Genomic DNA, 57671 nt, shown 5'->3' with positions numbered 1-57671 from the left:
TCCGTCGACGGTAAATTCTTGAGGCAGCAGCGCAACGATTTGTCTTTCAGGAGGAACTGAACGAACCATTGCTGCTGAAGCGACATTACGAACATCTTCATCCATAATCTCTTTTGACTCATTATTAACAGCAATCATACCTTGACAAGGTTCGACTTCTAACAAGTTAGCAGGTAGTCCAACGCTGACACTTTTAATCTGAATCCCAGCTTTTTCCTCGGCCTGTTTTACTGCTCGCTGAATCGCCTGTACTGTCTTATCGATATCTACGATAATCCCACGGTTGATTCCTTCTGATTTTGCGTTTCCAACACCAATGATATTCATTTGGCTATCGATGTACTCGGCAACAACAACTTTGATCGATGTTGTCCCGATATCAAGGCCTACATACATTCCTGCTTTTGCCATGAATGGGATTCCCTCCTATTTTCAAATAAATGCTTTATTCAGATGTAATATTTTAACTTACTGTTAAGCATGAAATATAATTTTTCGCAAGTAATTCACTGCCTTCAATTTTAACACATTTTGCCTAGAATGAAAAAGAAGATTCAACATTTTCTTGTAATAAATTTAATCATTTACAACAGCGGTTCCAGATTGATCTGTTGAGTTTTGTGTTGCATCCTCAGTAGTTGAATTTTCAGTATACGGATAGCTGTAAATTCCTGCTTCCATATCTACGATCCCCTTAATTCCTTTGTCACTCATTTCTTTCGCAATTTGAGGATAATACTTCATTTTACTGGCTAAATCGTTAATGCTGACTAAGACCTTGTTCCCATCATTCATGAAAATTTCCAATAATTCCTTGTTTTCATTTGTTGGGGAATATTTAATCTGGGATATGCCTTGTTTAACCTCTTCAGATAATTTTTTATAGCCTTCAAGTACTTTTAGAATTCTTTTTGATCCGGTGAAGCTTTCTAGAATTGGCAGGTCACCATCGCTTTTTTCTACTTCAATCGGAATAATTTTACCATTTGAAATGACAGGAGAATACTTTCCATCATTTTCTAAGTATGCGACTTCAGGATATTCTTTCACATCTACCACAAAATGATTGATCCCATCTAGGTGAACTTCTGCATTTTCAATTTGCAATTCTTGCTTTTTCAGATTTTTCACGTTATCTTTACGATCAAAATATTGACTCCAAAGATTGTCACCCACGCTAAAATTCAGTTCTTTTTCGATTATCTCTGTTGAAATCTTCTCATTACCTTTTATACTTACACCGCCTAACTTAGCTAGTGGTGATATGTAATACAATAATAATAAGGCTGGAATTGAAAATAACCCGATTAAAATCAAGGATCTCTTTACGAGCCGTCGATTGCGCTCATGTTTGATATTAGGTAATCGTTCTAAAAATGATCCATTTTTAGGCCCGCTTGGTGCATCCTCCATCTCAGGCTCTTCAATTTCAGATTCTAAAGGTATTGTATCTTTTTGTTCAGGCTCTTCTAATTTTTCTTCGGCAAGTCCATCAGTGTTAGAAAGTTCGTTTGTCTCTTCAGCAGTTGCTGCCTGATCAACAGTTTCACCCTTTTCCAGCGCTTTTTGTTTCAAATATTCCATATTCGCTAACTGCCATGGGGTCAAATTCTCTTGCTTTGTTTTTTCTACTTGCTGATTTTCTTTGCCTTCCTCCGGAAACTCTTCACGACTAATGGTCCTCACCTCCAAAAAACTATTTTACAATCTCGTTAACTAATGACCACAATCGCTCTGCTGCATCTGGGATACCTTCTTGACGTGAAGCTTTCGCCATCATTGCCTTTTTTTCTGGATCACCCATGATTTCATCCACTGCTTCTACTAATTTTTCCCCAGTTAAATCAGCATCCGTAATCATTTTGACAGCCCCAGCATTGACCAAACTCTGTGCATTTTTCGTTTGATGGTCATTTGTGACGTATGGGCTTGGAATGAGAATAGCTGGCAAACCTAAAGCTGTAAGCTCTGCGATTGAAGTTGCGCCTGCACGTCCAATTAATAAATCAACATTTGCCATAACATCTGTCATATTTTTGATGTACGGCTGAAGCGATAGGTTATGATTGATTTTTTCGATATCAAATTTTTCTGCTATCTCATTATAATAACGATCACCAGAAGCGTACAGCACTTGATATTCTTTCTGTGAAAATTTAGGTAGTGCTTGAATGACCGCCTGATTTATTTTGAGTGCCCCTTGGCTTCCGCCAAAAATTAGGACAGTTGGAATGTCTGGCAACAGACCATATTGTTCTAATACTTCTGACTTTCCACTGGTCACCACTTCTTGGGCTCGCGGATTTCCAACTAAGACAGTTTTATTCTCTGGAAAATATTGTGCAGCATCTGGAAAACTAATCCCAACTCGATCAGCGAAGCGGCTAAGAAATTTATTTGTAATCCCTGGAACGCTATTTTGTTCGTGAACGATTGTAGGAATTTTCATACGTGCTGCTGCATAAACGACTGAACCAGAAACATAGCCACCTGTACCAATCACTACATCTGGTTTAAACTCTCGTAAGATCTCCTTCGAGCGTTTGATACTTTCAACAAATAATTGGACTGTTTTGATATTATCAAGCGAAAGTTTCCGCTTAAAGCCTTGAATTTTGATTGTTTTAAAAGAAATGCCTGTCTCAGGCACGATCTTATTTTCCAACCCTCGATGCGTTCCTACATATAGAAATTCTGAATCAGGTTGAATTTTTTGTACGTAACGGATAAATGCTAAGGCTGGATAGATATGTCCGCCCGTGCCGCCGCCTGTAACAAGTATTCTCATTTCATTTCCCTACTTTTCTAATTGCTTAACAGCTTGCATAAATTTGTCTCCGCGAATTTCAAAACTAGGATATTGATCCCAGCTTGCATTTGCAGGAGATAACAAGATACTATCTCCAACTTCACTTTGTTCATAGGCTAAAGGAACAGCCGTTTCAACATTTGAAGTCATAATAATCGTCCTAATTCCTGCTCGTTCAGCCGTCTCAGCCAATTTATCTTTCGTTTCACCAAATAGAATAATCGCTTTGACTCCCTCCAGAGATGGAATCAGTTCATCAAATCCATTTCCACGATCTAATCCACCAGCCAGCAGAATCAACTGTTCATTATTAAATCCGCTTAACGCCATTTCTGTCGCTAAGCTGTTAGTCGCTTTAGAGTCATTGTAAAATTTACGACCATTGATTGTGGCAACGTATTGTGTACGATGAGGTACTCCATGGAAATTACTCAATGCAGTACGAATCCCATTATTGGAGACTCCTTTTAACTTCGCCACCGCAATCGCCGCCAAGGCATTCTCAATATTATGCGCACCAGGTACTCCTAGTTCAGAAGCATCCATGATTTTCTCTTCCTTGTAATATAGACCGCCATGAAGAAAATAAGCACCATTTTCAATTTTTTCTTTCGTTGAAAAAGGAACAACTTGAGCCTTCGTTTGCTTGCTCATTTTTTGTAACTCTTCTGAATTCCAGTTTAAAACTAAATAATCATCTGCTGTCATGTTTTCTTGAATTGACCACTTCGCGGCTACATAATTTTCACGTGTTTTGTGATAATCTAGATGGGCTTCATAAATATTGGTAATGACCGCAATCTGTGGCTTAAATGCTTCAATTCCCATCAATTGAAAACTAGACAATTCCATAACTATATCATCTTCAGCTGTTGCTTTAGCAGCCACTTCACTGCCGGGGAAACCAATATTACCAGCAAGATGGGCCTTTCCAGCAGTACGTTCTTGATTCAACAATAGACCGATCATGGTGGTGGTGGTCGTCTTGCCATTCGTACCAGTGATACCAACGATTGGACATTCAGCGACTTGATAAGCCAACTCCACTTCGGTCAAGATTGGAATATGCAGTTTCTCCGCTTTGGCCACTAACGGATTATCATATGGGATACCAGGATTTTTCACCATTAAAGAAAAATCTTCATCTAGCAATTCTATCGGATGATGCCCAGTAATCACCCGTACACCTTGTTCCAGTAAGCCCTGAGCCTCTGGATTTTCTTCAAAGGGTTTTCCGTCGTTGACCGTAACAAGTGCGCCCAAGTCATTCAACAACTTGGCCGCACTAAATCCACTCTTCGCTAATCCTAAGACTAATACTTTTTCGTTTTGATATTGTTTGATTTGTTTCATTTCTAGTCATCTCCTACAGTACGATCAATAACACAATGATGGATGCAATGAGCCCGATAGCCCAGAACACCGTGTCTACTTTCCACTCTGACCAGCCAGACATCTCAAAATGGTGATGTAATGGCGACATTTTAAAAACACGCTTACCTGTCATTTTAAAGGAAGTAACCTGAATAATCACGCTTGCTGTTTCAAAAATATATACCAAACCAATTAGTAACAATGTCCACTCTTGATGTAAGATAATCGACACGGCCGCCAACAGCCCACCTAAAGCTAGCGATCCAACATCACCCATGAAAATTTTTGCTGGTTTTTTATTGTAAGGAAAGAAGCCTACAAGTCCGCCCATCACAGTAAGACAAACAATTAAAACTTCATACTGTTGTTGTTTCCAAGCAATAATCCCATATGTAGCAAATGAAATTGTTCCTAAACCAGATACCAACCCATCAATTCCATCTGTTAGATTTACCGCATTTGAAAAACCTACCAACCAAAAAATCACAAACAAGCCATAAATAATACTTAGCGGCAACTCAATGCCGAAGAAATTCAAAGTATTGGGATAGCCTTCCATTCGATAGATTACATAAAAAACAATCGCGACAACCACTTGAGCAATGAATTTTTGCCTTGATGTCAACCCTTCATTTTGCTTTTTCGCCAGCTTAATGAAATCATCTAAAAATCCGATAATTCCATATAGTAATAAAACAAATACTAAAATTAATAGCGAAGTCGTCATTTTATCTGTCCATAGACTATACCAAATTGATGTGATTACAGCAGCAGCTAAAAAGCCAAGACCACCCATCGTTGGGGTACCAGCTTTTGAATTATGCCACTTCGGGCCTTCATCACGAATTTCCTGTCCTTGTTTCTTCATTCTAAAGTAGCCAATTATAAAAGGCATGCCTGCCACAGTAATCGCAAAACTACTGGCAAAAGCAATAAATAGTTGTGCCGGTTGCATGTTATTCTCTCCAGTCCTAACCTAACGTAATTTTCAGTTTCTTTTTCGAGACCTCTGCATAAGGAGCAATACTTTGCTTCGTACAGTACCCATCTCCTTTTTTGAAGCTGACATCAATATCTAACAGATTTGTTAGTTTTAAGATATCTGCTTTGGACCATCCACGGACATCCGGCATCTCTTTTTTACCATTAGTTAGTAAAATAAGATGCTCGTTCGCCATAACTTTCTCTCCTGGCTTCGCAGACTGTTCGATGACTTTATCTCCATCACCAATCACAACAGCTGTTAATCCACGTTTATTTGCATCTGCTGCTGCTTTGGATGTTGAAAGATTGCGGTAATCTTCTACCGTAACCTTCGTATTGCTTTCTTCCTCAGAAGAATCTGTTTCGGTATTTTGAAATTCCATTACACGACTTAATAGTGGATTCGCAATTTCACCCAAAATGCCTTCTTGTTTTTCTTGTGGTTGTTTCATGGTTAAATACAAAATATATTCAGGATCTTCTGAAGGAATCATCAACGCAATAGAATAGATATAATTTGTATCTCCCGTTAAGTATCTTCCATTCTCTGCAATTTGAGCTGTACCTGTTTTAGCAGAAATATGGTATCCAGGCACTTTATATTGATCGTATGCCGAACCGTAGTTTTCACTTTCAACAGTATCACGCATATATTCACGAACCTTTTGAGCAGTTTCTGCTGTGATTGGCTCTCCTACAACTTCAGGTTTCGTAATAATCTCTTTCCCTGTATCAGGATTGGAGACTTTTTCAATATAGTGAGGTTGCAGCATTTTTCCATCATTTGCTACAGCAGTAAAGCCGCGCATCATTTGGAAATTGGTTACGCCAATGGCTTGTCCGTATGAACTCATTGCTTGGTCAACGATATTGCTCGTTGGCAATGTTCCTTTAGTTTCGCCTGGCAACCCAGAATAAGTACTTTGACCAAAACCAAAGCGTTTCACATATTCAGGCCAACGGTCTCCTAGCCGCTCTTCCAATTTGACCATTCCGACATTACTTGACCAAGAAAGTGCCTGACGCATCGTTAATATTCCTTTTTTACCTAAGTCCCAGTCATTAATAGTTGCGTCAGCCACTTGGATCTTTCCTGAAACGTAACTTTCATTTTCATTAAAGATACCTTCATTGACTGCAGCTGAAGTAGTGAAAACCTTCATAGTTGACCCTGGTTCATAGCTATCTTCCACTAGGAAATTTCGCCATGCATCTTCTTCTCCCAAACCTTCTTTGGTCTCAGGATTAAAGGTTGGACGCTGAGACATCGCTAGGATATCTCCTGTTTTTGCCTGCATCAACATGGCAGTCATCTCAGTAGGTTTCGCTTCTGAGCTTACCTTATCCATTAATGTCTCTAAATAACTTTGCAACCCCGCATCTAATGTAGTATAAATGTCTTCTCCATTGACTGCCTTTTTTTCTTCCGCAATACTTCCTGGAATTGGTCGTTGATTTTCATCTTTTTGATAAACTACTTTTCCATCTTTTCCTTTTAAGACATCATCATAAGCCGCTTCAACACCCATCATGCCAACTAGTGATTCTTTTTTATCAGGTTGCGCATATCCAATAAAATGAGAAGCAAAATTTCCGTTTGGATACATCCGATCAGTATGTTCTGTAAAATAAAGTCCTTTGACCTTATCCTTTTTCATCGCATCCTCGATGTTTTGTTTCGTTTCTTCGGAAATATTTTTACCTTTATTACCAAATTCGACTTGATAATACTTACTAGTGCCATCACTGTTAAGTCCACTTTTCAGCGTCTTTAAGGCTGATTTTTCCTTGATTCCTAAATACTTGTTTAATATAGAAGCTAAATCATCAAAGTTCTTTTCTTGGGCATAAAGTTTCTCATTTCCGTTTACATAGCTCTCTGAAAGAATCGCGTAAATCGAGTAAGATGTCGCATCTTCGGCAATTACCTCACCATTGCGATCAAAGATTGTGCCACGTTTGGCTTTTACTACCTCACCACCATGATATAATTCTTCAGTTTTAACCTTTAAAGAGGTTCCAGCTACGTGACCACCTGCTACTACATAGATCATGCGAACGGCAAATAAAAAGAACAATCCAATACTCGTAGCAAACAAAATAACGCCTACTTTTTTGCGATTGTTCATCGGAGTCAAATTCTTTTTTCGGATTTTTCTTTTTAGCCTTTTAAAGCTCATTTACTTCACTTTCCTTAAATTGTCGTCATTGATTGAAAGTCCAGCTTTTTCAGCAATTTCTTTCAGACGATCAGAACGAGACAATTCGCTCTTTTCTTGCTGCAATTGTGTCGCTGTTTTTTCTTTTGCATCAATGTCAGTTTGAATACTTGTAATTTCATTTTGTGTTTTGCTGATTTCATTACGATAATTGACCATCACAACCGATAAGCCAATCAACATCACTAAGAAGGCTAACACGGCGAATTTTTCTACCCGCGTAATTTTTTTTAAACGATCACCAGGAGAAACGAAGACTTTAAAAGAATCTGGCGTTTGATGAATTTCTTCTTGCTGAGAATCAAATTGAAACGGTTGGTTATTTTTTAATTCTGCCATAATTCCTATCCTTTCTTCATTTTCTCAGCGATTCGCAATTTTGCACTTCTCGCGCGATTATTATCCTGCAATTCCTCTTCAGAAGGAATAATGGGTTTTCTATTTACTAATTTCAAAATCGGTTGAAAATCCTCTGGTACCATAGGTAAACCAGGAGGCATATCCTTTGGCGCACTGAATTCTTTAAATATTGTTTTTACGATCCGATCTTCTAACGAGTGAAATGTGATGACACTCACTCTTCCACCAATTGCTAGCATGTCGATCGCCTGCTCTAAGGAACTTTCAATCGCTCCTAATTCATCATTCACAGCAATGCGAATGGCTTGGAAGACACGCTTAGCAGGATGCCCGCCCTTTCGACGTGCTGGAGCTGGAATAGCCTCCTTAATCAAATCTACTAATTCACCAGTAGTTTCAATTGGCTTAACCTCGCGCCTACGCTCAATCAAACGAGCAATCTGTTTGGAGAATTTCTCCTCGCCATAGCGGAAGAAAATTTTTACTAATTCATGGTAAGAATATTCATTTACAACTTGATAAGCACTTAATGGTGCATCTTGATCCATTCGCATATCTAATGGTGCATCTTGGTGGTAACTAAATCCACGTTCCGCCTCATCCAATTGAGGTGAAGAAACTCCTAGATCGTATAAAATCCCATCAACTTCTGTCACACCAAAGCGCTTCAGTTCAGCTGTAAGTTCTCTAAAGTTAGCTTTGACAAAGGTCACTTGTTTTTTTGCGACATATTCAGCTAAACGAATTTTCGCGTTTTCAATTGCCTTTTGATCTTGATCAAAAGCATAAAGATGTCCATCATTGTTTAACTGCCTCAGTAAATACTCACTGTGCCCAGCCCCACCTAATGTACAATCAACATAAACACCGTCTGGTTTGATTGCTAAACCATCAACTGTCTCATGAAGTAAAACGGTTGTATGTTGAAAGTCTGTCATTGATAATCCTCTTCTCTAAAATCCAAAATCGACCATTGTTTCTGCAATGTCATCAAAACTATCTTCAGTTTCTTTTGTAAATTCATTCCAGCGTGCTTGATCCCATATTTCGATCCGATTGGCAACGCCAATGATCACGCATTCTTTCTCAAGTGAGGCATGATTACGTAAAGACACGGGGATATTGATCCGTCCTTGCTTGTCAATCTCACACTCAGTTGCTGCGGAGTAAAAGAAACGTACAAATGCACGCGCATCTTTCTTAGAAAGTGGCATCTCATTCAATTTAGTCTCTAATTGGTTCCATTCGGGTAATGTGTATCCAAACAAGCAGCCATCCATACCACGGGTGACTACAAATTTCTCGCCTAATTGTTCACGTAATTTTGATGGCACGATCAAACGACCTTTCGCATCAATATTATGTTGAAATTCGCCCATGAACATCTAGACTCCACCCCTTTTTACCACCGCATGAGATTAGTCTACCACAATCCCCCACAATCTACCACACTTTGTAAAAAACAAAAATAACACTTTTTTGACCTTTACTAACCATTGCGTTTTTTCAAGGGTTTTACGGATAATCAGGAGTTTTTTAAAAGTTTTTTTAGTTTATAATGCATTAATAACACTGACAATAATCAAAATAAAATAGACTAAAAATGATAATAAAAAGGTTAAGCGCCAAAACATTTTAAAGAAGCGACCATACATGATTTCGCGATAGCGATAGGCTTGGAAGACGACTACGCTAATACCCAATAATAGAATAGTTAATAAAAAATATGGTAAAATCGAAAACGTGCTAATACTTTTTGATATTTCGTGCATTCCGACAATCAAAAATGGTATCGTAATGTCTGGTGTTTTTAAATTGAAGCGTTGTTTTAATTTGAAAGTTGTCACGATATAATCAGACGCTAAAAAGACGATTATCGGGAAAATGTACCATAACAATAAAATTGGTGAAAATGATGCCAACAAATACAGTCCTTCCTCTTCAAACTACTACCCTCACTATACTGCATTATCGTTACATTCGTGTTTCAATTCATTTAAAATATAAAGGATTTAGCAAGTTTTAACAATTGAATTCGCAATATCGACGCGAAAAGATTTCTTAGTATTTTTTAAAAGTTTTTTTGGTTGATTGCGGAGTTTTGAAAAATGAAGTATGATGATTTTGAAGTTTTTTTGAGGGATGGTGACATCATGAATAACAAAAAATCCACGAGCACATTTTCTAAAGTTACTAAAGTTGTTATTTGGACTATGTTAATTTTAACAATTGGATCATTAGTTTTGAGTAGTCTGTTAAGTATTATGTAAGCAAATAGCCGGAGCATTTGCTCCGGCTATTTTTTTGCTAACTGTAATAGTTCCTTTGCATGTTTAACAGTTAAATCCGTAATTTCAGTTCCTGCTAACATACGGGCGATTTCTTCTGTACGGTCTTGCTCAGTTAGCTCCTCCACTTTAGTCAATGTTCGTCCATCTACTACTTCTTTGCGAATAAACAGCTGATGATCAGCTTTAGCAGCTACTTGAGGCAAATGGGTGATACAAAGCGCTTGAGAATTTTGTCCGATTTGATAAATCTTGTCTGCGATCGCCTGAGCCACTCTACCACTGACCCCCGTGTCTACTTCATCAAACACAATACTGGTCAACCCTTGTGTTTTTGAGAAAATCGTCTTCAACGCCAACATGACTCGTGAGATTTCTCCACCTGATGCCACTTTAACTAACGGCTTCAATGGTTCACCAGGATTCGTCGTAATAAAGAATTCTACTTCATCAATGCCTTCAGGACTAAATCCTGCTTCTTTAAAACGTACTTCAAAACGGGCATTCTCCATATAAAGATCCTTCAACTCAGTTTGAATAGCCGCTTCCAGTTTCTTCGCCATTTCCTGTCGAGCTGTTCGCAGCTTTTCCGCTAATTTTAGCAATTTACTTTCTTTAACTGCTAATTCCTTTTCTAGTTTTTCCAATTTATCTCCAGAAAAATCTGAATCTAGAAGCTCTTGGCTTATTCGCTCGTAATAGCTCAAAATGCTTTCTATCGAATCACCATATTTGCGTTTCAATTGATGAATCAATTCCAGTCGCTCATTAACCAAATCTAAACGTTCTTCATCAAGCTCTAACAGATCCAGCTGGCGACCAATTTCGCTAACAGCATCTTGCAAAAGATAGTATGCGCTATGCACATTATCAGAAATGTTTTCATAATCTTTATCTAGAGAGGCAATTGTTTGCAATTCTTGACTAGCTGACCCAATAGCGTCAAGGGAACTTGTCTCCTCATTCGTCATTGCTTGATAGCTATAGGAAAGACTGTCAACGATTTTTTGATAATTGGTGAGTTTGTCACGTTCTTCCATTAGCTTTTCTTCCTCGCCCAGAGTTAGTTCAGCGTTACCGATTTCTTCTTGCTGGAAGGTCAACATATCGATCCGTTGAACAAAGGACTGCTCGTTTTGCTTAAATTTCTTAACCTGTTTGGCTAAGGTAACATACTCTCGGTAAGCGATTTGGTAGGTCGTTTTAATTTCTTGAAATGCTGAATCACCAAAACTATCTAAAAGACGTAAATGGGATTCTGGATGCATCAGTTCTTGATGGTCATTTTGTCCTTGAATATCTACTAGAAATTGTCCGATTCTACGTAGATTTGCGAGAGTTACGATTCTGCCATTGACACGTGACACACTTTTTCCTGAACTATTCAAATCTCGCTGAACAATCAATCCAGCCTCATCAACCTCAATTCCAAGCTCTTCCATCAATTCTTGAAAGTCCGATTGTTTTGGTAAATCAAAAAGTCCTTCGACTAGACATTTATCACTGCCTTGGCGAATATATTCAATCGACGAGCGAGCTCCTGCCAGTAAGCTCACTGCATCAATTATGATCGATTTTCCGGCTCCAGTTTCACCTGTTAACGCAGTCATTCCATCAGTGAAGCTCAAATGTAACGAAGAAATGATCGCAAAATTTTTAATTGTCAATTCCTGTAACATTCTGCCTATTCCCCTTTTAATGAGTCATACTAATTATTTTGACTTTTTTCAGCGATGTCTTGCTTAATACGTCTAGCGTCCTCTTCTGTCCGTGCAATCATCAAAACGCCGTCATCATCATTCAAAGTCGTAAATAAAACTTTTGTGAATTGTTTTTCTAATAAATTTGCACACGCCGAAGCATTTCCAGGTAATGTTTTCACATTAACAAATTTCTCCATTTGATCGACGGATATCACCGCTTCTTTTAATAAATCAGCAAGTTTTTCGTTCACATCTTCTTGTTCTTTACGCGGCATGCTGTAGCGATAACCACCATTTTGTGCTGGTACTTTGATCAGTTTCATTTCCTTAATATCACGTGAGATTGTGGCCTGTGTTACCGTCACTCCTTGTTGTGCAAGGATCGCCACAAAATCTTCTTGTTTCTTTACATCATATTCACTTAGTAACTGTGTGATGATACGATGCCGTTCTTGTTTTCGCATTCCCTCTCCTCCAGACTACTTATCTAATTGCTGATGGGCCTCTGAGACAATATTTGTTAGATCAATTTTTGGATTTAAGCTACCTCTTTCGGGCACTTTTTTCAAATGGGCAAGGAATTCGATATTGCCCTCACCTCCAGTAATTGGAGAGAACGTTAATTCTTGCACATTAAAGCCGTGAGTCATTGCGAAATCGGTAATATCTTCTAATACCATCAAATGTGTTTTTGGATCTTTAATGATCCCTTTTTTTCCGACATATTCTTTTCCTGCCTCAAATTGAGGTTTAATTAGCGCCACGACATCGCCATCATCAGTCAAAATGTCATGAAGCGGAGGTAAAATTAATTTTAAGGAGATAAAGGAAACATCAATTGTCGCAAAATTGGGCTGTCCTTCTTCAAAGTCTGCTAATTTTGAATAACGGAAGTTTGTCCGTTCCATCACCACTACGCGTTCATCTTGTCGCAATTTCCAAGCCAACTGATTGTAGCCGACATCTAGTGCATAACTCAATGCGGCACCATTTTGTAATGCTACATCGGTGAAGCCGCCCGTTGAGGAACCAATGTCCAGCAGAATTTTCTGATTCATATCAACGTCAAAAGTCTTTAGTGCTTTTTCTAATTTTAGTCCGCCACGAGAAACATACGCTAAACTTTGACCTTTTATTTGTAGAATGGTTTCAATTGAAATTTTTTCGCCTGGTTTGTCCAAACGTTCATTTTTCTGGTCATAAACTAACCCAGCCATAACGCCACGTTTGGCCTTTTCTCTAGTTTCAAAAAGACCTTGATTAAAAGCCAACACATCGACACGTTCTTTTTTCATAGTTATTTCCTACTTCATTATATTTTTATTTTGTAAGTGCAAATAGCCCAAGTAACTCTTGGAAAATTCGTGGTTGAAAATCAGCGGCCTTTGCTAATTGCTGTACAACTATTTCTGCTTGCTTCAATTCATCTGTCAGTGCCTTTTTTGCACCTTCCAATCCAAGTAAAGCCGGATAAGTACTTTTATCTAATTTCTCATCTTGACCTACTTTTTTTCCTAGCTCCTTGGTAGTTCCGACAACATCTAACAGATCATCGCGAATTTGGAAGGCCAAACCGATGTGATTCCCAAGCTTTTCAAGCAGTTCAATCACATATTCGGTTTGATTGGCTAAAATGCCACCTGCAACGAAAGCATAAGTTAAAAGTGCTCCAGTCTTTCCACGATGGATCGCCTTTAACTCGTTTAGCGCTACGTGTTGTTTCTCGGCTGCCATGTCGCCTGCTTGACCAGCTACCATCCCGCCGCTTCCTGCAGCTTTTGCCAAAAGCTGGATCAACAAAACATTCTCTGTTGGACTCAAGGTAGTTTCACTAACCAGTTGAAAGGCACCGGTCAAAAGTCCATCACCAGCCAAAATCGCTAAGGCTTCACCAAAGACTTTATGATTGGTGGGTTTTCCACGTCTCAAATCATCATTATCCATCGCTGGCAAATCATCATGAATCAGTGAGTAAGTATGAATCATCTCTAATGCTCCGGCGGTTTGATAAACCGGGACTGTTAACTCTTTCTGAAATGCCTGAACAGTCGCTAACACAATCAGCGGCCGAATCCGTTTCCCGCCTGCTTTAACGGAATAAAGCATGCTCTTTTTCAACTCTTCATGTGCAGTGCTAGTAGTAATGAAGTCAACGATCTCTTTTTCAACCTTTGGTAGCTCTTCAGCAGAAAGCTGCTGCAACATTAGGCTTCCTCCTCACCTGTAAAAGGCACTTCTTCATCTTCACTCATCATTTTAGTCAGTGTTTTTTCTGCTTTTGTTAACGTATCTTGACATTGCTTACTCAAAACCATTCCTTTTTGAAACGCTTCTAGTGCTTCTTCTAAAGGTACATCGCCACGCTCTAACTGCGTAACAATGGTTTCTAATTGCGTAATTGATTCTTCAAAGGTTGTATTTTCCATTACTCTTCTCCTTTTTCAATTTTTAAAATCGCGGCTTTAACCGTACCATCAACAAAATGAACGGTCATCTCTTTTTCCTGCAAATCATTTACTGAACGAACGACTTGCTCATCTTGGGTCGTATAGGTGAATCCCCGACCCATTGTTTTCAATGGACTTAGTAAATCCAATGAAGTGATAGCCTGCTGCACTCGCCGTTGTTGTTTTTCCAAATAGCCTTGCATTTGCTGCTGCAAACGTTCCTGTAGATAGGTCATTTGCTGTTGAGCCTGTCTGACACGATTGATGGGATTAGCTTGGGCCAAACGATTACTATATTGCATTAGTTCTCGTTCTCGCTGATTCACCAAAACAGTCATGTTTTGTTGTAATTGTTGCGTTAAGCGATCCAGTTGTATACTTTGCGCTTCATATAAACGGTTAGGCTGTCTAAAAATATATGATTGCTGCAAACGTTCAAATCGTTCTTTTTTTCGTTGCAATTGATGCAAGAAGGCCTGTTCTAAACGTGCCTGCTTTTCTTTAATTCGCAGAATTTCCTCTGATAAAACGGGAACTGCTAATTCCGCCGCTGCCGTTGGCGTTGCTGCACGCACATCAGCAACTAAATCCGCAATCGTTGTGTCCGTCTCATGCCCTACAGAGGAAATAATTGGTATTGGCGAAGCTGCAATCGCCCGCGCCACACTTTCTTCATTGAAAGGCCACAAATCTTCAATAGAACCACCGCCACGACCGATGATCATCGTATCAAAATCCATTGCTTCGGCTTTTTTGATATTTTTAACAATATCAGCCGCCGCTTTGTCCCCTTGTACTAGAGTTGGGAAAAGAACCAACTGAGTAATTGGGTATCGGCGTTTGACAGTCGTAATGATATCGCGAATGACTGCACCACTTGGACTAGTGATCACCGCGATTCGTTTCGGATAACGCGGCAAAGTTTTCTTTGGCTGTGAGAACAATCCTTCTTTGTTTAATTTTTCTCGTAGTTCTGCTAAAGCTTGGTATAGTGCGCCAACACCATCAGGCTCCATGTGGTCAATATATATTTGATAATTACCGCTGGCTTCATACAATGCCACACGACCGACTACCAGCACTTTCATGCCTTCCTTTGGTGTGAATTTCAGTTTTTGAAAAGCTCCTTTGAACATGATTGCACTGATTTTGGAACGCTCATCTTTTAAACTGAAATATTGATGACTATTTGCCCGCATGCGAAAGTTGGAAATTTCTCCGGTCAAATAGACCCGCTCTAAATAGGGGTCTACGTCGAATTTTCGTTTGATGTATTTGTTTAATGCACTGACAGTTAAATACTCTTGTGCCATTTGAACACCTCTTTGCTATTCGTGATCTAATACTTGGCGTTCGCAGCATTCCACGGTTTGCTGCATCAGCATCGTAATGGTCATAGGACCGACACCGCCAGGGACAGGTGTAATGTAGCTAGCAATTGGCTCGACTTCATCAAATTTCACATCGCCAATCAGCTTTCCATCCTCATTTCGATTCATACCGACATCGATAACGACAGCTCCTGGTTTGATGAATTCTTTCGTTACAAAATGGCCTCTGCCAATTGCTACAACCAGAATATCTGCTTTACTAGCAACTTTGGCTAAGTCTTCTGTTTTAGAATGTGTCAGAGTCACTGTTGAATCTGCACCTAAAAGTAAGATTGCCATTGGTTTGCCCACGATGTTGCTGCGACCGATCACCACTGCTTGTTTACCGGCTAATGGGATATTGTATTCTTCAAACATTTTCATGATACCATACGGGGTGCAAGGAATTGTGTGAGGCATTCCAGCAAATAGACGTCCCATGTTCATTGGATGGAATCCGTCAACATCCTTTAACGGATTGATTGCCATCAAAACTTTCTCTTCATCAATGTGTTCTGGTAAGGGCAATTGAACCAAAATGCCATGGAATTCAGTTGATTGGTTAAAGTAGTTGATTTCTTTGATCAGCTCTGCTTCGGTGATGGTTTCTGGATATTTTTTGACTTCAGAATGTATACCGATTTTCTTTGCTGCACGTTCTTTGTTTCTAACATAGATTTGACTAGCGGGGTTTTCGCCGACTAATAACACGACTAACCCTGGATGGATACCCTTTGCTGCTAATGTTTCAACTTGCTGTGCTGTCTCCTGTTGAAGCTTTTCTGCCAATTCTTTACCATTAATAAGTTGTGCCACGTTCATTCCCCGCTTCTTTCTTTTCTATAGTTTAAATGAAGCTGGGAAAAATAGCTCTATTAGCTATTTGCCCCAGCTTCATCGATCTCTTTCATTACATTAGATAAGATTCCATTAACGAACTTTCTTGATTGATCATCGCTGAAAGTTTTGGCTAACTCGATGGCTTCATTTAGAACCACTCGGTTAGGTACTTGCGTGTTGTATAACATCTCATAAATACCTAGTCGCAAGATAATCAAATCCATTTTAGCAATTCGTTGAATCGACCAGTTAGAACGTAAATGCTTTTGAATAATTTTATCTAGTTCTGCTTGATGTTCAACGACTCCGCCAACTAATTCATCAAGATAGACTGGAACAAATGCGTCTTCATCTTCACTGACAATCTCTTGTTGGTCAATACTTAATGCATGGTTGATGGCGTCTTTTTTTGTTAATTCTTGATTAAAATCCAACGGAAACAGTGCCTGCAAGGCCTTTTCTCGAATCTCGTGACGTGATAATTCTTTACTCATTATTTTCCTCTTCATCATTGAATAGTTCTTCTAAAGTTGGTTGCTCTAGTTTTTCAGCTACAACGCCGACTACGTGGATATTTACTTCACTTAAGGCAACATCTGTCATAAATAAAACTTGCTGTTTCACGCGCTCTTGCATGGCCATAGCCACTTTAGGTACCGAAGTGCCATAGTCAAAATAAGAATAAATATCGACTTTCAATCCGTCTTCGTCATTTTTGAGATAAACACCTTTACCGTGAGCTGCTTTACCAAGTAATTCTGTCACATTGCTAGCTAATGAGCCGCGCATGCCGTAAACTCCGTCAACTTTAGAAGCCGCAATCCCGATAATTACTTCGATTACTTCTGGTGCAATGATAATTTCCCCAAGTTCCGGGCTCTCGCCTAAAACTAAATTCTTTTCATCTGCCATCTTACTCTCTCCTTACTCCTGCTAAATGTAATTATTTTTCTTACCAGAAAAATAAGTCTGATGTTCGTACCGTATATCATTCTGTTAAACTGTTCCATTTTGGCTTTATTTTTGAATGGCAAGTATGTTTTCCTGTTTTTTGATACTGCGAAAAACAGAACTGACACCCTTACTCCTGCTAAATGTAATTATTTTTCTTACCAGTATAACAGAATGATATTCGTGCCGTATATCATTCTGTTATACTGGTTTATTCTTTGCTCTATTTTTGAATGGCAAGTATGTTTTCCTGTTTTTTGGTTCTGCGAAAAACAGAACTGACACCCTTACTCTTTATTATGCATTATGCTCTGGAAGCGTAGCTGCCATCTTGTGTATTAATGATCAGTTTGTCTCCTTGATTTACGAAGAATGGTACATTGACGGTCAGGCCAGTTTCCATCACAGCAGGCTTTGAACCGCCTGATGAGGTATCCCCTTTGATATTTGGTTCTGTTTCTGCAACTTCCAATACTACGGTATTTGGCAGATCAACACCTAAAACTTCATTACCATACATAATGACGGTCAATTCCGTATTTTCTAATACATAAAGCATTTCTTCTGCTACTTGTTGTTTTGGCATTTCAATTTGTTCATAGCTTTGCATATCCATGAAGACATAGTTATCTCCGTCATCATAAAGATACTGCATTTTTTTATTATCAATTTGAGCTTTTGCTACTTTTTCACCAGCGCGGAAGGTTTTTTCTTGAACTGCTCCCGTACGTAGATTTTTAAGTTTCGAACGAACGAAGGCCGCACCTTTACCTGGCTTTACATGTTGAAAATCGACTACGCGCCAAATGCCGCCGTCCACCTCGATCGTTAAGCCAGTTTTAAAATCGTTTACTGAAATCATGATACTTCCTCCTAATTCAATCTCTGCAGATTTGGTTCTAGTTTATCATTTCTTGTTTACTTACGCTACCACTACTCAATAAGACTTATAAAATGATGAGCTCTTTTGGCGACCGCGTCAAAATTCGATTTCCTTCAGCTAAAATCACCAAGTCATCCTCAATTCGAACACCGCCTAACCCAGCTAAATAGATTCCTGGCTCATCAGTAATAATATTCCCCACATTCAACGGTGTATCATTTGAACGACTGATATTCGGACCCTCATGAATCTCCATACCGATCCCATGACCTGTAGAATGTCCAAAGGCTTCTCCATAACCAGCTTCAGTAATGAAATCACGAGCAACCCCATCTAACTGTGCTCCGGTCACACCAGCTTGTGCTACCTCAATGACTTTTAATTGTGCTTCCAAAACGATTTGATAAATCTCCTTCAATTGTTGACCAGGATCGCCAATCGCAAATGTCCGTGTAATATCTGAAACATAGCCTTGATAGACGCATCCAAAATCAAGCGTGATTAAATCTCCTTGTTCGATCATTTTTTCGCTGGCAATGCCATGTGGCAAAGCAGAACGAACACCGCTAGCCACAATCGTATCAAACGATGTGCCCGTTGCCCCAAGTGAACGCATGAAGAAATCCAACTGATTAGCAACTTCAATTTCAGTCATGCCCGGACGGATCATTTTCAAGACATGCTCGAAGCCTTCATCAGCAATAGCGCAGGCCTTTTCAATAATGGCAATCTCTCCATCATCTTTTTGTTCTCGCAGTTTCTCAATCATACCACTAGCTGGAGCCAGCTCCGCGTCAATCACTTCTTCAAAAATAGAATACTCTGCGTAAGTCATGGATGCATCCTCAAAGCCAAGCACATTGATGCCTTCACTTTCCATCAATTTGATAATCTCATCAACAATATTACCTTGCTGTTGGATAATCGTCATTCCTTGCACCTGTTCACTTGCTTGTTCAGTGTAACGAAAATCAGTAATAAAGAACGCTTTTTCTAATGTAATCAAAGCTAACCCAGCAGTTCCGGTAAAATTAGTCAGATAACGAAGATTCGCTGGACTTGTTACTAAGTACGCGTCAATGATCTCTTTTTTCATCAGTGCTCGTAATTTCTCAATCCGTTTTATCATTATTATCACCCATCATTCATTATAGCAAAGAGTTTCGAAAAGCTGAACGAACACGACTAGAAAAAGAAAAAGCAATGAATACACAAAAAAACAGAAGTCACACTCTCAACTTCTGTTTCTTTAATCATCGCCGTCCGGTAAAAAATGAAACAACCGCCACAACAACTACTGCACCTAAAATCGATGGTACTAATGCCATCCCAGCTAAATGTGGTCCCCAGTGTCCAAATATTGCTTGTCCAATATAAGAGCCCGCCAAACCTGCAATAATATTGAAAATGCATCCCATTTGTTTACCGCGTCCAGAAAGACTACCACCGATTGCGCCAATGATAGCACCAACAATTAATGTCCAAATCATCATTATCTCTCCTCATCTGTTCTATTCGAAATTATATAATCACTTAATAGTAGCTGATCCTTACTGTATATCTTACTAGCAAACTAACAAAAATTTTTCTCTAAGTATATCGGTCGATAGTTTTATTCATTTGATAAAGGGCTAATATAAATATCTGTTTCAGTGATTCAGATACTTATCTCAATTGTCAAGAGTTAAATAGCGCTTTTTCCAGAAAGTTTCTCAATTGTGAAACGCAAATAAAGGTTGGTATAAAAGCATTTTACTCTTTGTAAGCGGCTAAAACAGACTTTGAAAATGCTTTTCTTGACAATCCTGTGAATAACTTTTTATTGAATCAGATCTGACCGCAGCTTCACACTATTTTGCTCCCAATTTACTGCACCTAAGCGATAAGGAAAAGCACCTAGCAAGGAAAAGCTTCCAACTTCTGGTACGTTGATCTTATTCATACGAGCGCTCCCTTTAGCTAAATAGCCTGTTCCCATTTTCAGCATATCTTTTAAATTGAGATTGCTGCCGGAGTATTCTTTGACTGTCCCATAATTATTTGTAATGGAAGATAGCCGTGGGCGAACTGTTTTGCGTTTCATCAAGCGAATGATATCCTCTTGGCGTTCAAACACATCAATTCGACCATCCTGATCAATCTGATAACTAATGTACGCATCAATCTCATCGAGCGTCAGCCGATGATCTCCCTTCGTAAATTTCTGTCCATTTTTCAAAGCGATGAAATCTTTATAAATTGTTACTGCCATCTTACCATCTTCTTCAAGCCCGGCTTCCTTCACTCCTAATAAACTATCGGTCTTTTTTAAGATTAAATATTTTTTTACTTCTATAGAAAAGGCTACGGAAAAATAGCCTAGAAATTTTTCGATCGGTACTTGGGTATACAATTCTCCCAACGTCAGTTTTTGAATCTTTATTTCAGGTGAGACTCGTAAAAGGCTGTTCACACCGCTCGTTAAATCGTAAACAAAAAAACTGGAATATTCCCTATCCTCAAACACAAACAAAACTTTCATGACGATCTTCCTTTCTAAAACAAGTGTATAAAAGATCTAAAAGAAAATCATCCGTCGAAAGACTGAGGTTTAAATAGAAAAAACTTTCGATAAGTCGCTATCGAAAGTTTTTTCTATTAATCTAAATATTGTGTATCATTGATTTTCGCTACTGAATAGTTATTATCTTTATATTTCAAAGTCGTAACACTGCAATTATCGATAGCCTCACCTTGATATTCACCAGGAACCAACATTTCTAGTAGTGTTGGAATCATGCTGCCAGATGATACGATCAAGACATTCTTCGCCTTCTTCTTTTTCGCATCGGCAACTACTTTGTCCATAGCAGCTTGCCCTCTTTTAGTGATATCTTTATAACTTTCTGCGACTTTCAACGGATCGCTCTCAGCAATAGCATCTGCTACCCCTTCATCACCTAGTTTATTAACCAGCTTGTCATAATCTGTCCAATCCTCATCGAACTTCAAATCGTTCGCTTCAAAAATTGGTGTCCACATCTCAGCGTTCGTTTTTCCTTCAAAACCGCCGTAATTCCATTCTTTGAATCCATCGTGTTCTGAAAGCTTAGGCGTCTTCTTCTCGTTCTCAGCCAGGATTAATTTGGCAGTATTTCTTTGGCGTCCCAAATCACTGGAATAGGCTAAGTCAAACTTCGTATCTTTCAATCCCTTACCCACTTGTTTTGCTTGTGTAATTCCTTTATCTGTTAAAGGTGAATCGGCGAATCCTTGAACTTGTCCCGTTGTATTGAAAAAAGTTTTCCCATGACGAACCAGATAAATGGTCACTTCCGCTTTTTTCTCGGAATTTTTTTCTTTTGCTTGTACTGAAACACCACCCGTTAAACTAAGCCCTAATAAGAAAACAAACAATAATCCCCAAATTTTTTTCATTTTATAGATCCTCCCCGTTACTTTTAATGACTTTTTTATACCAATCAAAAGAATCTTTTTTCAGCCGTTGCAAACTCCCCTGACCTTCGTTGTCTAAATCAACATAAATAAAACCGTATCGTTTACTCATTTCACCAGTTGTCGCACTGACTAAATCAATTGGTCCCCAAGTCAAGTAACCCATGCATTCTACGAAGTCTTCTTCTACTGCCTGCTTCACTGCTTTAATGTGTTTTTCTAAATATTCGATACGATAGTCATCATGAACGGTTCCGTCTGCTAGTTGATCGATCGCCCCCAGCCCGTTTTCAGTAATCAGGATTGGCAACTCGTACTTTCGGTATAAATAGTTCATGACATAGCGAATACCTGTTGGATCAATTCCCCAGCCCCATTTAGATTGTTCTAGATATGGATTTTGAAGACCTCCGAATAAAGCTGACTCGCCCTCTACCGGACGGTTTGGTTCAGACAGACTAGACATGTAATAATTTAAGCCAATAAAATCAATCGTTCCTTTAGCAAAATCTTCAACATCTTCTGGTTGATTTCCTAAATCGAGTGCTAATGCTTGATATTGTTTCATTTTGTATTTAGGAAACTTACCATTACACATGGCATCGACTTGATAATAATCCCGATCATTGTCTAAAAAGGCCTTCAATACATTATCTGGGTGGCAGTCATAGGAATAGATTGGATTCAAGCCGAAGACACAGCCGATTTTATTTTCAGGATTGAGTTCTCGTCCAAGTCTAACTGCCTTCACTGCAGCTAATGTCATGTTATAGCCAATTTTGGCTAACTCTTCTACTGAGTTTTCCATTTCGCTGTATTTTAAACCCGCAATCAAATAAGTGAAAATATCCGATTGTTCGGACTGTGGGTCAATATGATTCATCTCATTGAAAGTCACCCAATATTTCACTTTGCCATCATATGCTCGCATGACCGTTTCACAATAATGTAGATAAAAATCAATTACCTGTCGATTTTTCCATGAGCCATACTCTCGAACTAAATGGATGGGTAATTCGAAATGATAAAGGGTCACGATTGGCTCGATCCCATTAGCGAGCAACTCATCAATTACCTTGTCATAAAAATCCAATCCCGCTTGATTTGGCTCCTGCTCATCTCCTTTAGGAAAAATTCGCGACCAATCAATCGAGATCCGTAGTACTGTGAACCCCATTTCTTTAAACAGTTTAATATCCTCTTGGTAATGATGATAAAAATCAATTCCTAGATGTGAAGGATAGTCCAACGTTGGATCGATTGTCTCCGTGATCACTCGTGGTTCTTTGTTTGATCCTTTCGTAACAAAGTCCATGATTGCTGGACCTTTTCCATCTTCTTGCCAAGCCCCTTCACATTGATGAGCGGCAATACTGCCGCCCCATAAAAAGTCATTTGTAAATGTCATTTGCTTCTCCTTTTTTACAAAATTACTGTTAGTAATTCATCATCTTGTTCATTACTGGTTGAAATCACATCAAGATAATCATTTGAATTTGTTACCACCACAATGATTACTGGATCAAAACCGGCTTCTTTTACTTTTTCAGCTTGATATTTCGCTAAAATGTCACCTTTTTTGACTTCCTGTCCTTTTTCTACGAAGCTTTCGAAATATTTACCTTTTAGATTTACTGTGTCAACACCAATATGGATCAATAACTCAACACCATTTTTCGTTTTAATGCCATACGCATGTTTGGTTGGAAATGCAACTGTCACAGTTCCTTCGACTGGTGAAATAATCGACTCCTCTGCTTGAGCTGGTATGATTCCAACACCCTTTCCTAACGCTCCAGAGGCAAATGCTTTATCACTAATTTCGCTTAATGGAACTACATCTCCTTCAGCAATTTTTCCAATACAAACTTGTTTCAATCCTTGGTTACTCTCTAATGCTTCAACAAATTCTTTTTCTTCAAGTTCTTCTTCGGATTCTTCTTTAGGAATGCCGATACCATACGCCACAGCTGTAGCACCAACAAAGCCAACCACGACACTAATAATCATCCAAATAAAGTTACTTGTTCCGCCTGCTAGATAAGTCGGTAATGAGGCTAATCCCCAAACAAATCCCATTGTTTTCACACCGGCTAACCCTGCAATCAATCCGCCTAATCCACCACCAATAATAACCGCTAAAAATGGTCGACGATATTTAACAAAAACCCCAAATACAGCTGGTTCAGTAATACCCATTAAAGCACTAAAACTGACCGTACCGAACATTTGGCGCTGATGACCTTTTTTTGCACGTAAGAAGTAGCCAAACATTGCACCACAAACTGCCACATCAGAAATTGTTGCCGCATGCATGATTATTGGATCGTAGCCAATTGTTCCCAAAAAGTTCAATACAATTGGATAAGTAAAATTGGCAGCTCCTAAAACAATCAAGAATGGTTGGAAGGCCGCATACAAGACAACTACAATCCAGTTGCCAATCGTATTCATTAACACATCAAAGAAGGCACTTACGCCATCACCGATCAATGTTCCAATCGGGCCAAAGACGACTAAAATAACTGGAAAGGTTAATACCAGTGATAATGCCGGAACTAAGAAATACTGCAACCCGCTTGGAATGATTTTCTTCAAGTATTTTGTCACGACACTCAAGAACCAAACACCCAACAAGATTGGAATAAAGGTATTCGCGTAACCGATCGTTGGTAGATGATAACCGAACAATTCCAAACCTTTTGCCCCATCAATATTGGTGGAAAGTAGTCCGACTGCTAATGCCATTGCTACATATTCATTCAATTTCATTCGTTTAGCTGCTGATGCTGCAATAAAGACTGGTAAGAAGTGGAAAACCCCGCCACGCAGCGTATCAAAAATCATGTATGTTGGACTGTCTTTAGAAACTAATCCTGTTAATGAAATGATTGCCATGATCCCTGCGATCATTCCGGCTGCAAGTAAAACTTCAATAATAGAAGTCATGGTTTCAGATATCATGACTAAGATTGATGAGGCGATTCCTCGAACTCCTTTGGCCTTTGGCTTTTCAATTTCCTCCCCGTCAGGCTTCAATCCCAGCATTAGCATGAACTCATTGTACACATCCGTAACATGTGTTCCGACGATAATTTGATAGGCAACCTCATTGGAGACGACATCAATCACACCATCCAAATTTTTGATTTCTTCAGTTTTTGCTAAACTGCGATCCTTTAATGTTAAACGCAGGCGGGTCACACAGTGAGCGACTGCTTTGATATTATCTTTACCGCCGACTAATTCGATCAGCTGTTTATTTAATTTTTCATAACTCATTTTTTGTCCTCCATTCTTTCTGTTACACGATTTATGTGAAGCATTAAATAGGTTTCTTCATTGATTGAAATCTCTAGATTAAATTGTGACTGTACATAGATTTTCATTTTCTGGACAGTTTTAAACGATTCTGGATACAATTGGCAAACTTGTTTATAAAGCTCCAAGGTTTCTGATCCATCATTGAATATTTCTCCGTTAACGATTCGCTGCACAAAGTATTGTAAATGAGTAGTGAAGCGCATATAATTCGTTGATTCGTCATCTAACGTCACATTAAAATGATGTTCCACAATCGATACTAGGTCACTTAACGCTCGCATCTCTAAAACATGGTCTTTTCGGCTATCGCGACTTTCTTCCATATTTACAAAGTGCAAACATAAAGACACGGCTTCATCTTCAGGAAGCTGCAAGCCCTTCTGTTCTTCAATCATTTTTAACGCCTTAAGTCCGACCTTAAAATGTTCTGGGTAAAAACGCTTTGTATCCCATATTAGCGGACTTTTGATAAACTGCTGTTTCTCTACACGTTTCAATAGGAACTCCAAGTGGTCAAGAAGAGCCAAACTCAAATAATCACTTGCCTTAATGTTTAATTGTTCCTCTCCATAGGAAATAATATTGCTGATCAAAAGAATATCGTTTGGATCTGAATGAGCCAATAAATAGCTGAAATGATCCAGCATATCAAAGGAATCAAGAATATACATTTTCTCAACTTCCTCTTCTGCGATCTGCTGTCCCTTTTTCTTTTTGAAACCAATTCCTTTTGCAACGACGAAGACCTCGTTTCCTCCTCGTTTCACTAATGCAACGTTATTATTTAAGATTTGGCTGATCTTCATACTTCCTCCTTTCCAGAAAAAAAACCCAAGAAAGTATACAGCGGGACCTTGGTCTCCAGCTATGCTTTCTTGAGTTCTGCCTGATCATCTTCAGTAACATACTCACAATCATGACTCCGGCGCCATGATCGGTCTTTTCTCTTAATTTTTTATAACTTCATTCTAAGTGATAAAAATATGAATGTCAACGCTTTCTCGAAATATTCATTTTTATATGTTTTCACCTTCGTTTTCCACTATCCTAAATCCCCTTGTTATTTAACTGTTTATGACACCCTATAATAAATAGGACTATTAGCAAAAATAGGAATCAATGGTACAATGAACACGGAGAAAACCAATGAATAAAAAATAACTAACCAAAAAATCCTTAACAGAAAGGATCACATTATGAATACTATCAGCTATGTTGTTTTGGCGATGCTTGTTCGTGCGCCATTGACTGGTTATGAATTGAAACGTTTTTTGAATCTTTTTTGGGAGGCTCATCATAGTCAAATTTATCCTACCTTAAAAGAATTGCGCAAACAGGAATTAATCGAAATTGTCGATATTCCCGATGGCAAACGTAAAATCTATGATATTACTCCGGCAGGAAAAGAAGTGGTAAAAAACTGGGTCTTCACTAAAAGCCACGCTCCCTCTCAAAAAGATGAATTCTTAGCAAAAGTATTCACCATTTCTGCATTAGACCGTGATACATCAAAATTCTTGATTATGGAACGAAAGCAATACTTCAATGAACAATTAAAAGAGTATTCGACAGTTTTAAACAGCTTGAGCGAGCTAACTAAAGAGGAACGCCGTAAAAATTTCGGTCGTGAATTGATTATTGAACGGAAGATTCGTCTATGCAAAGAGGAACTGTCTTGGTGTGAGTGGGCAGAAGAAAAAATCGACGCCTATTTTTCTGAATAAGTTTAAAGCAGATCTCTTGAGGTCTGTTTTTTTGGCAAAAATAATTGTAAATATATTTATGTAAATATTGACATAAAATCCTTTTGTGATTAAACTGTTGAATGGAAAGTGGTGACTTAATGGAAAATTTAAACGAAAACAATGACAGTATAGTTACGGAGAAAGAAAATGGTAAAGCAGCGTATGTCGTTGCCTTTGCCTGCATGATCGCCTTCATGGGGATCGGATTGGTTGATCCAATTTTGAATTCGATCGCCAAATCATTACAAGCAACGCCTGCGCAAACAACCTTATTATTTACCAGTTACATGATGGTGACCGGCATTGTGATGCTGTTTACTGGTTTTGTTTCCAGTCGGATTGGTACTAAGAAAACCTTGATGTTGGGTTTAGCTATTATTATTATATTTGCTTTGTTCGCCGGTTTGTCCAATACGATCGATGCATTGATTTATTTTCGTGCAGGCTGGGGTTTGGGAAACGCCTTATTCATTTCAACTGCCTTGTCTGCAATCGTCAGTGTGCTAATTAGGCAAACGGAAAAATCAATCATGCTGTATGAAGCGGCAATGGGACTTGGTATGTCGATTGGGCCTTTAGTTGGTGGTTCGCTAGGCTCGATTTCTTGGCGCTTGCCGTTTGCGGGTGTATCGGTTTTAATGCTGATTTCATTCTTATCAATCTTGATTATGTTTAAGGAATCCAAGGGAAAAAAAGAAAAAGTTGACTTTTTTGCTGGTGTCAACGCCTTAAAAAATCATAAGCTACGCTCTGTAGGCTTGATTGCCCTATTGTATAATTTCGGCTTTTTTACTTTGCTTGCCTATGCGCCCTTTTTAATGCCGAATTTTTCTGAAATGGAAATTGGTATGACCTTCTTTGGCTGGGGAATTTTATTGGCTATTTCTTCGATTTTTTTAGCCACTCGATTTGAACAAAAAATCGGAACATTCTATACCTTGATGATCGGGTTTATCGGTTTTGTTGTCTGCCTGCTGCTGATGGGAATCAATGCCGACCAACCCTCACTAGTGGCTGCTGCGTTGATTGTCGCTGGTTTTTTCCAAGGAATAATCAACACCTTGATGACAACGATTGCGATGGAAATTCCTGGGATCAAACGAAACATCGCTTCATCAACTTACAGCTTCGTCCGCTTTTTTGGCGGCTCACTCGCCCCTTTTGTCGCCGGTTTAATTGGTGCAAAATTCGGCAGTAATTATACCTTCTACTTTGCAAGTGCGATGGTTTTCATCGGTATCATCTTAGTGGTTGTTCATTCACGCTATTTTGAAACTAAAGAAGAAGAGAACCTGTAACTGAAATAAGCCCGTACCTTGTAAAATTACAACGTACGGGCTTTTCATCTACCATCAGACTAGCAAAAAAAAACGTCCAATAATTGATTTTATAACGATGCAACCAGCAATTACAAATAGCGCATTTTTTGGATCTTGGATAAATGGTATCTGCCAGTTAAATAACTGAACCACCGTAGTAAAAAGTGCCATGACACCAAAAATATACCCCATAATTGTTAAAGGATGTGCGGGCGCATTACTGATAAACTTGCCAATCGTCGGCATGACCATGCACATGGTAAATCCGATTAAACCTAACATAATCACCGCTGACCTTGGTCCGTCAATAAAAAACAGTTTCCTTCCACATAATCCTGCATAAACGATCATTCCTGTAACAACCCATTCCGCTACCAGTATCCCAATTCCCTTCATCATTGATCACTCCTCAGATAGATTTTATTAAATTGGGTGATGTGCTTTTCTAAAAAGGTCAATGCTTCTTCATACTTTTCGGGCTGATTATCGTATTTGGTTAACAGTAAATACAAAGGCGAATAAAATTGTAACGCCATGACTTCAGGATCAGCATCCAAATAGACTTTTTCTGCTATTAATTGAGAAAACACCTGTGTAATATACTTTAATCCATTGTTAATTACGAGTTCGCGAAAAAAACTGCTTATTTCAGAACTACGATACTGTTCGATTGTCAGCATTCTACGCAATTGTGAGCCATACTCTGTTTCTAAATAAAATTGAAACATTGTAAAACTCATCTGAATCAATTCTTCACGGACACCCTTTGCATTTAAGAGACCATCCAGTCTTTTTGAAGCGCCAATCTCGGCAGTTTCCTCTTGATAGCGCTGCTCAATGTCTAAAATGATTGCGTCAAAAATTGCTTGCTTTCCGCTGTAATGTCTATAGATTGCACTTTCTCGTATCCCAATTTCCTTTGCAATATCTCGAATCCCAACACCATCAAACCCTTTTTCAGAAAACTGTTTTAAGGCCACCTGTAAAATAAGCTTTTTAGTATCTCGCGCTGCTTTTCTTGGCATAGTCATCCCTCCGCAAATAAGTTAACAACTGTTCACTAAAATTATAGTGAACAGTTGTTAACTTGTCAAATGCACTTAAAAAAGATGTTGGGAAATTTGATTTGCTGGTTATTAACAGTGAAATTCTCATGGTTATCTTGAGAATGCATTCTAATATTACAGTGATTGCTGATGAAGCTGCGGCAAAGCTGATTAATTAAGTAATTCCACAGAAAAAGAGAGACGATCATGCCTCTCTTTTTTCTATCTTTATTAGTCTAATAAACTTGCTGCTTCACGATCTAAAATCACCGTTAGATTCGGATGCAAGCGCAAAACTGACGCGGGAACATCTTCTGTAATTGGTCCTTCCAACGCCTGTTTGATAATTGCGGCCTTCTTCTCGCCATTAGCGATCAGAACCAATTCTTTTGCTGCTAAAACCGTTTGAGCGCCAAATGTCACCATTTCTTCTCCTGGTTCATGGGGACTTGATTCATCAATCAGCTTATATAGCTCATCATCCTGCTCGATTGGTACCCGATAAACACCGAAATCAAAGGAGGTGAAATCTGGCAGATTGCCACAGAAGTGACCGTCTCCACCGATGCCCATCAAAACCAAATCCAAGCCGCCATCTTCAGCGATTTGTCGATCGTAGTCCTGATAATTTTGGACATCTAACACTTCAATATTTTCTTCTTCAATTCCTAACGGCTCGAATAATTCCTTCGTTAAGGCCTGCATCGTCATTCCGTATTCTTGACCCTTTAAGGTAATTTCATCAAAATTGTAAAAATGCGCCAAGCTTTGATCAAAAGACACCTGCTTCAATCGTTCAGCTAAGATTTCATACGCACGCTTAGGTGAAGAGCCCGCAGTCAGCGCCAGATTCACGCGGCGACTTTCCGCCCACTTCATCAAAACGATGTCCGCCGTGATTTGACTTAATGTTTCATAATCCTCTGTTACTAATAATTTCATTTCAACACCTGCCCTTTTCTTTTAATGATAGCATATCTTTTTGAAAGGGGTTCCGTTTTTTATTAACTAGGAATCTTTTCCTTGGCCGGCATCTGTAAAATACAATTTTGCGGACAGATTTCGACACATTCACCGCAGTCAATGCACATATCTGGATCAATTACCGCAACATTATTTTCCATCTTAATGGCTTTTTGCGGACATGTCTTCACACACCGATTACAGGTGATACAGCCCACATCACAGTTTTTTCGCACACCACCGCCTTTATCCTGATTGGAGCAAGCGACCAATGCGGTATTTTCTGCGGGTAGCATCTTGATCAGATTTTTCGGACAGGCCGTGATACATTTTAAACAACCGACACACTTATCCGGATCAACCTTTGCTACTCCATCGACGATGTGCAGCGCATCATAGTCGCAAACAGCAGCACAATCGCCAAAGCCCATACAGCCAAAACGGCAATCTTGCGGACCGCCAAAAATTTGGTTGGCGCCGTAGCAGGTCTCCGTTCCGGCATAAGCCATTTTTTTATTTGTAAACTCACAGGTGCCATTACAGCGAACAAAGGCAGCAACCTTCTGAACATCCCCAACTTCAAGGCCTAATATCTCTGCCAAGGCTTGTTGAGTAGATGGGCCACCTGGTGTACAGTTGGTGGCTCCTGCTTCTCCTTTAGCCATCGCTTTAGCATAACCATCGCAGCCGGAAAAGCCACAAGCCCCACAGTTGATTCCCGGAAGCGCTTCTCGCAAGGCTTCTTCCTTTTCATCCACCGGTTTATGGAAGATGATGGTTGCCAGGGAAAGAATGACTCCTGCGATTAATCCCATCCCGCTAACAATGCCGATGGGTATCATGATTTCTGTCATTATTTCCACCTCCTACTGGAATAATCCTTCTGCCAAACCGGCAAATCCAAGAAACGACAACGATACGATAGCGGCGGCAATCAATGTGATTGGCAGACCTTTAAGCGACTCGGGAATATCATTTCCTTCCAAGCGGCCGCGTACCCCGGCAAAAATTACCATTGCGACTAAAAAACCGATTCCTGCGGCAAATGAATTCACCATTGATTGCACGAAGGAATAATTTTTCGAAAAATTCAGGATTGTTACACCAAGCACTGCACAGTTCGTAGTGATTAAGGGTAAATAAATCCCTAACGCGTTATAAAGCGGAGTCATATACCGTTTCATCACCACTTCTACTAGCTGCACAAGTGCGGCGATCGTTAAGATAAAGACAATCGTCTGTAGGTAATCCAGCCCCATCGGTACTAATACCGAAGCGTACAGCGGATAGGTTACTAAGGTCGCTAATACCATAACAAAGGTAACCGCGAGAGACATGCCGACAGCCGTGTCCAATTTCTTCGATACTCCCAAAAATGGACAAATTCCTAGAAACTGTGACAAGACAAAATTATCCGTTAAAATACCGGCAACTAAAATCGTTACAAAAATCTGCATCACTGATCACCCGCCTTTTCATCACAAACCGTGGTACAGGCTTCAGCGACCGGACAAGCACTACAATCGATTTCTTTCGTCTTGCGATCACTCAGTTTATTCGCCAACATCACCAGCATACCGAAGACGAAGAACCCGCCTGGCGGCAGCAGCATGATCGTCATTGGTGGAATCACACCTGCCGTAATCGAAAACCCTAATAAGGTTCCGCTGCCAAGCAGCTCGCGAATACCGCCCATACATATCAACGCCATTGTAAAGCCGACACCCATTCCTAATCCATCTAAAGCGGAATGAAGCACTGTATTATTTTTGGCATAAGCCTCTGCACGCCCTAGAATAATACAGTTCACTACGATTAAGGGTAGATAAATCCCTAAAGTAGCATCTAAGGCAGGGGCCAACGCCTTCACCACTAATTGAACAACTGTTACAAAGCCCGCGATGATGGTGATAAAGGCTGGAATTCTGACACGATCAGGAATCACCTTTCGCAATAGGGAAATTACGACATTCGAGCCTAAAAGAACGACCGTTGCCGCTATTCCCATTCCTAAACCATTCATTGCAGAGGTCGTCACCGCTAACGTCGGACAGGTCCCTAACATCAGACGCAGGACAGGATTTTCTTTGATCAACCCTCTGCTGAAAATAGTGGCTGCTTTTTCTTTTTCCATTGCTTCTCCTCCCTATTTCTCTGACGTAGCGACTTGTTCAAACAGAGCAAGTGCCTCTTTGACTGATGTAGCAACGGCATTGGAGGATTTGGTTGCTCCTGTTACCGCTTCTACTTGATTCTTATTCGCAGGATCATTCTTCACTACCTCCAGCGTGTCATCGGTACCGTCGAACTGATCGATAAACTCTTTTCTCGTGACATTTTGACCAAGTCCCGGAGTTTCGTTAGAGGCATCCAGCACATCGACACCGATGACTTTGCCATCCATCACTGCACTCATGACACTCACGTCACTGCCGTAGCCATAGGCCTTTGTCACGAAAAGATAACCGACAGTCTTGCCACCACTATCCAGCGCTTTGTAGCCTTGATTGTCCCCTGCTACTTTGACTTCTTGAAAGTCATCAGCCTTAATCAGCTGGCTCATGACACTTTGAGTTTGCTCCCATTCTTGCTTGGCAATTCGGTCTTTAAAAACAGAACGTGTTCCAGCTACTGCAAAGGTGATCACTAGACAGATGATGAATAGACATAACGCATCGGTAAAAATGACTTTGGAACTGGATCGCTTCATTTTACCTTCGCCTCCTCACCAAAGACTTTTGGAATCGTCAAATTCTCAATATGAGGGACTAAAATATTCATTAATAAAATGGCATAAGAAACCCCTTCTGGCAGTGCCGCGAAGAAACGAATTAAGACGGTAATAATCCCGCAGCCGATACCAAAAATAATCTTGCCATTTCTGGTAATCGGTGAAGTTGTATAATCCGTCGCCATAAAAATTGCTCCCAGCAATAATCCGCCTGACATCATTTGATATAACGGATCTCCGCCTAATAAGGTAGAAAAAATGACCACTGTTCCGATAAAACAAAGCGGAATAATCGGTGAAATCACCTTTCTTACTACCAAGTAGGCGCCGCCGAGCAGCAAGGCTAAAGCACAGGTCTCACCTAGACTTCCCGCGCGTATACCAAAAAACATATCCAATAACGAGGGAATCTTCTGACCTGTCTGAGAGGCTGAAAAATAAGTCGCCGATGAAATGACGTCTGGTCGGAACATATAATAGTTCAGCGGCGGCTGCCAGGTACTCATTTGGGAAGCAAAGGACATCATTAAAATAATCCGCGCAGTGATCGCGGGATTCACGAAGTTTTGACCAACTCCGCCGAAAAATTCTTTTACGATCACGATTGCAATCACACCACCTAAAATAGCCATCCAAAATGGCAAGGTCACCGGCAGATTCAAGGCTAATAAGATTCCTGTGACAACTGCTGTCAAATTGTGAATCGAATCTGGCCGCTTTAAGATTTTCCGAGTGACATACTCACTGATGACACACGCCGCAACCGTTACAATAATCAAGATAAGCGCACGAAAGCCAAAGATAATCGTGGAGGCAATCACAGCCGGGATCAAGGCGATGATCACGTCCTGCATGATTCCTCGGCTGCTCCGTCCAGAGTGCAGATGGGGTGAAATGGAAACAGGTAATTTGTTCATTTGGCAGCCTCCCTTTCTAACTGTTTCGCTCGTTTCATTGACTGAACGAGTCTTCGGCCAGCCGGACAAACGAAGGCACAGCAGCCACATTCCATACAGGCGGAGACATTCAATTTTTTCAAGCCTGCAAGGTCATTATTATGAGTACAACGTTCGATTTGTACAGGCAACAGCGACATCGGACAAGCCTCCACACAGCGTCCGCAGCGGATACATGGTGATTCCTCCGGCAGTTGTTGTGCAGCTCCTAAAATTGTGATGGCATTGGTTTGCTTCGTGATTGGCAAATCGACAGAAAATTGGGCAATTCCCATCATTGGTCCACCTAAAATAATCTTGCTAGGTTCATCGATCAATCCGCCACAATAGTCAATTACTTCGCCGATTGATGTCCCCACTGGAACCACCACATTTTTGGGCTGCGCCACATTGCCATCCACAGTAATCCGCTTATGGGTCAGCGGCATGCCGATCTCGATATAGCGTTGCAACAGTGAGATGGTCGAAATATTCATGATTAAGCATCCAACCTCAGACGGCAATTTCCCTGGTGGAATTTTTCGTCCAGTGGTGGCGTAAACTAGCATTTTTTCCGCTCCTTGCGGGTATAATGATGGAATCTCCATCACATCAATCGATGGATCACGATCAGCTAACTCATTCAAGTGATCTCGCAGCCTTCTTAACCCTTTTGGCTTATTACTCTCAATGCCGATAACACCATGAGCGATATTCAGGTACTTCATCACCAGCTGCATTCCTGCAATAATCCGTTCCGGATACTCCAAACTTTCGCGGTAATCCGATGTAATGAAGGGTTCACATTCTGCCCCGTTAATCACCAGCGTATCAATCGGTGTGCTCTCATTAACATTCAGCTTTACGTGCATAGGAAATCCGGCGCCGCCAATACCAACAATGCCGCTATCTCGTGCTGCCTTCAAAAGATCCTCCTTTGACTGGATCTCCACCGGCTTGGGTTCCGGAAATTCCACAGGCAACCCATCACTTGCGATATGAATCGCGTCACACATCTGACCATTCGCCATCAAAACCGGTTTGATTCCCTTTACCTTTCCAGAAACAGAGGCATGGATCGGAGCTGAGACAAAGGCTTCCGAATCCGCGATTACCTGTCCGACTGTGACAACGTCCCCTTTTTTAACCGTCGGCGTACAAACACCTCCAATGTGCTGCTGCATTGGAATGGTCACAATTTTCGGCGGGGCCATAAAAACGCTTTCAAATTCTGCCGTATTTTTATTATGGGGGACTTTGACACCTCCTTTAAACTTTGCGATTGCTTTCGTTAATGTTCCCATAGACAAACCTCCCCTGTGGTCCAACAAAATCATTGGGCTTACTCCTCATTTTGCAACATTTCATACACCAGCAGGCTTATTCTTACCCCAAATAAATAATAGAAGAAAAATGCCGAAACAGTGAAGCTGAACCTGTAGCTGGCTTGGTTTTAAACGTTCATTTGTTTAATCCGAAAATTTTTTTCACAAAATGATTCACAAACTTCAGTATCGATTTTATCAGTATACTTATACGTTTATGATAGCACAGTGAAAAACAAATGTAATTAGTTTTCACAAACTCACAAAAAAAAAGCGCCTAATTTCTTAGGCACTTTTAATCGCTTATCACTTATGGTGTATTGGAAATGGTCCACTGCAGAGTGGTTTGATAAGTTCCCGTTTGTTTTGGGGTATTTTTAGGAACAAAAAGCTGAAACTGATTCAGCGGCATCTCAAAATAGCCGGAATCCGTAGTGGCGCTCAAAGAAAATAAGGTCACTTGATTGCTGGGGAGCATATGGACTGTCTGATTTGAAATGTAAAAATAATTTTGAAAGTTGCTATTTACTCCACCTAAGACGATATCTAGCCGAGCATTAGCTAAATTCTTCTGCCCGCTTACCCAAGAATTTGTTTGCGCAAGTTTCAGCTGCCAGGCTTTTGCTGTAGTACGAGTATCATCAATTCGGATCGTTCCTGTTTGCAGCGGATTAGCGCTACTCCCACCGATATAGGCATTCCATGTTTCATCAACTTTCGTTTGAACCGGATGACTGCCGAAGTTCAAACTGCTTGGCAGTAATTCATTCTTCATCGTCAGGCTTCCAGCGGCGAAATAAAGATTTGTATTACCGCCATAGTTGCTTAACAGCTGGACATCAAAATTATCTGTTTGAAAAATTCCGCCCCGTACAACAGCCGTAAAATCTTGTGTCAATCCTGTGGGGCTAGAGACCAATGTCGGAAACGAAACGCTCGTTGACCCTAAAATGGAAGCCGCTACTAAATTTTTGCTAACTGTCGAATTCGCATTGCCAAGGGTACTAATCGTATTCGTCAAAGCAGTTAAGAGGTTATTTAAGACTACATTGATTAAAGGTAGAGGAGTGATTCCCTGAACGATCGCTTGTATGGCCTGTAAACGTATGATCAACGCGTTCGTTATAATTGGCAGCAGTCCTTGGCTAATACCCGCTCTTAATAGAGTCGACGAATACTGCTCTACCGGAGATAGGAATACCTGACGTCCGAAGTCTTCCTTATTCAATGCCGTAACCGTACTGTTAAGATTTGTCACCAGCGTACCCAATCCCAAGGTTGTCAGTAATCCGGTCAATGATGTTACCAAATCCAAAACCGTTCCTGTTACAGCCTTGATATCAGAAGCCAGTACCGTGACTGTGGTATCTACAGTGGCATTTCCATCTTTTTGAACCTTACCAGCTAATTGCGCCGGTACATTGACAAATACATACTTCGCACCTGTCCTTCCCGCCGTCGCGCCTATTGCTGTTGTTCCATTTATCGTAAAAGTCACGGGCTTATTCGCAACATTTAAATAGGGTGCTGCTGAAGTAGTCCCGCTGTTGTTGCTCACTTGTGTATTTGAAAATAGATCCAATGACACCGCACTCACAATGATATTTGAACTGGTTAAAAATAGAAAAATAGCTAGTCCTGTAAGCCAACATTTATGAATCAAACGAAGCCGCTTTTTCGTCATTTTATCTCCCCCTTTATTCTCACTTGGATTGCTCCCTTCAAAAATTTCCTTCGCGAGAAAATAATCGATGACAGGTAAAAATTGATCATTTATTTGTTTTTAATTGCCATGCTTTCTTAGATAATCCAATAAAAAAGCCCTTTATTTCTATACCTTCTCCCTTAATTAAAGCTGGTATATCAAAAAGTGAAAAATATTTTGCTTAACTGTGAAAATTCTGTGAGCAATCTTATAGCGTTATTTTCTAATAAGCTTATATAATTCCGACATAAGAAATATTTTCTTTTCTGCGCAGAAAAGAGCCACTACATTTTTCCAAAGAAAGGGGGAGACAATTGAAGACACAGATTGGAATCCTCTTGGTTTTTCTGTCACTCTTCGTTGTCCCTTCTCCAACGAGCGAAGCGGCCGTTACCAACGGAAAGGTTCAGTACTATTACGAAAGCAGTACGGCTGCTAGTGACAGTTCCACCGCAAGCTCTCAGAACAGTACTAGCGTAACAAGCAACAGCACGACTGATGTTGATAATCATAAAGAAACACCTGCTTCATCCAGTAATCGAAGTAGCATGCAGCACTCAGGCATTACCCGATTTATGCAAACAAATGATCAACGGAATATCTTTTTAGTCATTATTGGATTACTGATCCTCGCAATCGCTTTTTTAGGGTGGCGAATCGTCAAAAATAGGAGGAAAAACGAATGAAAAAACAAGCAGCCTTATTCATTGCCGCGCTTTTTGCCGGTAGACTATTTACCTTTGCAACAGGCGCTCACGCTGCCGACACCACCGGTACCGTTGACTATACATCTGGCGGCATCACTTTTGATCCGCAAATACCCGGTGACCCAAGTGCGGCTCTGCCTACAAACTTGAACTTTGGTTCGCACCCAATCCAAACAACACAAGCAGAAACTTGGACAGCTACCTCTGATGGCGAACAAGCTTCTCCAGTAACAACTGGACAAGTTGCTGTCAGCGATAATCGCGGGGCAGCTGGTAGCGGCTGGTCTGTAAAGGTCGCTCAGCCAACACAATTCACGGCTGGGCAAAGCGAACTTTCTGGAGCGATCCTATCCTTTACTGTCGGAGCTCTTACCAACAACGTGAACTCGCTACCGACAGGTGATGGAATCGCCAATAACAGCACGGTTGACTTAGTTCTTGGTCAAACAAACTCCGTCATCACTGCACAAGCCAATCAAGGGGCCGGCGAAACTGCTTTGCCGATCAATAAATTTACCTTGAATGTACCAGCCAATACGGCAAAGACAGCGGCCCAATACCAAACAACAGTCGTATGGACCTTCTCATCAACACCAAGCTAAAAACTCGGGCAGAATCCCGACTGCAGCCACGCCTACTGTGAAGGCGATCCCAGGCTGTAGACCATGATTCTGCCCTTTGATTGATAAATAAAGGGGAAAGAAACGATTGAGAGAGACTCTTCCATTACGCGGAAAATACAATTGAAGGAGACAAAAAATGTTAAAGCAGCCCATTTCATTGATTCGAGGACTGTTCCTCGTACTAGCCTTTTCATTTTTACCAGTTGTCGCTCATGGAGAGTCATTGGATAGCTTTGATGCGGTGATTCACCCATCAGAGCATCAAATCGGAAAAGAACAGCTTTACTACGATTTACAGTACCAACCAAATGAAACCGAGCGACTAACAGTTACCTTAACTAATCGGACAGAGCAGCCGATCAAGTTGAAGGCCGCCTTTAATCGTGCGGTCACTAATAGTCTGGGTGTCGTTGAATACTCCGGGATGAATGAAGATGAGAGTGATTTCGGTCCCAATATCAACGACTACGTCAAGCTCAGTGATCGAGCTATTGATTTAGCACCAAAGGAATCAAAGGATATTCATTTGGATGTAAAGATGCCAGACAAAGAATTTGAGGGAGTCTTAGCTGGCGGCCTTTACATCGAACAAATTTCAACCGAAAAAGTCGAAGGCAATATCAAAAATGTGTTTTCACGAGAGATCGCCGTCCTACTGCAAAATAAGACGGACGAAGTAAAACCAGATTTGAAAATCGCCCAAGCAAATGCCCTTCAGGTCAATCACCGCAATGCAGTGACCGTGACTGTTGACAATGAAAAATCAACCTACGTCAAAAATACAGCCATTGATTATCAAGTCGAAAAAGATGGCAAAACTCTCACCAAAGACAAGAAAGAAAAGTTAACCTTAGCACCAAGTTCACGCATGCCCTTCTTGATTCAAATGGACAATACGGAGTTTTCTCCAGGAACCTATACCGTCAAAATGACTGTACGCTCCGGAGAACAAAAATGGACCGGCAGTCCAACCTTCACCATAAATCAAGAAAAAGCCAAGGCTTACAATGTTCAAGATGTTTCACTTGAAAAGGACACGACAACACCTTGGATCTGGGCAGGGATCGCCGTGATCATCCTATTACTAGCCGTCGTAATCTTCATGTATAACCGAAACAGGAACTTGAAGAAGAAAATAGATGGAAAATAAAAGAAAGCGGCGCCTCTTCATTTCAAAAGAGGCGCCGCTTTTTTTTAATAAGGTTGAGTAGCTAGACGGATTGTTACTAAAATAAACAACGTTACAGCAATACAAGAAGCACGATACACAGCAAATTAGCAGCTGCTAAAATAAATGAGCCAAAAACAATAATTCCTATTTTCTCCCGTAATGACTGCCGAAGGTCCCATCCTCTTTGACGGGCCAATACTTTTGTACGCATATCCTTTTCCTCCTTACCCATTCCAAAATAATAATTGTCCAAAAAAGTCGTTTGATTCAAATGCCGTCAATCATTCAGCGAATGCTTTTGCCTTTAAGAATAAATCAGTACAAATCTATCCTTCTGTACACCTAGATTATATACTGAAAAGGATTTGGGTTACCCCCAGGAACTTGTTAATCTGTTAAAAAATTGATTATTCGTAACAATGAGAAAACTCTGCGGTCACCTTCCCCCTCTTGTCTAAATAATCCAACTTGTCGTTTTGATAGATAGTCTCGTCTACTGTCAACGAGATTTGACATGACAACAAAAACAAACTACTATAAATGATAGTAGTCGTTCTACTATCACTCGTAGATAGATTAAATAGAAAACTGGATAGAAAGAAGGGTTTAGCGATGCGAACGATTGATTTGATTGTTCTGGGAATTCTAAAAAAAGAATCTCTCAGTGCCTATGATATCCAAAAACTTATTGAATACCGCAACATTTCTCAATGGGTAAAAGTCAGTACGCCAACAATCTATAAAAAGATGCTGCAGCTGGAAAAACAAGGCTACGTCAAAAGCACCCTGAAGAAAAATGGAAAGATGCCTGAAAAAGCCGTCTACTCATTAACCAAAAAAGGCAAGACTGAATTCGAGAAATTAATGCTGGGGATCGCTGCTCGCCCTATCAATATTTTTCTAGATTTCAATGCCGTGATTCTCAACCTCGACAGTCTCTCCCCCGCAGATCAAAAGGCCTGCATCAGTATCATTGAGGCTAATGTACAAAAAATGAAAGCAACCTTGGAAGAAAGCCTTCTAACCAACAAGGCTGAATCAGATATTCCTGCCACTGGAAAAGCTGTGATGCATCAGCAGTTACTTTTAATTAAGGCCATTGAGGAATGGATTGTTACTGTGAAGAAAGGATTTTGAGGATAATAATCGGAGGACCTATCTATGCTAAATAAAGAAAATATCTATAAGAGTTCATTTTCAACAATCAATGGCAATATGATTATCCTTTCTCCCCATCCATTACTGCGACCCTATATTGCCAATTATACTTTTACTGATCCTAGCAAAATGCATCCGCAGCAAACAATTCTGCCCACCATCAGTTCAACCCTTGTGTGTACCTTTCAAAACGGTCAATTTACCGCAGGTCTTCGAGGTGTAAACACAAAACCAACGATGATTGCTGACTATGCGCGGCAATTTGATTTTATGTTTTTAGTAGAGTTTCATGCGTCTGGACTTTATCCTTTTCTGAACATTGATCAGCATCACCTGGCTGACAAGGGATTTCTCTTTGCAGATTTAAATCAGGCATTGTTTGAACAAATAGCCGAAGCATATTACACTGCCAAAACGATTCATGAATTGGCGAGTAAATTGGATCAAATTTTCTTTGAAAAAATAAATCAAATAGAATTGAATCCTGCGTTTTGCATCGCTTTTGAAATACTCCTTAAAAGCAATGGATCAGTTCGTGTAAAGGATCTGGCAAAGGAAACGTATTACAGTGAAAAGCAATTGAATCGCTTATTTATGAAATATGCTGGAGCGAAGGTTAAAACCTGTTCTCGAATCATCCGCATGAAGCGAGCTGTTGATCTATTACATAGCAAACCCGAAATGTCCTTGCTATTTGAGGAGACCGGCCATCATGACTATGCTCATTTTATCCATGACTTCACCGCAATCTATGGGATCACTCCTAAGAAATACATGGAAACGATGTCCCTTTTTTACAATGACCCCTATAAATTGTAAAGGTATACTTTCAAGTAAAGAAGAAAGGTAGTTGAAGTTTATGTTTTCACCCTATATCCGTTTTAATGGGGCATGCGAAGAAGCATTTTTATGGTATGCCCAACTCTTCAATGGCAACATTCAACACATGTCTAAATACGATGAGATGCCTGAAAATCCTAATTATCCAATTCCCACAGAACTAAAAAACAAAGTCATGCATGCGCGACTTGCTATCAGCGAATTTGATGGCATCACTGGTGCAGATTATCCAGAACCGATAGTAAAAAATGGAAATGTCGCTATCCAAGCCCATTTACCTGAAGAGGCTATGGCTAGAGAGGTCTTTTCGGAGCTATCCAATGAAGGAACCGTTGTCGCAGCAATCGCCAGCAATCCCCCACCCGATGACAGCAGTATCAGCGGCTGTGTGAAGGATAAATACGACGTGACTTGGATCATTTCAGCGATGAAATAGCTTAATAATTCTCTATGAACCAATAACGATTTCGGTTATTGGTTTTTTCAAATTGACCTAGTAGGTAAATCCTGCTACACTCTAATTAACCTACTAGGTAAGGAAGTGAGCGCTTTGACTGAAATCAATACGACTGATCCAAAGATTCAACGAATTCTGAATGCAGGATTGCGGGAATTTTCCCAACGTGGCTATGAGGAAGCGTCGACGAATCGAATCGCAAAAGCGGCTGGAATGTCGAAGGCCTTGATGTTTCACTATGTAAAAAGTAAAGAGGAGTTGTTTTCGCTCTTATTGGATTATTGCCAAAAGACAATCGCTGAGGATTATTGGACGAAATTGAACTGGCAGGAAAAAGATGTTTTTAATCGATTACTGCACTCTTACATGTTACAAATTGACTTGATGAAACGGAACCCTTGGATTCTTGATTTTACGAATGTAAAGATTGAAACAAACTCTGAGATGATCAATCAAAAAGTAGCTGACCTAGCTAAACGACAGCATTCTTCTTGTGAAAAGGATTTATTTGAAGGGATTGATGAAACGAAATTCCGAACAGGACTTAATGTGGATCGCTGTAAGCAATTGATTCTTTGGGGAAACATCGGCTTTACTAATGAGATTTTGGATGGATTGAAAAATACAAATCCTGAACAGATTGATTACCAAGCCATCACCGATAAGCTAACACAGTATTTAGAAGACCTTAAAAGCGTTTTTTATCAAGAGTAATTAGAAATGAAAAAAGTGCTGATTCTTGCTGGTTGTCTCTTGTTTTTTTGGTCTTTCTCACAATTAGGCACAAAAAATAACCCCCTGCAGAAAGAAGGTTTTGTGATGCCAAACGAAGCAACTACGATTGCCTTTCCCCTCCGTGGTGAATGGTACACTGAAACAAGCCCAGCTGATCGGGTTCCAAGTCATGGAACGAATCGTTTTGGACTGCGCTATGCCTTTGATTTCATTCAAAAGGATAAGAATGACCGTTCACATACTGCTAATTCAGCCGACTATCTGTTAGGAGGGATTCCTTTAAAAAACTACTATTGCTTTGGTCAGCCTGTCTATGCGCCCTTTACTGGTGAGGTCATCACAGTGAAAAACAATACCTCTGATGGCGAAAAAGCCTCATGGCTTCATGATCAAACAACCGCTATTCGCCACTCCCTCTTTTTCGATCCAGAACGAGACGGCTTCGAGGCAATCGCTGGAAATTATATCGTCATCAAACGAGCTGCCAGTATCTACGCTGCTTTCTGTCATCTGCAAAAGGGTTCAATTGCTATTTCAGAAGGAGAACACATTGCAGAAGGAACCTATCTTGGCAACGTCGGACATTCTGGAAATTCCACTGAGCCGCATTTACATTTTCAACTGATGGATTCTGCTATAATCGAATCAGCAAATGGTCTCCCTTTGGTTTTTGATACCTATGAAAAATACAATGGGAACACGTGGGAAATCATCCAAAATCAGTTTCCCGCTGCTGGCGAACGTATTCGTTCGTTAAAGTCAGACAGAAAATAGGTGAAGCGTTTGGAAATGAATAATCTATATAAACCTCAGAACCATCAAGACCTGAGAGATTGGTTAGAAGAAAATGCTGCAAGTGCAAAAGATTGCTGGGTTGTGATTGATCGCAATCAAACCTGACCTATTTAGACTTCGTGGAGGAAGCTCTTTGCTTTGGCTGGATCGACGGTACCAAAAAGAAGCTTTCCGAAACGGAAATTGGGCAACGGCTCTCACCTAGGACGAAAAAGAGCCAATGGACCGAGCTGAATAAAGAACGAGCTCGCCGTTTAATCTATTTAGATTTGATGACTGATCTAGTTCGAGCAACCTTACCGGATTTGTCTCCAGAAAGTTTTGTGATCGATCCGCGAATTATGCAGGCACTCGAAGCAGATCCTGAAATCCAACAAAACTTTTCAGCCTTTCCAGAGCTTTATCAGCGAATCAAAATTGATAATATTCAACGCTATGGTGCAGATGTCGAACTATTCGAACGACGCTTGGAAAAATTGCTGACAAACACCAAAGCCAATCAGCTTTTCGGTGCTTGGGATGACAACGGTCGATTAAGCAGCTACAAAAAGAACTCTTAATAAACATACGGAAGTGAATCACTTGGTTTACTTCCTCGTATATTAATATTGTCAGATACATTCTGACTGGTTATTCCTTTAAACCTTCTTTTTGGTTTAAACTTGTAGTAAGCAGATAGAGGTCGTAGTTTTCCTCCTTGAAGCCTTGTCTTCCTCAAAAAGACTGACGCCTCTTCTCTTGCGACAGTATATGAATGAGCTAGATAGAACCTGGTTTCTGAATATCTAACGAGGCTATATCGTCCAAGAGCAGAGAGGATAACCGCTATCTGACAAATCCTTGAAAGGATCTGATTGAATGTTTTTTCTCGGTATTGATATTGGTAAGCAACACCATGAAGTTGGAGTGATTGATCAACACGGAAAATCGATCGGAAAAACCATCCGTATCTCCAATACCAAATTTGGCAGTGAACAACTGCTTGCTTTCTTCAATAAACACGCGTTACTTCCAGAAAACACCATGGTCGGAATGGAAGCCACTGGTCATTACTGGCTGTCCATCTACACTTTCGTGCATAAGCTAGGCTTTCATACCACTGTTTTCAATCCAATACAGTCCGATGTATTACGCGATTTTTACATTCGGAAAACAAAAACTGATACGATTGATGCTTTATTGATCGCCCAAGTCATTCGATTGGACTTGCCTGATAAAACCGAACTTCCCGCAGAAGATATTTTCCGATTGAAACAGCTGGAACGATTCCGCTATGGTTTAGTGGATCGGTGTTCTGACTTAAAAAGAAAAATTCTTGCTTGTTTAGATCAGGTCTTTCCTGAATACGATCAGATTTTTTCGGATGTGTTTGGTTGTTCTTCCACGCAAGTCTTACTAAATTCTCCTATTCCAGAAGATCTTCTTGAGATTGATGCCGAACGTCTCATTGAAACCATCAATACCGCAAGTGAGAAACGGTTAGGAATCGCTCGCTCAGAAGAAAAAGTGATGAAATTGAAAGAAGCTGCGGCACATTCTTTTGGCATTTCAATTGCTTCTGATGTCTTCAAGTTAGAGATTCAAATCATGTTGGAACAGATTCAGTTGCTTGATTCTCAAATCAAGATCATTGAAGCAGAAATTCAAGAAATCGTTTCAAAACAAGAAAACTATTTGACGACCATTACAGGGATTGGTGACATTACTGCCGCTGTCCTCATGGCAGAAGTCGGGGATATCAAACGTTTTGAACGCCCCAATCAGCTCCTTGCTTTTGCTGGACTGGATGCCTCTGTTCATCAGTCTGGAGATTTTACAGGAACCAAAAACAGACTTTCTAAGCGTGGTTCTCCTTATCTTAGAAGAGCCATTTGGCAAGCTGCTTTTGTCGCCGCATTTAAAGATCCTGCCCTTTCCTTGTATTATCAAAAATTGAGAAAACGAGGAAAGTCACATGGAACCGCCATTGGTGCAGTTGCCAGAAAACTCGTGAATATCATTTTTGCCGTTTGGACACAAAACAAACCTTACGAAGTTCATTTTCCCGAAGATATCTCCGAAAAATAAATTTTTCATTCGATTTTTGGAGGTCTATTTGGTGTGTTTTCTTAAAGATAAAAGAAATTCCTTTTTCACTTGACTAATTCATAGCTAGCTTTTTGTTATTCCCTTCGTTTTCGCAGCCGTTCTATCAGCCTTCCGCGTTTTTTCTTTCCTCTCGTTGGCACAGCAGTTGCCGATAAGGAATCTGGCTCTTCCTCGAGTTTAACTAGCAGTCGGAACCTAACTGGATGTGTCTCCTCAATGACGCTAAAATCTTCCACCGTTCCGCCCTTTGGCACCATTGCCATAATCAAGGACGCTGCTTCGCTTTCAGAGATAGCTTGCGGTTCGATTCCTTTGGGCAGCTCAAATAACAGCTCAAGCATTCCAGGCTTGATTAGTTCTTGCTGAACAATCAGGTCTTTCGGATCCTGAATAGTATCTATGGGGCTTTGCTCGTTTACTGGTTTCGTTTTGGGACTTTCTAATTGAGTGTCAGTTTTTTTATCGAAAATCGGTGTCTCAATTGTTTCGATAAATTTTGCAGTAATAACCTTCTCAAAAAAATTAACGCCATCCTTTTCAAAGATATCTAACGTCGTCAATTTTTCTAGCGATGTTTTAATTTCCTTCGCTGTCTTATTTGGATTGGCATGTTTCATCCGCCATGAATGTTTTCTGCCATTACTTTTTTCAAATGTTGCCGATAAACTTAACATGATTTCACCTCTTCTTTTAGTCTTAATAGGTCACTCTTTCCAAACGTCATGAACCTGCCAACCTTGTCAGTGGTTCTTTCATGAATTGAGTATAGAATTTTTCGATTTTCTCTGTGATATAGGTTTTGATTGAAAACAGTCTGATGGATACGACCTTCCACTCATCAGAAGAAAAATAATGCTTGAAATAGAAATAATAGCGGCGCAATATCCGAGAAGTCTTAGTCTCTAAAAACAGCTTACGAACAAGCCGTTTCATGAAAAATGAAAAATCCTCTTCGCCTAGTTCGTCTCGCACCTGAAGCGCTATCAAAATTTGAATAGTTGATCCCGCATCACGGGTTTCTTGGTAATGTTTATCTATTCGTTTCTCTAATGTTTTAGGTCGTAGCGAAAAAACTTGTCTTGGTGTAAATAATGCTTCTGTCAAAATAATGCTCCTCTCTGATTGGTTTGTGATCACGCCTCGACTATAATCCTATGAAAACACTCCTGTCAATCGACAAAATTTTTTTAATGTCCGTTTTGGAGCCATTCGACAACGACAAACCCGCTTCGTTATGCGAACTAATCAAAAAAAAAACTTAGAATTTTATTTTCTATTAAAAAAAGAAACCGTGAGATTCGACTATTTTGCGTATCTTATTTCTTGTTTCTTACGGCTAATAGCGTAAAATGAGCATAGAAAGACAGTGAAAGGGTGTTTGCGATGGAAAATTATGTCATCCGAATCGATATTCCCGAGGTTGAAGAATACTTGGCACTGCGACAGATTTGCGGATTGTCTGCGCGAGACAAAGAAGCCAGTAAAACGGGATTAGCTAATAGCATTTATTCGGTTATTATCCGAAATAAGACCGATGAAAAATTGATCGGAATGGGGCGAATCATCGGAGATGGCGGTACCGCTTATCAGATTGTGGACATCGCTGTCCATCCAAAGGAACAGGGAAAAGGTCTTGCGAAAGCGATCATGGCGCTGCTGATGAAGTACATTCACGATGAGATCAATCCACAGGCTTATGTCAATCTGATCGCTGACAGACCAGCAGATAAGCTTTATGAACAGTTTGGCTTTGTAGAAACCGCACCTGAAAGCCTAGGGATGTATTTGAAAAGATAAAATAATGACAAAAACAGGATTCCTCGAATGAAAAGGAATCCTATTTGTCAGTTTATTTAGTGAATACTACAAAACCGGGTAATTCTGGATGATCAATTACTAGCCCCTCGTGAATCGAACGCGCACTCCAAAAGATCATTAAATCACCTGCTGCCATAAAAATATTAAAGGCAGAAAGTAAGATCAGCTCAGTATTTGGAAACAGCAACGACAGGAAAAAATAGCCGCCCCCTAGTACCACAACTGGTGCTAATACACCGATTTTATAGGCCTTTGCCTCCAGCGCTTCTTTACAATGACAATACGGCATCAGCTCCTTGACATTAAAGCCAAAGGTGATGCTTTTCATTTTCTTTTTTGCATAATTCGCCCACGTCAGGCCATGAATCAGCTCATGAATTGGAATGGATACAATAAACAGAATCAGAAATAGGAGAAAATTAATCTCCCATAATGGCGATGCATCCGCTCCCCAGCGCCAAAAATAGCCAATCACGACCAATACGATAAATGGAATTGGCAGCAGCATTCCCTGTGTCCCAGCTTCTTTTGCCGAAAAGGTCTTATCCTGCATACGATAGTCCTTTTCTTCCATTTCCTGGCAAAGTGCATCGAATAACTCATATTTTTTGTTTATTTTGCCTTTCTGATGCTTTTTCTTCATACCGTAACCCCCTTTTTCCTATGCCCTCACATATTTTTTTAACTCCTTTTAACCCTTTCTATTGCCATCATATACGTTTTTACCTATCCGCGTCAAAATTTGAAGTCAGGTTATCCTTCATTAGAAAAAACCAGAAACTTTCCTAAAAAAGTCTCCGGTAGATTGATCATAAGTTTGCTTTTGTAGCACACCACATTTCAAGAACGAAAAGTGACTTTGACCTACTCTTCTTTTTTTAAATAACCTACACAAAAAGGCAGTATCAAAACGATAATGGCAATTATTAAGCAAACCATAGTCAAATAAATAAGCACTTCATCAGTTGGGCAAATCACACTAAAAATCACAAGAAAATAGAAAATCATCTGAAGTATCCGACTTGCTTTATTACTCCTTCGATAAATTTTTTCGTTTCTACTTGAATCCATGAGCGTCATTCCTCCTAAATGAAAACCAGACTATCTATCACTGGGCCACTCAACAACAGGAATAAACCATTTGAGACTGCTTACACGCTATATATAAACCAATCTCCCCTCACTACTATTATAAAGGATTGTTTATCGTTTCACTTGTTCGTTTTTTTGTTATTTTAGTAAATTATTGGTATTTTTGGATTCTTAATTTCGGTCTAAACCATACTTTTTTGTATATAAATTAAAAATTCCAATCTACTATTCATTGAACAATCGGCAAAAAAAATCAGCGAAGATTTTTCGCTGACCCTAAAAAAAATATTCTATCTCAATTTCTGATTGATTTGTTTAATCTCGCGCTTATATTTCAAATAATGGAATATCCAAATAGCAAAAAAGATTAGAAAAAAGGAGAAGGAGGCCGACAAAACCACCTGCCACTTAAAGGGAAACCATTGATTCACCCAAGCCACAATCAAAAAAGCAATAAATCCTCCGCCCATCTGGATCAACGTTTGAACAAGAAGCGACAACTTTTTCAATTCATAGATCAGACTCAATAATCCGATCACTACCGATAATAGAATAAAGCTAAGGACGATTTTTCTGACTTGATTATCGGCATAAATAAAGGCAAACAGCATGCAGATGCTACTGCCAAAGCCGACAGATTGTCCTAATAGTTTAAGTACGCGTTTCATTTTGACCCCTCCTTTTGATTCCTAAATGCTGTTTCAACTGATCGACAAACCGACGAGAAACGGTGATTCTTTGACCGTTACTCAAATAGGCAAATAAACTGCCAGAAAAGGCAATCTCTAATTTTTGAATAGCCTTTGTATTGACCAAGGCTGATTTTGAAACTTGCAAGAACTGATCACTTGGCAGTTCTTCTTTTAGTGCCGTGAGAGACTTGCGAAAAGAATACGTTTCCTTTGCGGTATAAAGTGTTACGATTTTATTGAAGATTTCTAAATAAATAATTTCGGTTTTATTTAATAAGACAAACTCATCCTTTACTTTGATCACTAATTGCTCCTCTTGAAACGCCTCTAAACAGCTGACAAGCTGGTTGCCTGTTTTCTCTTCTGCCGCGCGAATCCGTACCTCGGGCGCTATCCAATTCTTTCCGATTTCCACTTGAATCTTCAACCCCTTCAACATGGATCATCGCCACCTCCTTCTCTATCTTTATAGTAAGCCATTTTTGAAGAGTAAAATAGTCTTTTTTCCTTTCCGGTAAACAGCGCGCCTCATCCGGTAAAAACAAAAAATGAACCCTTCTTATGAAAGAGTTCTTTTGATCTCATTCTTCTGTTTTCTCATTCCCAAGATCTCTAAGTTATGCGCGCCAAGTAGTCTAATCCATCCTTCCAGTACTGTTAAGACTTCGCATGTAAAGAGGAGAGAGGAGGTATTAGCCTCTATTTTCTAGATGAAATTGACTACCTGGCACACAACAGCAGGATTCTTTTATGCCTCCTAGCCCAATAGTAATAGCTGTTCTAAAGAAGATCAATCAAGCATTGTCCAGTGTGTCTTACACTCGAATCATTGATTCTAAGCTTTTCATCCGTTAAAAGATATGGTCTACTTTTTTTGATGCCTTGAAATTTATCAAACTGAATCATAACCATCAGTAATCAACTAAAAGATTGAAAAACCATTTTTTTCGCAAATCATTGAGTATTTAGAGGATTTGTCCAGAAATGCCCTTTTTGAAAACAAAAAACCGAGTAAAATTCTTCACTCGGCTTTCAATCAGTTTATTAAGCTGTATCAATTAATCTTGGACCATTTCGACACCGACCGGCTCTGCCGCGTAGTCAGTCTCGCTGTCCGTTTCCATCGGACGCTCTTTCAATTCAATTTCAAGCTGATGCTGCTGCAAAATTCCGATCTTTTGTGTGATCAATACCAACAGTTGTCTCAAGCTTTCTTCTGAATTGATTTTGTTCTCAACAATTGCCTGACAAAGGTATTCGATTTGATGACTTAGCTCAAATAGTTCTAAATAGCTTTCACTATTACGATCAACCTCACGAATCAACTGCCAATCTGTATCATGATAATAGGTATCATACATGATAAAATCTAATCGATAAACGCCCAGTACGAACAAATCCCGTACTTTCTGACTTTCTTTCAACAGCTTCGCCAGCTCCGTCGAACCATTCGCGATTTCTCCACCCAATTCTACTAGCGCCGAATAATTATTTTGATATTCCTTTTTCAGCTTCGTAAACAATCGCGTTGTCTTATGCACTTCCTTCTGCTTTTCCCGATATTTCAAGTATTGAAACATCAATAGCGCTGCTAAAAATGAAAAGAAGCAACCAAAGAAAGCTGTTGACGCATTGACAAATGTTCGAATGACATTGATGTGTTCTCCGAAAAATGCTCGGTTAAAATAAATCAATCCGATGCTGATCACCGCAATGACTTCACCGACCAATAAAACGGCTAAAGCAACAATCGCTAATTTTTGTTTTTCTGAAATCATTTTTCACCACACATTCAGATGAATGCTTCTCCTTATATTTTTTCTCCCAAACCCCTAAAATTAAGTTACTTTCCCTCCTTGCTTTATTCGCTAAATACTCCAGAAATTATTTCCAGCATATTTAATCAATAAAATGACTTTTTTATAACGAAACAGATATTTTAGCGTTTAATAACGTTTTTTATTATATCATTTATCATCCGTATAATAAAGACCTTCTGAACTTTTTGGATAATTGTTTTATTTGTTATATTTGAAATAAACAAATAATTCACCAAAAAAACACCATTGTCTACAAGCTGTAAACAATGGTGTTCGCGCCTATTTCATGTTGTTGTAAACATAATCAGAGACTTTCAGTATTTCTCCATAACGGAACGGTCGCTACTCTTTCTTAATCAACCCTTCAACCTGCGGCAATCCAATCCCTGCCGTATAAACTTCAATCAAGCCTGACGGCAATTCCAAATCCTCCGTATGTCCTTTGACATTCATGTGGATCGTCTCTTCTTTATCTGCTAAGATTTTTTCTTTGAAGTCTGGATCAGATAATGCTGCCACACCCATCGACGCCACATCGCCGTAGTTCAGTGCATCCAAGGCATCATCGGCTGAACGAATCGTCCCTGAGATAACTACCGGCACTCTGCCTGCCACAAACTTCTTGATCACTAAGCTAACTGGCTCAGTAAAATCGCCTCTTTGCGGCATCGCCTTATAAGCATCTTTACCAAAGTTTCCGCCTGCTGCTGAAGATAAATCAAGAAAATCGAGGTCTTGTTCCAACAGCTTATCGATCAATTTCAATGAATCATCCAAGTCATACCCGACCATCTCCCCATGAATCTCTTCCGGTGAAATCCGATAGCCGACAATTGCCTCAGGATTCTCTGCTCGCGCGACTTTCAAGACTTCTTTCGTCACTTCAATGGCAAAGTTCATCCGCTTTTCAAACGAGCCGCCCCAATAATCCGTCCGTTGATTTGAATAGCTAGAGAAAAACTGCTGGATCAAATAGTGATTTGCCCCGTGAATCTCCACACCGTCAAAGCCGGCTTTTAACAAGCGCTGGGCCGCTAAGCCAAAATCCTTCACCACTTGCCAGACTTCATCTTCTGTTAATTCGGTTACCTTGTATTGCAAAAATGGAAATTCGATCGCACTTGGTGCGTAGGCCTTTCCAGTGACATAGCAGCCATACGCGCCTTCACGGCCGGGATGCTGAATCTGACCAATCGCTTTGCTGCCATTGCTCTTCATAGCCGCAGCTAATTTGCTGTAAGCATCAATTGCTTCATCATTAAAGATAGATAATTGTTTCGGATGTCCTTGGATATTTTCCTGAACCGTGATCGCACCAGTAATCAACAAATCCGCAAACTTACTGCGCCGCTCAAAGTACTTGATATCCTCCTCCGTTGGTTGCCCCGTTGCTGGATCAGCTGCGAAAACCACCATCGGACACATCGCGAAACGATTCTCCAAACGCCCGCCGTGCTTCAATCCAATCGGTTCAAATAATGCTGCATATTTTTCTTTCATTTATGATTCCTCACTTTCTTTTATACTCGTGCATGTGTTGTATACCAGCCGCCGTCGATCGTGATGGTCGCACCAGTGATGAAGCTAGCTTTAGCCGATGCTAAGAAAGCAAATAATTTCGCTGGCTCCCAATCCTCACCGATCCGCCGACTCGGGATCGCCTTCAATGCTGCTTCGGTTCCCAACATTTCCCACGCTTGATCCGGCATCAAATTCGTACGGATCAATCCCGGACAAACCGCGTTTACCCGAATGAAGGTATTGTCGCCTTCATCGATTTCCGTTACTGCTTTAGGTCGCCCAAACATATCCGCTGGATTATTATTTAACAACGCCGCCGCACTTTGCCGCGTGTAATTCAATAATGCGGCCTTCAAGACATTATAAGGAACCGAATCCCCAATCATGAAGGAAGCCACCGAGGCGGTGTGGGTGATACTCGGATTTTCCGACTTGCGCAAAAGCGGCACACAATATTTAGTAAACAATGCGGCATGCAGCACGTACAATTGAAAGGCCCGTTCAAACTCACCCGAATCCACCTCCTCAACCGTACCCACGATCGCAGAACCCGCATTGCAAATCAAGCTGTCTAATCTACCGAATTTTTCCTTCGCAAAAGCCACCGTTGCTTTGATCTGCTCCTCATCCGTCACGTCACATTTAAACGGCAAAAAGTTCTCGCCTAACTCCTTCGTTCGACTGAAATTTCGCCCAATCCCGATTACCGTTGCCCCCTGATCCAGAAATTCCTTCGTTGTCGCCAAGCCGATGCCAGAAGTCGCGCCAGTAATCATTACGATAGAATCTTTTAACATTTTATTTTCCCCCCTAGTTACTGACCGTCATCAAGCCGCCGTCGATCAAGACATCGGCGCCATTGATGTACTGTGCATCTTTCGAGGCTAGAAACGCGATCAAATCCGCTACCTCTTCTGGTTTCCCTGTTCGTCCGCAAGTAATATGCGCCATTTGATCATACATCGCCAAGACATCAGCTTCCGCCATATTGACACCATCTCGTTGGAAGATTGGTGTTTGGATAAAGCCCGGCGACACACTATTACAGCGCACGCCAATAAAGCCCTGGGCTTGCTGCTTGGTATACAGCACCACGGTGTTTTTCGCTAGATTATACAAAGGATTTTCAGAGCTGACAGTTCGGCTGGCGGCAGAAGCGGTATTGATAATACTTGCGTTGTTTTTCGGAGCATTTAATAAAAGAGGATACAATTCTTTGGCAAACAGCATCGGTGCCCGCAGCAAAAGACTGAAGCAGCGATCAAATTGATCGACCGTCACATCACGAATCGTGGTATTCTCACCAAAACCCGCATTGTTCACAAATACATCCAACTCATTGTCAAACGTTTCTTTGATAAAATCACACGTCTTTACGATCTCATCGGCATCCCGCACATCACAGGTCCGAGGAATAAACCGATCACCTAAATCCTTCGTCTTGCTAAAATTCCGACCGATCCCAATCACTGTCGCGCCCTCCTTGATAAACAGCCGAGCCGTAGCCAGGCCAATACCAGAAGTCGCACCAGTAATCACAACTTTGTAATCTTGGAACATCGTTCTACCTCCCTTTTCAAAAAGCAAAAAAACTTCAAATGAAAATAGGACAGTTACATTTGTTCAATTAGAAACTCTTGTTGGATTTTAGTTGCAGACAGATGTCTTGATGAATCGAATAAAGTTTGGGGGATACTACGTTACTACTACAATGATAGCATTAATCAGGTGCTTAGAAAACGTCTTCATGAAAAAGGCACAATATTTTTACTTATTGACGTTCGTTCTTGTAAAAAGCTGATTGAATAAAAACTTCTGAAGTAATAGCCGTTTTCTTAACCTGTCTATTTGTGATTAAATCCTATCTTGACATTCAATTTGGACTACGATACGGTTAATTAAAGAGATTTTTAGCTAAGATAGGAGAAATGATATTTTGGACGACGAGGACTCGTTGTGTATAGAAAAAAATAATCATCTATTTATTAATAATCATTTTAACGTGCGCTGTTGGCATACAGGGTGCTTTTTTACATTGGTTGAAAAATATAAGGAGGAAACTTTTTGGATAATCTAAGTGTCATGATGGTTGTATTGGTAATATTGCTGGCTTTGTCAGCGTTCTTTTCTTCGAGTGAAACGGCCTATTCTTCATTAAATCGCATTCGGATCACTAAATTGGCAGAGGAAGGAAATGACAAAGCAAGGAACGTTTTAGAATTGTTTCATAATTTCGATCGCCTTCTATCCGCGATCCTGATCGGGAACAACATCGTGAATATCGCAAGCTCTTCGATTGCGACCGTCCTATTTGTACGCTATTTTGGCAACATCGGCGTTACGCTATCGACAGTTGTGATGACGATTTTGGTTTTAACCTTTGGCGAGATATTTCCAAAAACATTGGCAAAAGAAGCACCTGAGACTTTCGCACTTGCCGTTGCCCGCCCATTGAAAATCTTACTGACCATTTTTTATCCACTGACGCTCTTTTTCTCTGTCTTGAAAACTGGTCTGATGAAGCTGTTACCAAACAAAGAAGTCACCCCTTCCATCACCGAAGATGAATTGCTGATTCTTGTGGAGGAAGCAGCTCAAGAAGGTTCGATCGATGCAGATGACGAGCTGCTAATCAAAAGTGTGGTCGCATTCAACGATTTGGAGGTACAAAAAATCTTTGTGCCCCGTACCGATATTATTTCCATTAACAGTAAAAAGAGCACCGAAGAAATAGCTGAAATTTTTGAATCCTCCGGCTTATCTCGCCTGCCCTATTGCCAAGATAGCATCGATGATGTGACCGGCGTGGTGAATCAAAAAGATTTTTATTACCATGTGCTAAAAGGTGAAAAAAGAATCGAAGACATCGTCAAACCAATCAGCTTCATCCCAAAAAGCATGAAAATTTCCGAGCTAATGAAAAAATTCCAAGCCGATCAAATCCATATAGCCATCATTATCGATGAATACGGTGGGACCGCCGGACTCGTCACACTAGAAGATATCATCGAAGAATTGGTCGGGGAAATCTGGGATGAATACGATAATAAGAAACTGGATTATTACAAGCTGGCAGATGGCAGCTTCCTGGTAAATGGACGCTCAGACTTCGATTGCCTGGAAGAGCTCTTCAATATTACAAATACCACGAACTCAATATCCGTCGCAGGCTATATTTTAGCATCAATCGAACGAATTCCTGTAGAAGGAGAAACGATTCAGTTAGATGGGTTGAAGATCACTATTTCGAAGATGCGGAATCGCAGGATTGAAGAAGTGGTGATTGAACCGATTGTTGATGTAGAGTAGATGGATGATGTTAGGCTGCAAAAGATTATTGAGAAGACTAAGTTGCTCTTGTCTCGTCATTTTATTCTATGACGAGACTTGTTTTATATCCCGTAGAGAGATTTTTTTAATAGACTCACTTCCCTGTTTTTACTTTTTCCCATTCTCTTTTATAATAGTCTCGCAAAAATTCTGTAAATTTTTCAGCGTTCATAGAATTTTCTTGAAATACTTTTTCAGTCTCTCTCAAACTTTGAATTAATTCTTTTTCACTAGTCATTTGATCCCATCCTGAAGTTAGAGAATGCCTCCTCAGCCCTTCATATATTTTAAAAGCTAAATCAACTATTGTATTATTCTCATCATTGTTGCTGAAATTTAACTTAATTAACATGAAATTATTGGATAACCTTTTTAATAATTCATTGATTTCATCAGCTCTTTCTTCCATATCTTTATTAAAAATTTTTGATCCTTCATCTATCCAATGTTGGGAAACTTCTTTTGCTTTATTTCTCTCTGCTTGCGGTAGTTTTTTATTCATGCTTTTCTCATGGAGTTCGCTCATTTCAATCCTTATTCCATTAAGCTGAATTATCTTTTGTGTAAACATTTTCATATTTGCACCCAATGATAATGAATCTGTTATAAAGGTAGATGTTACCATCTTAGTATTATCAATCCAGTGCATTCTTGATTTTGAAATTATATCCGCATCGATTTTTTTCTGATCCATCTCTTTTTGAATTAGTATTGATTTTTTTGTATTATGATAGCTTAAAAAAGAAAACAATAACGATGCTAAAGCGCCAAAAACCGCAACGATCGCAGCTATACTTGCCCATTGAAAATCACCTTTAAAATCAAAAAATAGTCTTTCCATTTTTCACCTCTACAATTAATTATCAAAACGATTTTTCAAAAATACCTCATTATGCCTTTCTCAACAATTAATTTCTAAACGAGTAATTGTTCTTAATATTTAATCATAATAATATTTCGAATTCCACTTATATTCACAGACCATCAATACCTACATTTCTATTCAATATCGATTTTGTTTTCTTTTTCATTACTAGTTAAATTCTCTTCTTTTTGCAACTCATATCTGACATCTTAAACAAAAGTAATAATCTCCTTTTTAACCAAATTAAAAGCGACATTCACAGATATGTAGTAAAAACAAGTAAGAACAGCGCAAAAAAACATATCTTTCCAAAACTCTAAAAGATAATTTCACCTTAAAGAACAAATTAGCATTCCTTTTCATGTTCCTCTGAAAAATTTCATAAGATGTATTATTCCCTATTGACTCTCTTTTAATTTCGCTGATAATCCAACCAATTCACGTTATTTTTAATTTAACCATTTTGCACCGGTAGATCCAAAGCAAAGTAAAGCTTAGGGTTAAAACTATTGTCTAATACAAATGAATACCAATCTATAATCTTAAGTTTCAACATTATTGACTTAAAACTGTTCAAGTCAAAATTTTGATTTTTAACTCCTTCATAAACGTATTTTTTACTATCATCAATTAACCACAAAACCGAAGTATTCTTGCAACTTACTATTTTTTTCAATTTTGCATTGGAAATTTTTGGATACCTATCTTCTTTATATTTCCTACCGTCATTATATTTAGCTAATGTTGATTCGACTGACAGCTCATTTTTATGTGCTAATAACTGAATTGAAAGAAGTGATTGTTCAAAACTATACATAGCTAGTGAAGTTTTGGTCCCTCTTTTTACTGCTACTAACTCCTTCTTACTTATATCATAAAAATCAGCGATTTCCGCTTGAACTCCAGAAACCATCACATTTCGTTTGTGTAACTTTATTAAATTGTTTTTTTGGGTTACTACATGGATATAGCCTCCTTCTCCTGAAAGCTCACCCTCCTCTTGAGTCTCATAAGCAATGTTATAAGCCTCCGGATAGTCCACAATACCATTAATTATGTTTAGTTTAATTTTAAGAAGCTCGTAAAATTTTTCATTGAAGTATCCCCAATAACCGTTATCTAATATATAAACCTTTTCCTGATACTCCAGTTCGGCATACATCAGATGTGAAAACCTTATATTATCTTTTATGGGTAATCCAC

The 57671-nt window shown here is 39.8% G+C and carries 65 protein-coding genes (2 of these 65 running past the window's edge); 15 read left to right on the top strand and 50 right to left on the bottom strand.

What is annotated here, in order from left to right:
- The 10 genes from ftsA to AUF14_RS02335 all read right to left on the bottom strand — a co-directional run.
- Positions 1 to 411 carry the beginning of a cell division protein FtsA gene (ftsA, locus tag AUF14_RS02380; RefSeq protein ID WP_016180554.1) on the bottom strand. It extends 915 nt beyond the left edge of the window, so the window shows 411 of its 1326 coding nt (coding positions 1-411); its start codon is at positions 409 to 411; the stop codon falls past the left edge of the window.
- A 165-nt stretch (positions 412 to 576) separates the two neighbouring features.
- Positions 577 to 1686, bottom strand: coding sequence for a cell division protein FtsQ/DivIB (locus AUF14_RS02375; RefSeq protein ID WP_016180553.1), 1110 nt, complete (start codon positions 1684 to 1686; stop codon positions 577 to 579).
- 10 nt (positions 1687 to 1696) lie between these two features.
- Positions 1697 to 2788, bottom strand: a complete 1092-nt coding sequence (gene murG, locus AUF14_RS02370; protein WP_016180552.1) for an undecaprenyldiphospho-muramoylpentapeptide beta-N-acetylglucosaminyltransferase — start codon at positions 2786 to 2788, stop codon at positions 1697 to 1699.
- A 9-nt stretch (positions 2789 to 2797) separates the two neighbouring features.
- Entirely contained in the window at positions 2798 to 4162 is a 1365-nt protein-coding gene (murD, locus tag AUF14_RS02365; protein WP_016180551.1) for a UDP-N-acetylmuramoyl-L-alanine--D-glutamate ligase, read from the bottom strand.
- Between the two features lie 13 nt (positions 4163 to 4175).
- The gene (gene mraY, locus AUF14_RS02360) at positions 4176 to 5138 is read right to left on the bottom strand and encodes a phospho-N-acetylmuramoyl-pentapeptide-transferase (RefSeq protein WP_016180550.1); all 963 of its coding nucleotides are present in this window, start codon (positions 5136 to 5138) and stop codon (positions 4176 to 4178) included.
- 16 nt (positions 5139 to 5154) lie between these two features.
- The gene (locus tag AUF14_RS02355; RefSeq protein ID WP_016180549.1) at positions 5155 to 7347 is read right to left on the bottom strand and encodes a penicillin-binding transpeptidase domain-containing protein; all 2193 of its coding nucleotides are present in this window, start codon (positions 7345 to 7347) and stop codon (positions 5155 to 5157) included.
- Entirely contained in the window at positions 7348 to 7725 is a 378-nt protein-coding gene (ftsL, locus tag AUF14_RS02350; RefSeq protein WP_016180548.1) for a cell division protein FtsL, read from the bottom strand.
- Between the two features lie 5 nt (positions 7726 to 7730).
- The gene (rsmH, locus tag AUF14_RS02345) at positions 7731 to 8684 is read right to left on the bottom strand and encodes a 16S rRNA (cytosine(1402)-N(4))-methyltransferase RsmH (protein WP_016180547.1); all 954 of its coding nucleotides are present in this window, start codon (positions 8682 to 8684) and stop codon (positions 7731 to 7733) included.
- 15 nt (positions 8685 to 8699) lie between these two features.
- Positions 8700 to 9131 carry a division/cell wall cluster transcriptional repressor MraZ gene (gene mraZ / locus AUF14_RS02340; protein WP_016180546.1) on the bottom strand — a complete coding sequence of 144 codons (432 nt, stop codon included), beginning with the start codon at positions 9129 to 9131 and terminating at the stop codon, positions 8700 to 8702.
- Positions 9132 to 9299: 168 nt separating this feature from the next.
- Positions 9300 to 9671: a DUF3397 domain-containing protein gene (locus AUF14_RS02335; protein WP_016180545.1), complete on the bottom strand. Its 372-nt coding sequence runs from the start codon at positions 9669 to 9671 to the stop codon at positions 9300 to 9302.
- Positions 9672 to 9899: 228 nt separating this feature from the next.
- On the opposite strand from AUF14_RS02335, the gene AUF14_RS02330 reads away from it, so the two are divergent.
- Positions 9900 to 10016, top strand: coding sequence for a DUF4044 domain-containing protein (locus AUF14_RS02330; RefSeq protein WP_010745911.1), 117 nt, complete (start codon positions 9900 to 9902; stop codon positions 10014 to 10016).
- A gap of 26 nt (positions 10017 to 10042) precedes the next feature.
- On the opposite strand, the gene recN is transcribed toward AUF14_RS02330, so the two are convergent.
- From recN to AUF14_RS02240, 17 genes are all read right to left on the bottom strand, one after another.
- A complete protein-coding gene (recN, locus tag AUF14_RS02325; RefSeq protein ID WP_016180543.1) occupies positions 10043 to 11713 on the bottom strand; it encodes a DNA repair protein RecN in 1671 nt (556 codons plus the stop codon).
- A gap of 29 nt (positions 11714 to 11742) precedes the next feature.
- Positions 11743 to 12201, bottom strand: a complete 459-nt coding sequence (locus tag AUF14_RS02320; RefSeq protein ID WP_016180542.1) for an arginine repressor — start codon at positions 12199 to 12201, stop codon at positions 11743 to 11745.
- 15 nt (positions 12202 to 12216) lie between these two features.
- Positions 12217 to 13032: a TlyA family RNA methyltransferase gene (locus tag AUF14_RS02315; protein WP_016180541.1), complete on the bottom strand. Its 816-nt coding sequence runs from the start codon at positions 13030 to 13032 to the stop codon at positions 12217 to 12219.
- A gap of 25 nt (positions 13033 to 13057) precedes the next feature.
- On the bottom strand, positions 13058 to 13942 hold the full coding sequence (locus AUF14_RS02310) for a polyprenyl synthetase family protein (RefSeq protein WP_016180540.1): 885 nt from the start codon (positions 13940 to 13942) through the stop codon (positions 13058 to 13060).
- Complete coding sequence (locus tag AUF14_RS02305) at positions 13942 to 14163, bottom strand: exodeoxyribonuclease VII small subunit (RefSeq protein ID WP_016180539.1); 222 nt, start codon at positions 14161 to 14163, stop codon at positions 13942 to 13944. Before AUF14_RS02305 ends, AUF14_RS02310 begins: the two co-directional genes overlap by 1 nt.
- On the bottom strand, positions 14163 to 15497 hold the full coding sequence (xseA, locus tag AUF14_RS02300) for an exodeoxyribonuclease VII large subunit (protein ID WP_016180538.1): 1335 nt from the start codon (positions 15495 to 15497) through the stop codon (positions 14163 to 14165). The genes AUF14_RS02305 and xseA overlap by 1 nt, the downstream gene beginning before the upstream one ends.
- Before the next feature lie 15 nt (positions 15498 to 15512).
- A complete protein-coding gene (locus AUF14_RS02295) occupies positions 15513 to 16370 on the bottom strand; it encodes a bifunctional methylenetetrahydrofolate dehydrogenase/methenyltetrahydrofolate cyclohydrolase (protein WP_034876381.1) in 858 nt (285 codons plus the stop codon).
- 59 nt (positions 16371 to 16429) lie between these two features.
- The gene (gene nusB / locus AUF14_RS02290; protein WP_016180536.1) at positions 16430 to 16888 is read right to left on the bottom strand and encodes a transcription antitermination factor NusB; all 459 of its coding nucleotides are present in this window, start codon (positions 16886 to 16888) and stop codon (positions 16430 to 16432) included.
- Complete coding sequence (locus tag AUF14_RS02285) at positions 16881 to 17306, bottom strand: Asp23/Gls24 family envelope stress response protein (protein ID WP_016180535.1); 426 nt, start codon at positions 17304 to 17306, stop codon at positions 16881 to 16883. Before AUF14_RS02285 ends, nusB begins: the two co-directional genes overlap by 8 nt.
- A gap of 343 nt (positions 17307 to 17649) precedes the next feature.
- Complete coding sequence (gene efp / locus AUF14_RS02275; protein ID WP_016180534.1) at positions 17650 to 18207, bottom strand: elongation factor P; 558 nt, start codon at positions 18205 to 18207, stop codon at positions 17650 to 17652.
- A gap of 85 nt (positions 18208 to 18292) precedes the next feature.
- Entirely contained in the window at positions 18293 to 19357 is a 1065-nt protein-coding gene (locus AUF14_RS02270; RefSeq protein WP_034876221.1) for a M24 family metallopeptidase, read from the bottom strand.
- A gap of 124 nt (positions 19358 to 19481) precedes the next feature.
- Positions 19482 to 19718 carry a GlsB/YeaQ/YmgE family stress response membrane protein gene (locus tag AUF14_RS02265; protein ID WP_034876217.1) on the bottom strand — a complete coding sequence of 79 codons (237 nt, stop codon included), beginning with the start codon at positions 19716 to 19718 and terminating at the stop codon, positions 19482 to 19484.
- A 329-nt stretch (positions 19719 to 20047) separates the two neighbouring features.
- Complete coding sequence (locus AUF14_RS02260) at positions 20048 to 20749, bottom strand: hypothetical protein (protein ID WP_016180531.1); 702 nt, start codon at positions 20747 to 20749, stop codon at positions 20048 to 20050.
- A gap of 116 nt (positions 20750 to 20865) precedes the next feature.
- Positions 20866 to 21645 carry a histidine phosphatase family protein gene (locus tag AUF14_RS02255; protein ID WP_016180530.1) on the bottom strand — a complete coding sequence of 260 codons (780 nt, stop codon included), beginning with the start codon at positions 21643 to 21645 and terminating at the stop codon, positions 20866 to 20868.
- A gap of 1 nt (position 21646) precedes the next feature.
- On the bottom strand, positions 21647 to 23071 hold the full coding sequence (locus AUF14_RS02250) for a family 1 glycosylhydrolase (RefSeq protein WP_016180529.1): 1425 nt from the start codon (positions 23069 to 23071) through the stop codon (positions 21647 to 21649).
- Between the two features lie 14 nt (positions 23072 to 23085).
- Positions 23086 to 24945 carry a beta-glucoside-specific PTS transporter subunit IIABC gene (locus AUF14_RS02245; protein WP_016180528.1) on the bottom strand — a complete coding sequence of 620 codons (1860 nt, stop codon included), beginning with the start codon at positions 24943 to 24945 and terminating at the stop codon, positions 23086 to 23088.
- Positions 24942 to 25793, bottom strand: coding sequence for a PRD domain-containing protein (locus tag AUF14_RS02240; RefSeq protein WP_016180527.1), 852 nt, complete (start codon positions 25791 to 25793; stop codon positions 24942 to 24944). The genes AUF14_RS02245 and AUF14_RS02240 overlap by 4 nt, the downstream gene beginning before the upstream one ends.
- A gap of 390 nt (positions 25794 to 26183) precedes the next feature.
- Here AUF14_RS02240 and AUF14_RS02235 point away from each other — a divergent pair, with 390 nt between their 5' ends.
- Both AUF14_RS02235 and AUF14_RS02230 read left to right on the top strand, forming a co-directional pair.
- Positions 26184 to 26711 carry a PadR family transcriptional regulator gene (locus AUF14_RS02235; RefSeq protein ID WP_016180526.1) on the top strand — a complete coding sequence of 176 codons (528 nt, stop codon included), beginning with the start codon at positions 26184 to 26186 and terminating at the stop codon, positions 26709 to 26711.
- Positions 26712 to 26812: 101 nt separating this feature from the next.
- Entirely contained in the window at positions 26813 to 28030 is a 1218-nt protein-coding gene (locus AUF14_RS02230; RefSeq protein ID WP_082158223.1) for an MFS transporter, read from the top strand.
- 54 nt (positions 28031 to 28084) lie between these two features.
- Here AUF14_RS02230 and AUF14_RS02225 read toward each other — a convergent pair whose 3' ends face one another.
- The 10 genes from AUF14_RS02225 to AUF14_RS02180 form a co-directional block, all read right to left on the bottom strand.
- Positions 28085 to 28450: a hypothetical protein gene (locus AUF14_RS02225; protein ID WP_016180524.1), complete on the bottom strand. Its 366-nt coding sequence runs from the start codon at positions 28448 to 28450 to the stop codon at positions 28085 to 28087.
- On the bottom strand, positions 28447 to 29076 hold the full coding sequence (locus AUF14_RS02220; RefSeq protein ID WP_016180523.1) for a TetR/AcrR family transcriptional regulator: 630 nt from the start codon (positions 29074 to 29076) through the stop codon (positions 28447 to 28449). The genes AUF14_RS02225 and AUF14_RS02220 overlap by 4 nt, the downstream gene beginning before the upstream one ends.
- 252 nt (positions 29077 to 29328) lie before the next feature.
- Positions 29329 to 30039, bottom strand: coding sequence for a glucosamine-6-phosphate deaminase (locus tag AUF14_RS02215; protein WP_016180522.1), 711 nt, complete (start codon positions 30037 to 30039; stop codon positions 29329 to 29331).
- A 62-nt stretch (positions 30040 to 30101) separates the two neighbouring features.
- A complete protein-coding gene (locus tag AUF14_RS02210) occupies positions 30102 to 30914 on the bottom strand; it encodes an RnfABCDGE type electron transport complex subunit B (RefSeq protein WP_016180521.1) in 813 nt (270 codons plus the stop codon).
- 12 nt (positions 30915 to 30926) lie between these two features.
- Positions 30927 to 31517: an electron transport complex protein RnfA gene (locus AUF14_RS02205; protein WP_016180520.1), complete on the bottom strand. Its 591-nt coding sequence runs from the start codon at positions 31515 to 31517 to the stop codon at positions 30927 to 30929.
- On the bottom strand, positions 31517 to 32194 hold the full coding sequence (gene rsxE, locus AUF14_RS02200) for an electron transport complex subunit RsxE (protein WP_016180519.1): 678 nt from the start codon (positions 32192 to 32194) through the stop codon (positions 31517 to 31519). Before rsxE ends, AUF14_RS02205 begins: the two co-directional genes overlap by 1 nt.
- A gap of 12 nt (positions 32195 to 32206) precedes the next feature.
- Positions 32207 to 32770 (bottom strand): FMN-binding protein, encoded by a 564-nt coding sequence (locus AUF14_RS02195; RefSeq protein WP_016180518.1) that lies wholly within the window; start codon positions 32768 to 32770, stop codon positions 32207 to 32209.
- Entirely contained in the window at positions 32767 to 33708 is a 942-nt protein-coding gene (locus tag AUF14_RS02190) for an RnfABCDGE type electron transport complex subunit D (RefSeq protein ID WP_016180517.1), read from the bottom strand. Before AUF14_RS02190 ends, AUF14_RS02195 begins: the two co-directional genes overlap by 4 nt.
- Positions 33705 to 35030 (bottom strand): electron transport complex subunit RsxC, encoded by a 1326-nt coding sequence (rsxC, locus tag AUF14_RS02185; RefSeq protein ID WP_193756238.1) that lies wholly within the window; start codon positions 35028 to 35030, stop codon positions 33705 to 33707. The genes AUF14_RS02190 and rsxC overlap by 4 nt, the downstream gene beginning before the upstream one ends.
- A 331-nt stretch (positions 35031 to 35361) precedes the next feature.
- Positions 35362 to 36735, bottom strand: a complete 1374-nt coding sequence (locus tag AUF14_RS02180) for an adhesive domain-containing protein (protein ID WP_016180515.1) — start codon at positions 36733 to 36735, stop codon at positions 35362 to 35364.
- A gap of 335 nt (positions 36736 to 37070) precedes the next feature.
- Between AUF14_RS02180 and AUF14_RS02175 the strand changes: the two genes are divergently transcribed.
- The 3 genes from AUF14_RS02175 (at position 37071) to AUF14_RS02165 (ending at position 39236) form a co-directional block, all read left to right on the top strand.
- Complete coding sequence (locus tag AUF14_RS02175) at positions 37071 to 37442, top strand: LPXTG cell wall anchor domain-containing protein (protein WP_016180514.1); 372 nt, start codon at positions 37071 to 37073, stop codon at positions 37440 to 37442.
- The gene (locus tag AUF14_RS02170) at positions 37439 to 38065 is read left to right on the top strand and encodes a WxL domain-containing protein (RefSeq protein WP_049218566.1); all 627 of its coding nucleotides are present in this window, start codon (positions 37439 to 37441) and stop codon (positions 38063 to 38065) included. The genes AUF14_RS02175 and AUF14_RS02170 overlap by 4 nt, the downstream gene beginning before the upstream one ends.
- A 157-nt stretch (positions 38066 to 38222) precedes the next feature.
- Positions 38223 to 39236: a DUF916 and DUF3324 domain-containing protein gene (locus AUF14_RS02165; protein WP_016180512.1), complete on the top strand. Its 1014-nt coding sequence runs from the start codon at positions 38223 to 38225 to the stop codon at positions 39234 to 39236.
- A gap of 91 nt (positions 39237 to 39327) precedes the next feature.
- On the opposite strand, the gene AUF14_RS22420 is transcribed toward AUF14_RS02165, so the two are convergent.
- Positions 39328 to 39468: a hypothetical protein gene (locus AUF14_RS22420; RefSeq protein WP_155856973.1), complete on the bottom strand. Its 141-nt coding sequence runs from the start codon at positions 39466 to 39468 to the stop codon at positions 39328 to 39330.
- Positions 39469 to 39869: 401 nt separating this feature from the next.
- On the opposite strand from AUF14_RS22420, the gene AUF14_RS02160 reads away from it, so the two are divergent.
- The 7 genes from AUF14_RS02160 (at position 39870) to AUF14_RS02130 (ending at position 45309) form a co-directional block, all read left to right on the top strand.
- Complete coding sequence (locus AUF14_RS02160) at positions 39870 to 40394, top strand: PadR family transcriptional regulator (RefSeq protein WP_016180511.1); 525 nt, start codon at positions 39870 to 39872, stop codon at positions 40392 to 40394.
- A gap of 24 nt (positions 40395 to 40418) precedes the next feature.
- Positions 40419 to 41234, top strand: coding sequence for an AraC family transcriptional regulator (locus AUF14_RS02155; protein ID WP_016180510.1), 816 nt, complete (start codon positions 40419 to 40421; stop codon positions 41232 to 41234).
- A 40-nt stretch (positions 41235 to 41274) separates the two neighbouring features.
- Positions 41275 to 41691, top strand: a complete 417-nt coding sequence (locus tag AUF14_RS02150) for a VOC family protein (RefSeq protein ID WP_016180509.1) — start codon at positions 41275 to 41277, stop codon at positions 41689 to 41691.
- Between the two features lie 105 nt (positions 41692 to 41796).
- Positions 41797 to 42426 carry a TetR/AcrR family transcriptional regulator gene (locus AUF14_RS02145; RefSeq protein WP_225844243.1) on the top strand — a complete coding sequence of 210 codons (630 nt, stop codon included), beginning with the start codon at positions 41797 to 41799 and terminating at the stop codon, positions 42424 to 42426.
- A 105-nt stretch (positions 42427 to 42531) separates the two neighbouring features.
- Positions 42532 to 43221: a M23 family metallopeptidase gene (locus AUF14_RS02140; RefSeq protein WP_016180507.1), complete on the top strand. Its 690-nt coding sequence runs from the start codon at positions 42532 to 42534 to the stop codon at positions 43219 to 43221.
- Between the two features lie 140 nt (positions 43222 to 43361).
- Positions 43362 to 43802, top strand: coding sequence for a YdeI/OmpD-associated family protein (locus AUF14_RS02135; protein ID WP_016180506.1), 441 nt, complete (start codon positions 43362 to 43364; stop codon positions 43800 to 43802).
- 298 nt (positions 43803 to 44100) lie between these two features.
- A complete protein-coding gene (locus AUF14_RS02130; RefSeq protein ID WP_049220023.1) occupies positions 44101 to 45309 on the top strand; it encodes an IS110 family RNA-guided transposase in 1209 nt (402 codons plus the stop codon).
- A 95-nt stretch (positions 45310 to 45404) separates the two neighbouring features.
- Here AUF14_RS02130 and AUF14_RS02125 read toward each other — a convergent pair whose 3' ends face one another.
- Both AUF14_RS02125 and AUF14_RS02120 read right to left on the bottom strand, forming a co-directional pair.
- Positions 45405 to 46004: a DUF2922 domain-containing protein gene (locus AUF14_RS02125; RefSeq protein WP_016180505.1), complete on the bottom strand. Its 600-nt coding sequence runs from the start codon at positions 46002 to 46004 to the stop codon at positions 45405 to 45407.
- A gap of 46 nt (positions 46005 to 46050) precedes the next feature.
- Positions 46051 to 46434 carry a hypothetical protein gene (locus AUF14_RS02120; protein WP_049218569.1) on the bottom strand — a complete coding sequence of 128 codons (384 nt, stop codon included), beginning with the start codon at positions 46432 to 46434 and terminating at the stop codon, positions 46051 to 46053.
- A gap of 279 nt (positions 46435 to 46713) precedes the next feature.
- Here AUF14_RS02120 and AUF14_RS02115 point away from each other — a divergent pair, with 279 nt between their 5' ends.
- The gene (locus AUF14_RS02115; protein WP_016180503.1) at positions 46714 to 47127 is read left to right on the top strand and encodes a GNAT family N-acetyltransferase; all 414 of its coding nucleotides are present in this window, start codon (positions 46714 to 46716) and stop codon (positions 47125 to 47127) included.
- Between the two features lie 52 nt (positions 47128 to 47179).
- On the opposite strand, the gene AUF14_RS02110 is transcribed toward AUF14_RS02115, so the two are convergent.
- From AUF14_RS02110 to AUF14_RS02075, 8 genes are all read right to left on the bottom strand, one after another.
- Complete coding sequence (locus AUF14_RS02110; RefSeq protein WP_016180502.1) at positions 47180 to 47791, bottom strand: DUF3267 domain-containing protein; 612 nt, start codon at positions 47789 to 47791, stop codon at positions 47180 to 47182.
- A gap of 221 nt (positions 47792 to 48012) precedes the next feature.
- Positions 48013 to 48219, bottom strand: a complete 207-nt coding sequence (locus AUF14_RS02105; protein ID WP_016180501.1) for a hypothetical protein — start codon at positions 48217 to 48219, stop codon at positions 48013 to 48015.
- Between the two features lie 311 nt (positions 48220 to 48530).
- A complete protein-coding gene (locus AUF14_RS02100; protein ID WP_016180500.1) occupies positions 48531 to 48908 on the bottom strand; it encodes a DUF3021 domain-containing protein in 378 nt (125 codons plus the stop codon).
- On the bottom strand, positions 48892 to 49371 hold the full coding sequence (locus AUF14_RS02095) for a LytTR family DNA-binding domain-containing protein (RefSeq protein WP_016180499.1): 480 nt from the start codon (positions 49369 to 49371) through the stop codon (positions 48892 to 48894). Before AUF14_RS02095 ends, AUF14_RS02100 begins: the two co-directional genes overlap by 17 nt.
- 619 nt (positions 49372 to 49990) lie before the next feature.
- Positions 49991 to 50710: a hypothetical protein gene (locus AUF14_RS02090; RefSeq protein WP_016180498.1), complete on the bottom strand. Its 720-nt coding sequence runs from the start codon at positions 50708 to 50710 to the stop codon at positions 49991 to 49993.
- A 384-nt stretch (positions 50711 to 51094) separates the two neighbouring features.
- Entirely contained in the window at positions 51095 to 52252 is a 1158-nt protein-coding gene (locus AUF14_RS02085) for an oxidoreductase (RefSeq protein WP_016180497.1), read from the bottom strand.
- Positions 52253 to 52272: 20 nt separating this feature from the next.
- Positions 52273 to 53070, bottom strand: a complete 798-nt coding sequence (locus AUF14_RS02080) for an SDR family NAD(P)-dependent oxidoreductase (protein ID WP_016180496.1) — start codon at positions 53068 to 53070, stop codon at positions 52273 to 52275.
- 13 nt (positions 53071 to 53083) lie between these two features.
- Positions 53084 to 53833 (bottom strand): SDR family NAD(P)-dependent oxidoreductase, encoded by a 750-nt coding sequence (locus AUF14_RS02075; protein WP_102865864.1) that lies wholly within the window; start codon positions 53831 to 53833, stop codon positions 53084 to 53086.
- 504 nt (positions 53834 to 54337) lie between these two features.
- On the opposite strand from AUF14_RS02075, the gene AUF14_RS02070 reads away from it, so the two are divergent.
- The gene (locus AUF14_RS02070) at positions 54338 to 55582 is read left to right on the top strand and encodes a hemolysin family protein (protein ID WP_016180494.1); all 1245 of its coding nucleotides are present in this window, start codon (positions 54338 to 54340) and stop codon (positions 55580 to 55582) included.
- Positions 55583 to 55697: 115 nt separating this feature from the next.
- On the opposite strand, the gene AUF14_RS02065 is transcribed toward AUF14_RS02070, so the two are convergent.
- Positions 55698 to 56444: a hypothetical protein gene (locus AUF14_RS02065; protein ID WP_016180493.1), complete on the bottom strand. Its 747-nt coding sequence runs from the start codon at positions 56442 to 56444 to the stop codon at positions 55698 to 55700.
- 478 nt (positions 56445 to 56922) lie between these two features.
- A protein-coding gene (locus tag AUF14_RS02060) for a DUF6119 family protein (RefSeq protein ID WP_016180492.1) crosses the window boundary here: on the bottom strand, positions 56923 to 57671 show its 3' end. The gene runs 961 nt beyond the window's last position; the window shows 749 of its 1710 coding nt (coding positions 962-1710); its start codon lies beyond the right edge, outside the window — the gene reads right to left on this strand; it ends in the stop codon at positions 56923 to 56925.

The sequence above is a fragment of the Enterococcus avium genome, assembly GCF_002891025.1.
In the GTDB taxonomy this organism is placed as follows: domain Bacteria; phylum Bacillota; class Bacilli; order Lactobacillales; family Enterococcaceae; genus Enterococcus_A; species Enterococcus_A avium.
Note: the sequence above shows the minus strand (reverse complement) of the source record. Positions and strands in the feature narration are given on the sequence as shown.

Coding starts and splice junctions, on each gene's coding strand:
- murG (WP_016180552.1), bottom strand. CDS start 2,788: ATGAGAATACTTGTTACAGGCGGCGGCACGGGCGGACATATCTATCCA.
- murD (WP_016180551.1), bottom strand. CDS start 4,162: ATGAAACAAATCAAACAATATCAAAACGAAAAAGTATTAGTCTTAGGA.
- mraY (WP_016180550.1), bottom strand. CDS start 5,138: ATGCAACCGGCACAACTATTTATTGCTTTTGCCAGTAGTTTTGCGATT.
- AUF14_RS02355 (WP_016180549.1), bottom strand. CDS start 7,347: ATGAGCTTTAAAAGGCTAAAAAGAAAAATCCGAAAAAAGAATTTGACT.
- ftsL (WP_016180548.1), bottom strand. CDS start 7,725: ATGGCAGAATTAAAAAATAACCAACCGTTTCAATTTGATTCTCAGCAA.
- rsmH (WP_016180547.1), bottom strand. CDS start 8,684: ATGACAGACTTTCAACATACAACCGTTTTACTTCATGAGACAGTTGAT.
- mraZ (WP_016180546.1), bottom strand. CDS start 9,131: ATGTTCATGGGCGAATTTCAACATAATATTGATGCGAAAGGTCGTTTG.
- AUF14_RS02330 (WP_010745911.1), top strand. CDS start 9,900: ATGAATAACAAAAAATCCACGAGCACATTTTCTAAAGTTACTAAAGTT.
- recN (WP_016180543.1), bottom strand. CDS start 11,713: ATGTTACAGGAATTGACAATTAAAAATTTTGCGATCATTTCTTCGTTA.
- AUF14_RS02320 (WP_016180542.1), bottom strand. CDS start 12,201: ATGCGAAAACAAGAACGGCATCGTATCATCACACAGTTACTAAGTGAA.
- AUF14_RS02315 (WP_016180541.1), bottom strand. CDS start 13,032: ATGAAAAAAGAACGTGTCGATGTGTTGGCTTTTAATCAAGGTCTTTTT.
- AUF14_RS02310 (WP_016180540.1), bottom strand. CDS start 13,942: ATGTTGCAGCAGCTTTCTGCTGAAGAGCTACCAAAGGTTGAAAAAGAG.
- AUF14_RS02305 (WP_016180539.1), bottom strand. CDS start 14,163: ATGGAAAATACAACCTTTGAAGAATCAATTACGCAATTAGAAACCATT.
- xseA (WP_016180538.1), bottom strand. CDS start 15,497: ATGGCACAAGAGTATTTAACTGTCAGTGCATTAAACAAATACATCAAA.
- nusB (WP_016180536.1), bottom strand. CDS start 16,888: ATGAGTAAAGAATTATCACGTCACGAGATTCGAGAAAAGGCCTTGCAG.
- AUF14_RS02285 (WP_016180535.1), bottom strand. CDS start 17,306: ATGGCAGATGAAAAGAATTTAGTTTTAGGCGAGAGCCCGGAACTTGGG.
- efp (WP_016180534.1), bottom strand. CDS start 18,207: ATGATTTCAGTAAACGATTTTAAAACTGGCTTAACGATCGAGGTGGAC.
- AUF14_RS02270 (WP_034876221.1), bottom strand. CDS start 19,357: ATGATAAAACGGATTGAGAAATTACGAGCACTGATGAAAAAAGAGATC.
- AUF14_RS02265 (WP_034876217.1), bottom strand. CDS start 19,718: ATGATTTGGACATTAATTGTTGGTGCTATCATTGGCGCAATCGGTGGT.
- AUF14_RS02260 (WP_016180531.1), bottom strand. CDS start 20,749: ATGAAAGTTTTGTTTGTGTTTGAGGATAGGGAATATTCCAGTTTTTTT.
- AUF14_RS02255 (WP_016180530.1), bottom strand. CDS start 21,645: ATGAAAAAAATTTGGGGATTATTGTTTGTTTTCTTATTAGGGCTTAGT.
- AUF14_RS02250 (WP_016180529.1), bottom strand. CDS start 23,071: ATGACATTTACAAATGACTTTTTATGGGGCGGCAGTATTGCCGCTCAT.
- AUF14_RS02245 (WP_016180528.1), bottom strand. CDS start 24,945: ATGAGTTATGAAAAATTAAATAAACAGCTGATCGAATTAGTCGGCGGT.
- AUF14_RS02240 (WP_016180527.1), bottom strand. CDS start 25,793: ATGAAGATCAGCCAAATCTTAAATAATAACGTTGCATTAGTGAAACGA.
- AUF14_RS02235 (WP_016180526.1), top strand. CDS start 26,184: ATGAATACTATCAGCTATGTTGTTTTGGCGATGCTTGTTCGTGCGCCA.
- AUF14_RS02230 (WP_082158223.1), top strand. CDS start 26,813: ATGGAAAGTGGTGACTTAATGGAAAATTTAAACGAAAACAATGACAGT.
- AUF14_RS02225 (WP_016180524.1), bottom strand. CDS start 28,450: ATGATGAAGGGAATTGGGATACTGGTAGCGGAATGGGTTGTTACAGGA.
- AUF14_RS02220 (WP_016180523.1), bottom strand. CDS start 29,076: ATGCCAAGAAAAGCAGCGCGAGATACTAAAAAGCTTATTTTACAGGTG.
- AUF14_RS02215 (WP_016180522.1), bottom strand. CDS start 30,039: ATGAAATTATTAGTAACAGAGGATTATGAAACATTAAGTCAAATCACG.
- AUF14_RS02210 (WP_016180521.1), bottom strand. CDS start 30,914: ATGACAGAAATCATGATACCCATCGGCATTGTTAGCGGGATGGGATTA.
- AUF14_RS02205 (WP_016180520.1), bottom strand. CDS start 31,517: ATGCAGATTTTTGTAACGATTTTAGTTGCCGGTATTTTAACGGATAAT.
- rsxE (WP_016180519.1), bottom strand. CDS start 32,194: ATGGAAAAAGAAAAAGCAGCCACTATTTTCAGCAGAGGGTTGATCAAA.
- AUF14_RS02195 (WP_016180518.1), bottom strand. CDS start 32,770: ATGAAGCGATCCAGTTCCAAAGTCATTTTTACCGATGCGTTATGTCTA.
- AUF14_RS02190 (WP_016180517.1), bottom strand. CDS start 33,708: ATGAACAAATTACCTGTTTCCATTTCACCCCATCTGCACTCTGGACGG.
- rsxC (WP_193756238.1), bottom strand. CDS start 35,030: ATGGGAACATTAACGAAAGCAATCGCAAAGTTTAAAGGAGGTGTCAAA.
- AUF14_RS02180 (WP_016180515.1), bottom strand. CDS start 36,735: ATGACGAAAAAGCGGCTTCGTTTGATTCATAAATGTTGGCTTACAGGA.
- AUF14_RS02170 (WP_049218566.1), top strand. CDS start 37,439: ATGAAAAAACAAGCAGCCTTATTCATTGCCGCGCTTTTTGCCGGTAGA.
- AUF14_RS02165 (WP_016180512.1), top strand. CDS start 38,223: ATGTTAAAGCAGCCCATTTCATTGATTCGAGGACTGTTCCTCGTACTA.
- AUF14_RS22420 (WP_155856973.1), bottom strand. CDS start 39,468: ATGCGTACAAAAGTATTGGCCCGTCAAAGAGGATGGGACCTTCGGCAG.
- AUF14_RS02160 (WP_016180511.1), top strand. CDS start 39,870: ATGCGAACGATTGATTTGATTGTTCTGGGAATTCTAAAAAAAGAATCT.
- AUF14_RS02155 (WP_016180510.1), top strand. CDS start 40,419: ATGCTAAATAAAGAAAATATCTATAAGAGTTCATTTTCAACAATCAAT.
- AUF14_RS02150 (WP_016180509.1), top strand. CDS start 41,275: ATGTTTTCACCCTATATCCGTTTTAATGGGGCATGCGAAGAAGCATTT.
- AUF14_RS02140 (WP_016180507.1), top strand. CDS start 42,532: ATGCCAAACGAAGCAACTACGATTGCCTTTCCCCTCCGTGGTGAATGG.
- AUF14_RS02130 (WP_049220023.1), top strand. CDS start 44,101: ATGTTTTTTCTCGGTATTGATATTGGTAAGCAACACCATGAAGTTGGA.
- AUF14_RS02125 (WP_016180505.1), bottom strand. CDS start 46,004: ATGTTAAGTTTATCGGCAACATTTGAAAAAAGTAATGGCAGAAAACAT.
- AUF14_RS02115 (WP_016180503.1), top strand. CDS start 46,714: ATGGAAAATTATGTCATCCGAATCGATATTCCCGAGGTTGAAGAATAC.
- AUF14_RS02110 (WP_016180502.1), bottom strand. CDS start 47,791: ATGAAGAAAAAGCATCAGAAAGGCAAAATAAACAAAAAATATGAGTTA.
- AUF14_RS02105 (WP_016180501.1), bottom strand. CDS start 48,219: ATGGATTCAAGTAGAAACGAAAAAATTTATCGAAGGAGTAATAAAGCA.
- AUF14_RS02100 (WP_016180500.1), bottom strand. CDS start 48,908: ATGAAACGCGTACTTAAACTATTAGGACAATCTGTCGGCTTTGGCAGT.
- AUF14_RS02095 (WP_016180499.1), bottom strand. CDS start 49,371: ATGTTGAAGGGGTTGAAGATTCAAGTGGAAATCGGAAAGAATTGGATA.
- AUF14_RS02090 (WP_016180498.1), bottom strand. CDS start 50,710: ATGATTTCAGAAAAACAAAAATTAGCGATTGTTGCTTTAGCCGTTTTA.
- AUF14_RS02085 (WP_016180497.1), bottom strand. CDS start 52,252: ATGAAAGAAAAATATGCAGCATTATTTGAACCGATTGGATTGAAGCAC.
- AUF14_RS02080 (WP_016180496.1), bottom strand. CDS start 53,070: ATGTTAAAAGATTCTATCGTAATGATTACTGGCGCGACTTCTGGCATC.
- AUF14_RS02075 (WP_102865864.1), bottom strand. CDS start 53,833: ATGTTCCAAGATTACAAAGTTGTGATTACTGGTGCGACTTCTGGTATT.
- AUF14_RS02065 (WP_016180493.1), bottom strand. CDS start 56,444: ATGGAAAGACTATTTTTTGATTTTAAAGGTGATTTTCAATGGGCAAGT.